This window comes from Solirubrobacter soli DSM 22325 (genome assembly GCF_000423665.1).
GTDB lineage: Bacteria > Actinomycetota > Thermoleophilia > Solirubrobacterales > Solirubrobacteraceae > Solirubrobacter > Solirubrobacter soli.
The window spans coordinates 166,329-223,999 of the sequence record NZ_KE384069.1; the positions used below are offsets into that span (position 1 = coordinate 166,329).

47 protein-coding genes (2 of these 47 cut by a window edge) are annotated in these 57,671 nt (G+C 72.5%); 29 read left to right on the forward strand and 18 right to left on the reverse strand.

What is annotated here, in order from left to right:
- The 3 genes in view from G569_RS52875 to rpmA are tightly spaced (at most 15 nt apart) and all read left to right on the forward strand, a layout consistent with a single transcriptional unit that may run on beyond the window.
- Positions 1-4 carry the final stretch of an Rne/Rng family ribonuclease gene (locus tag G569_RS52875; protein ID WP_245602616.1) on the forward strand. The gene continues 2,408 nt to the left of window position 1, outside the view, so the window shows 4 of its 2,412 coding nt (coding positions 2,409-2,412); the start codon falls outside the window, past its left edge; it ends in the stop codon at positions 2-4.
- Between the two features lie 15 nt (positions 5-19).
- Complete coding sequence (rplU, locus tag G569_RS0130365; protein ID WP_028066202.1) at positions 20-331, forward strand: 50S ribosomal protein L21; 312 nt, start codon at positions 20-22, stop codon at positions 329-331.
- A gap of 11 nt (positions 332-342) precedes the next feature.
- The gene (gene rpmA, locus G569_RS0130370; RefSeq protein ID WP_028066203.1) at positions 343-603 is read left to right on the forward strand and encodes a 50S ribosomal protein L27; all 261 of its coding nucleotides are present in this window, start codon (positions 343-345) and stop codon (positions 601-603) included.
- A gap of 33 nt (positions 604-636) precedes the next feature.
- Here the strand turns inward: rpmA and G569_RS0130375 are convergent, their stop codons facing one another.
- From G569_RS0130375 to G569_RS52885, 5 genes are read right to left on the reverse strand one after another with little or no spacing between them, the layout of a single operon-like run.
- Positions 637-1,995, reverse strand: coding sequence for a GMC family oxidoreductase (locus G569_RS0130375; protein ID WP_028066204.1), 1,359 nt, complete (start codon positions 1,993-1,995; stop codon positions 637-639).
- Complete coding sequence (locus tag G569_RS52880) at positions 1,992-3,455, reverse strand: APC family permease (RefSeq protein WP_037500302.1); 1,464 nt, start codon at positions 3,453-3,455, stop codon at positions 1,992-1,994. The genes G569_RS0130375 and G569_RS52880 overlap by 4 nt, the downstream gene beginning before the upstream one ends.
- Before the next feature lie 2 nt (positions 3,456-3,457).
- A complete protein-coding gene (locus G569_RS0130385; RefSeq protein ID WP_028066205.1) occupies positions 3,458-4,141 on the reverse strand; it encodes a hypothetical protein in 684 nt (227 codons plus the stop codon).
- Positions 4,138-5,064 (reverse strand): 4-hydroxythreonine-4-phosphate dehydrogenase PdxA, encoded by a 927-nt coding sequence (gene pdxA / locus G569_RS0130390; protein ID WP_028066206.1) that lies wholly within the window; start codon positions 5,062-5,064, stop codon positions 4,138-4,140. The genes G569_RS0130385 and pdxA overlap by 4 nt, the downstream gene beginning before the upstream one ends.
- The gene (locus G569_RS52885; RefSeq protein WP_053227195.1) at positions 5,064-6,134 is read right to left on the reverse strand and encodes a four-carbon acid sugar kinase family protein; all 1,071 of its coding nucleotides are present in this window, start codon (positions 6,132-6,134) and stop codon (positions 5,064-5,066) included. The genes pdxA and G569_RS52885 overlap by 1 nt, the downstream gene beginning before the upstream one ends.
- A gap of 105 nt (positions 6,135-6,239) precedes the next feature.
- Between G569_RS52885 and pdxR the strand changes: the two genes are divergently transcribed.
- Complete coding sequence (gene pdxR, locus G569_RS52890; protein WP_053227196.1) at positions 6,240-7,637, forward strand: MocR-like pyridoxine biosynthesis transcription factor PdxR; 1,398 nt, start codon at positions 6,240-6,242, stop codon at positions 7,635-7,637.
- Between the two features lie 368 nt (positions 7,638-8,005).
- On the opposite strand, the gene G569_RS0130405 is transcribed toward pdxR, so the two are convergent.
- From G569_RS0130405 to G569_RS0130420, 4 genes are read right to left on the reverse strand one after another with little or no spacing between them, the layout of a single operon-like run.
- Complete coding sequence (locus tag G569_RS0130405) at positions 8,006-8,761, reverse strand: IclR family transcriptional regulator (protein WP_053227197.1); 756 nt, start codon at positions 8,759-8,761, stop codon at positions 8,006-8,008.
- Positions 8,762-8,788: 27 nt separating this feature from the next.
- Positions 8,789-9,205 (reverse strand): DUF3830 family protein, encoded by a 417-nt coding sequence (locus tag G569_RS0130410; protein ID WP_028066208.1) that lies wholly within the window; start codon positions 9,203-9,205, stop codon positions 8,789-8,791.
- Entirely contained in the window at positions 9,205-10,479 is a 1,275-nt protein-coding gene (allB, locus tag G569_RS0130415) for an allantoinase AllB (RefSeq protein ID WP_028066209.1), read from the reverse strand. The genes G569_RS0130410 and allB overlap by 1 nt, the downstream gene beginning before the upstream one ends.
- Positions 10,467-11,642 (reverse strand): Zn-dependent hydrolase, encoded by a 1,176-nt coding sequence (locus G569_RS0130420; RefSeq protein WP_053227198.1) that lies wholly within the window; start codon positions 11,640-11,642, stop codon positions 10,467-10,469. The genes allB and G569_RS0130420 overlap by 13 nt, the downstream gene beginning before the upstream one ends.
- A 71-nt stretch (positions 11,643-11,713) precedes the next feature.
- On the opposite strand from G569_RS0130420, the gene G569_RS0130425 reads away from it, so the two are divergent.
- A complete protein-coding gene (locus G569_RS0130425; RefSeq protein ID WP_157592428.1) occupies positions 11,714-13,063 on the forward strand; it encodes a hypothetical protein in 1,350 nt (449 codons plus the stop codon).
- Here the strand turns inward: G569_RS0130425 and pyk are convergent.
- Positions 13,060-14,448 carry a pyruvate kinase gene (gene pyk / locus G569_RS0130430; RefSeq protein ID WP_037500305.1) on the reverse strand — a complete coding sequence of 463 codons (1,389 nt, stop codon included), beginning with the start codon at positions 14,446-14,448 and terminating at the stop codon, positions 13,060-13,062. The genes G569_RS0130425 and pyk overlap by 4 nt on opposite strands.
- 84 nt (positions 14,449-14,532) lie before the next feature.
- On the opposite strand from pyk, the gene G569_RS0130435 reads away from it, so the two are divergent.
- Genes G569_RS0130435 through G569_RS65645 form a run of 4 tightly spaced genes read left to right on the forward strand, consistent with a single transcriptional unit; the run spans position 14,533 to position 23,559 of the window.
- Positions 14,533-16,023 carry a PQQ-dependent sugar dehydrogenase gene (locus G569_RS0130435; RefSeq protein ID WP_084285808.1) on the forward strand — a complete coding sequence of 497 codons (1,491 nt, stop codon included), beginning with the start codon at positions 14,533-14,535 and terminating at the stop codon, positions 16,021-16,023.
- Between the two features lie 53 nt (positions 16,024-16,076).
- Positions 16,077-18,683 (forward strand): helix-turn-helix transcriptional regulator, encoded by a 2,607-nt coding sequence (locus G569_RS65640; protein WP_028066214.1) that lies wholly within the window; start codon positions 16,077-16,079, stop codon positions 18,681-18,683.
- Positions 18,684-18,741: 58 nt separating this feature from the next.
- Positions 18,742-20,991 carry a hypothetical protein gene (locus tag G569_RS0130445; protein WP_028066215.1) on the forward strand — a complete coding sequence of 750 codons (2,250 nt, stop codon included), beginning with the start codon at positions 18,742-18,744 and terminating at the stop codon, positions 20,989-20,991.
- Positions 20,992-21,048: 57 nt separating this feature from the next.
- Positions 21,049-23,559 (forward strand): LuxR C-terminal-related transcriptional regulator, encoded by a 2,511-nt coding sequence (locus tag G569_RS65645; protein WP_028066216.1) that lies wholly within the window; start codon positions 21,049-21,051, stop codon positions 23,557-23,559.
- On the opposite strand, the gene G569_RS0130455 is transcribed toward G569_RS65645, so the two are convergent.
- Positions 23,556-24,884 (reverse strand): hypothetical protein, encoded by a 1,329-nt coding sequence (locus G569_RS0130455; protein WP_028066217.1) that lies wholly within the window; start codon positions 24,882-24,884, stop codon positions 23,556-23,558. The two genes, G569_RS65645 and G569_RS0130455, sit on opposite strands and share 4 nt — an antisense overlap.
- Positions 24,885-24,887: 3 nt before the next feature.
- Positions 24,888-25,259 (reverse strand): hypothetical protein, encoded by a 372-nt coding sequence (locus tag G569_RS0130460; RefSeq protein WP_028066218.1) that lies wholly within the window; start codon positions 25,257-25,259, stop codon positions 24,888-24,890.
- A gap of 148 nt (positions 25,260-25,407) precedes the next feature.
- Between G569_RS0130460 and G569_RS59310 the strand changes: the two genes are divergently transcribed.
- From G569_RS59310 to G569_RS0130495, 7 genes are all read left to right on the forward strand, one after another.
- On the forward strand, positions 25,408-27,207 hold the full coding sequence (locus G569_RS59310) for a hypothetical protein (protein WP_028066219.1): 1,800 nt from the start codon (positions 25,408-25,410) through the stop codon (positions 27,205-27,207).
- A gap of 64 nt (positions 27,208-27,271) precedes the next feature.
- On the forward strand, positions 27,272-29,260 hold the full coding sequence (gene ligA, locus G569_RS0130470) for an NAD-dependent DNA ligase LigA (RefSeq protein ID WP_028066220.1): 1,989 nt from the start codon (positions 27,272-27,274) through the stop codon (positions 29,258-29,260).
- Between the two features lie 18 nt (positions 29,261-29,278).
- Positions 29,279-30,910 (forward strand): sensor histidine kinase, encoded by a 1,632-nt coding sequence (locus G569_RS59315; protein WP_053227199.1) that lies wholly within the window; start codon positions 29,279-29,281, stop codon positions 30,908-30,910.
- Complete coding sequence (locus G569_RS0130480) at positions 30,898-31,551, forward strand: response regulator transcription factor (protein ID WP_028066221.1); 654 nt, start codon at positions 30,898-30,900, stop codon at positions 31,549-31,551. Before G569_RS59315 ends, G569_RS0130480 begins: the two co-directional genes overlap by 13 nt.
- A 292-nt stretch (positions 31,552-31,843) precedes the next feature.
- Positions 31,844-34,378, forward strand: a complete 2,535-nt coding sequence (locus tag G569_RS0130485; protein WP_028066222.1) for an ABC transporter permease — start codon at positions 31,844-31,846, stop codon at positions 34,376-34,378.
- Positions 34,379-34,486: 108 nt separating this feature from the next.
- Positions 34,487-36,223, forward strand: a complete 1,737-nt coding sequence (locus G569_RS0130490; RefSeq protein WP_028066223.1) for a hypothetical protein — start codon at positions 34,487-34,489, stop codon at positions 36,221-36,223.
- A 75-nt stretch (positions 36,224-36,298) separates the two neighbouring features.
- Positions 36,299-37,306: an alpha/beta hydrolase family protein gene (locus G569_RS0130495; protein WP_028066224.1), complete on the forward strand. Its 1,008-nt coding sequence runs from the start codon at positions 36,299-36,301 to the stop codon at positions 37,304-37,306.
- Here G569_RS0130495 and pucL read toward each other — a convergent pair.
- A complete protein-coding gene (gene pucL / locus G569_RS0130500; RefSeq protein ID WP_037500311.1) occupies positions 37,291-38,133 on the reverse strand; it encodes a factor-independent urate hydroxylase in 843 nt (280 codons plus the stop codon). The genes G569_RS0130495 and pucL overlap by 16 nt on opposite strands.
- Before the next feature lie 110 nt (positions 38,134-38,243).
- Here pucL and aceE point away from each other — a divergent pair, with 110 nt between their 5' ends.
- The 9 genes from aceE (at position 38,244) to G569_RS0130545 (ending at position 49,999) form a co-directional block, all read left to right on the forward strand.
- The gene (gene aceE, locus G569_RS0130505; RefSeq protein ID WP_028066226.1) at positions 38,244-40,892 is read left to right on the forward strand and encodes a pyruvate dehydrogenase (acetyl-transferring), homodimeric type; all 2,649 of its coding nucleotides are present in this window, start codon (positions 38,244-38,246) and stop codon (positions 40,890-40,892) included.
- 11 nt (positions 40,893-40,903) lie between these two features.
- Positions 40,904-42,211, forward strand: a complete 1,308-nt coding sequence (gene aceF / locus G569_RS0130510; RefSeq protein WP_028066227.1) for a dihydrolipoyllysine-residue acetyltransferase — start codon at positions 40,904-40,906, stop codon at positions 42,209-42,211.
- On the forward strand, positions 42,211-43,905 hold the full coding sequence (gene lpdA / locus G569_RS0130515) for a dihydrolipoyl dehydrogenase (RefSeq protein WP_028066228.1): 1,695 nt from the start codon (positions 42,211-42,213) through the stop codon (positions 43,903-43,905). The genes aceF and lpdA overlap by 1 nt, the downstream gene beginning before the upstream one ends.
- Positions 43,906-43,965: 60 nt before the next feature.
- The gene (locus G569_RS52905; RefSeq protein ID WP_053227200.1) at positions 43,966-45,378 is read left to right on the forward strand and encodes a purine-cytosine permease family protein; all 1,413 of its coding nucleotides are present in this window, start codon (positions 43,966-43,968) and stop codon (positions 45,376-45,378) included.
- Complete coding sequence (locus G569_RS0130525) at positions 45,375-46,397, forward strand: alcohol dehydrogenase catalytic domain-containing protein (protein ID WP_028066229.1); 1,023 nt, start codon at positions 45,375-45,377, stop codon at positions 46,395-46,397. Before G569_RS52905 ends, G569_RS0130525 begins: the two co-directional genes overlap by 4 nt.
- 61 nt (positions 46,398-46,458) lie before the next feature.
- Complete coding sequence (locus G569_RS0130530) at positions 46,459-47,016, forward strand: helix-turn-helix domain-containing protein (RefSeq protein WP_157592429.1); 558 nt, start codon at positions 46,459-46,461, stop codon at positions 47,014-47,016.
- Positions 47,013-47,957: an agmatinase gene (gene speB / locus G569_RS0130535; RefSeq protein WP_028066231.1), complete on the forward strand. Its 945-nt coding sequence runs from the start codon at positions 47,013-47,015 to the stop codon at positions 47,955-47,957. The genes G569_RS0130530 and speB overlap by 4 nt, the downstream gene beginning before the upstream one ends.
- Before the next feature lie 85 nt (positions 47,958-48,042).
- Positions 48,043-49,347, forward strand: coding sequence for an NHL repeat-containing protein (locus G569_RS59320; RefSeq protein WP_084285811.1), 1,305 nt, complete (start codon positions 48,043-48,045; stop codon positions 49,345-49,347).
- Positions 49,337-49,999, forward strand: coding sequence for a hypothetical protein (locus G569_RS0130545; protein ID WP_028066232.1), 663 nt, complete (start codon positions 49,337-49,339; stop codon positions 49,997-49,999). The genes G569_RS59320 and G569_RS0130545 overlap by 11 nt, the downstream gene beginning before the upstream one ends.
- Here the strand turns inward: G569_RS0130545 and G569_RS0130550 are convergent.
- Positions 49,992-50,456, reverse strand: a complete 465-nt coding sequence (locus tag G569_RS0130550; RefSeq protein ID WP_028066233.1) for an MEDS domain-containing protein — start codon at positions 50,454-50,456, stop codon at positions 49,992-49,994. The genes G569_RS0130545 and G569_RS0130550 overlap by 8 nt on opposite strands.
- A 38-nt stretch (positions 50,457-50,494) precedes the next feature.
- On the reverse strand, positions 50,495-51,544 hold the full coding sequence (locus G569_RS59325; RefSeq protein ID WP_053227203.1) for a sensor histidine kinase: 1,050 nt from the start codon (positions 51,542-51,544) through the stop codon (positions 50,495-50,497).
- Positions 51,545-51,562: 18 nt separating this feature from the next.
- Between G569_RS59325 and G569_RS0130565 the strand changes: the two genes are divergently transcribed.
- Positions 51,563-52,141: a response regulator gene (locus G569_RS0130565; protein WP_053227204.1), complete on the forward strand. Its 579-nt coding sequence runs from the start codon at positions 51,563-51,565 to the stop codon at positions 52,139-52,141.
- Here the strand turns inward: G569_RS0130565 and G569_RS61680 are convergent.
- Both G569_RS61680 and G569_RS0130570 read right to left on the reverse strand, forming a co-directional pair.
- The gene (locus tag G569_RS61680; RefSeq protein WP_157592430.1) at positions 52,047-52,385 is read right to left on the reverse strand and encodes a sigma-70 region 4 domain-containing protein; all 339 of its coding nucleotides are present in this window, start codon (positions 52,383-52,385) and stop codon (positions 52,047-52,049) included. The genes G569_RS0130565 and G569_RS61680 overlap by 95 nt on opposite strands.
- Positions 52,386-52,439: 54 nt before the next feature.
- Complete coding sequence (locus tag G569_RS0130570; protein WP_028066236.1) at positions 52,440-53,111, reverse strand: SDR family oxidoreductase; 672 nt, start codon at positions 53,109-53,111, stop codon at positions 52,440-52,442.
- Positions 53,112-53,134: 23 nt separating this feature from the next.
- Between G569_RS0130570 and obgE the strand changes: the two genes are divergently transcribed.
- Both obgE and proB read left to right on the forward strand, forming a co-directional pair.
- Entirely contained in the window at positions 53,135-54,415 is a 1,281-nt protein-coding gene (obgE, locus tag G569_RS0130575) for a GTPase ObgE (protein WP_028066237.1), read from the forward strand.
- Between the two features lie 165 nt (positions 54,416-54,580).
- The gene (gene proB / locus G569_RS0130580; RefSeq protein ID WP_028066238.1) at positions 54,581-55,672 is read left to right on the forward strand and encodes a glutamate 5-kinase; all 1,092 of its coding nucleotides are present in this window, start codon (positions 54,581-54,583) and stop codon (positions 55,670-55,672) included.
- Here the strand turns inward: proB and guaD are convergent.
- On the reverse strand, positions 55,654-56,946 hold the full coding sequence (gene guaD / locus G569_RS0130585; RefSeq protein WP_028066239.1) for a guanine deaminase: 1,293 nt from the start codon (positions 56,944-56,946) through the stop codon (positions 55,654-55,656). The two genes, proB and guaD, sit on opposite strands and share 19 nt — an antisense overlap.
- 27 nt (positions 56,947-56,973) lie before the next feature.
- Here guaD and G569_RS0130590 point away from each other — a divergent pair, with 27 nt between their 5' ends.
- Positions 56,974-57,671 carry the 5' portion of a glutamate-5-semialdehyde dehydrogenase gene (locus G569_RS0130590; RefSeq protein ID WP_028066240.1) on the forward strand. The gene runs 565 nt beyond the window's last position, so only the first 698 of its 1,263 coding nucleotides appear in the window; its start codon is at positions 56,974-56,976; the stop codon falls past the right edge of the window.

Below are 57,671 nucleotides of genomic sequence, written 5' to 3' on the forward strand. Positions count from 1 at the left end.
CTAGGCCTCTCTTTCGAACATGTCCTACGCAGTCATCAAGACCGGCGGAAAGCAGTATTCCGTCACCGAGGGCCAGACCCTCCTCATCGAGCGTCTGCCCGACGACGTCGGCGCGACCGTGGATCTCCAGCCGTTGCTGCTGGCCGGCGACGGCGATGCCGTCTTCGAGGGGGACAAGCTCTCGTCCGCGGCCGTCAAGGCGGAGATCGTCGAGCACGTGCGCGGCCCCAAGCTCCGTGTCTTCAAGTTCAAGCCCAAGCGCGGCTACAAGCGCCGGACGGGTCACCGTCAGGAACTGACGCGGATCAAGATCACTTCCATCAAGGGCTAGGGCGAAGACTCATGGCACATAAGAAGGGCCTCGGCTCCTCCCGCAACGGCCGCGACTCCAACGCCAAGCGCCTCGGCGTGAAGGTCTTCGCCGGGCAGACCGTGACCGGCGGCGAGATCATCGTGCGCCAGCGCGGCACCAAGTTCAAGCCGGGCAACGGCGTCGGCATCGGCAAGGACGACACGATCTACGCGGCGTCCCCGGGCATCGTGGACTTCAAGGAAGGCCGCAAGGGCCGAGTGATCTCGGTTCTACCGGCCGCCGCCGAGTAAACGAGGCAGGGCAGCCCCTCCGCCCCACCCCGATCATCCGACCTCGATGAGCGCCTCCGCGATGCGGAGGCCCACGACCGCGGCGGGCACGTTCGTGTTCGCCCGCGGGATGGTCGGGATGATGCTGCAGTCCGCAACGTAGAGACCTTCGGCGCCGATCACGGCGCCGTTCTCGTTTGTGACGGTCCCGAGCGCGCAGGTGCCGACCGGGTGGTAGTAGTGCACGACCTCGCGCCGGATCGCCCCGCGCAGGTCATCGTGGGCCCCCAACTCGGGACCGAGCCTCGGCATCCGCGCCGCGATCTCGCGCACGATCCGCACGCCGTCGACGAGCACGTCCAGATCGTGGGCCTCTTTGAGGTACGCGTGGTCGATCCGCGGTGTGCCGTCGGCCCTGAGCGTGACCGTCCCGCGTGAGCGCGGGGTCATGCACGCCACCGGCAGCTCCCAGCGCCACGCGGACGGGTCCTTCGGATGCGGCCCGCCGATCGGGTAGAGGTGCAGGTCGAACGCCTCGGTGCAGTGCGAGCTGCGCAGCTTCGCGATCGACTGCTCCTCGGGCGTCCACGCGGTCCGTTCTGCGTGCGCGCGCTCCAGCTCCGGGGTGCCGGCGAAGCCGATGACATACGCGGGGTGGTCGTGCAGGTTCTCGCCGACGGGCAGGTCGAGCACGCGGCCGTGCGGTCCCACGCCGGAGCGCAGCAGGATCGCGGGCGACTCGTATGTGCCGGCCGCGAGCACCACGTGGTCGGCGCGGTACTCGCGGCCGGCGGCCGTGACCCCCACGGCACGGTGGCCGTCGAACAGGACCCGCTCCACCTCCGCGTCGCCGATCACGGTCAGCTTCGAGCGGTCCAGGAACGCGAACGCGGCGTTGTAGCGGACTCCGTCGACGATGTTCACGGGAGAGATCCCGATCGCCTCGTGTTCGTCGAGATCGTTGAGGTCGTCGGTGGAGGCGATCCCTACGGCGTTCGCCGCGGCGATGCACTCGGCCTGGAACGGCGTGATGTCGTCGGGCGTGGTGACGCGGAACGCTCGCATGACGGCTTCGAAGTGGGGGAGGAGGTCGCTCGTCGCCCAACCCGGGATGCCCCAGCCGTCGTAGTCCGTGCGAGCGCCCCAGATCGCCGCGCAGCCGTTGTGCGAGGAGCACCCGCCGAGCACGCGGGCGCGCTCGAACGGCACCCGCCCGTCCTCGCTGACATAGCCCCAGTCGTAGCTGGCGCTCAGCGCCGCCGCGTCGAGCAGGTCGGCGTCCCAGCGACCGGAGTCCCGCGGGCCGAGGTCCGGCCCGGCCTCGAGCAGCGTCACGGCGGCCCCGGAGGCGGCCAGCGAGCCGGCAAGCGCGCAGCCCGCCGGCCCTGACCCGACGACGATGACGTCTGTCATGCGTGGACCGGCTCTGGCGCCTCGACCTCGCCCAGCGCGGACTCCGGCATGTCGTCGAGCGCGTCCGGCGAGAAGATCCGGAAGCCGAGGAACGTCACGCCGCCGATCGCGACCAGCACGATCACGAGCTTCACCGCGTCCCAGAACTGGCTCGGGAACAGCAGCACGGTGAGCTCGAAGATCAGCCACAGCAGCGCCCCGGCCACGACGAACGGCTCCCAGCGCCCGAGCGAGAACGTCGCCGGGATCAGCTTCAGCTTCGGCCGCACCTTGAGGTACATCAGCACCGTCGCGAGGTAGATCAGCGCGGGCAGGATCGAGCCGGCCGTGAAGAGCTTGAACAGCGCGTCGGTGCTGAACACGAGGGTGAAGATGACGCCGCCGACCATGATCAGCGCGACCGCCCAGGCGGGAGTCGACGTGCTGTGGGTCACGCGGCCGAACAGCTGGAAGCCCGGGAAGCGCCTGTCGCGCGACATCGCGAACACCAGCCGCGAGCCGGACATCATGATGATCAGGCCGTTGGCGAAGATCGCGACGTTGACGACGACCAGGAACAGGTCCTTGATCGTCGAGCCGAGCTGGTCCTCCATGATGAAGCTGACCGGCGCGGGTGACCCGGTGGTGGCTTTGACGTCGGTCATCGCGATCGTCAGCGCGATCAGGAACACGAGCCCGACGACGACCGAGACCGTCACGGCGCGCAGCATCGCCATCGGGACGACCTTGGTCGGCTCCTCGGTCTCCTCGGCGAGGTTGGCGGCGGACTCGAAGCCGACGATCGTGTACGCGCCGACCAGCGTGGCGAGGAAGAACGGGCCGTTGTAGGCCCAGTAGCCCGCGCCGCCGTCGATCGTGCCGGTCGAGGTGAGGTTCGAGACACTGCCGTCGCCGGTCACCAGCGCGGCGACCAGCAGGACGACCGTGAGGCCGAGCATGCCGATGATCTCGGCGCCCACGGCGGAGCCGTTGATCAGCGCGGTCGCGCGGGTCGAGACGACGATCAGCAGCGCCTGCGCGGCCAGCGTGCAGACGGTGACCAGCTGCGCGTTGCCGACGCTCGGGGCGATCCCGAACAGCGGCATGAACGCCTGCGTGGCGAAGCCGTAGTCGACGGCCACCACCACGACGGCCAGGAACGCGTAGCTGAGCCACCCGAACCCCCAGCCGACGCGTGGATTGAGCAGCCGCGACGCCCACTGGTAGGAGTAGCCCGCGATCGGGATCCGCGCGGCGAACTGCATGAAGATGAGCGCGACGAGGATCTGGCCGATCCCGGCGAGGATCCAGAGCCAGATGCCGCGCGGGCCGGAGTTGTTCAGCGCGAACCCGTACGACGCGAAGATGCCGGACGTGATCGAGATGAACGAGAACCCGACGGCGAACGAGGTGAAGCTCGACAGGCTGCGGCCCAGCTGCTGCTGGTAGCCGTAGCGCTCGAGGTTGTGGTCGGCGGACACGGTCAAACCTCCTTCGGGGTCGCTGCGGTGGCTTCGATCACTGCGTGCAACTGGTCAAGCAGCGGGGCGCCGGGTACGAACAGGCCGTCGAAGGCGGCGCTGCCGACCGTGAAGCCCCAGGCACCGGCGGCGACGATCTTCGCGATCCGCTCGGTGTCGGCGACGCTGCCGGCGACGATCACCGGCTTGCCCACGGCCGCCACCGTCTCGCGCATCAGCGCGTCGGCGTCGCCCGCGAAGCGGTAGGCGAGCAGGTCCAGGCCCCACACGCGGTCGTTGGCGGCCAGCTCGAGCGCGTGGGCGACGATCTCGTCGTGGGTCCCTTCGAGCACGCTCGGGTGGCCGACGATCGTGCCCGGGAACGGGCAGTAGCGGATCTCGGCGTCGCCGATCACCTCGAGCGCGGCCTGCAACTGCGTGCCGCCGAGGAGCAGGTCGACGCCCAGCTCGACGCCGAGCTCGATCGCTTCAAGCTCGGCGCGCGGGTCGGGGTTGACGACCTCCAGCGCGATCTCGCGGTCCTGCTCGCGCAGGATCGCGACGAGCTCTTTGAGTCGCTGCGGGGGCAGCCCGACGTCCTTGAAGCCGACGACGGGGATGTCCAGCGGCGCGAGCTCGCGGCAGACCTCCGCCGCGCCCGCCACGGTCGCGTCGCCGTGGGTGAGCATGAACACGAAGCGCGTCAAGTGGTCCTCCGTGCGCGCGCCGCGTACGCGCGCGCCAGCTCGTAGGCGGCGCCGAGGCTGGCCGCTGACGCGGTGCCCTTTCCGGCGAGGTCGAACGCCGTGCCGTGATCGACGCTCGTGCGGATGAACGGCAGCCCGAGCGTGACGTTCACGCCCTTCTCGAAGCCGACCATCTTGAGCGGGATCAGGCCCTGGTCGTGGTAGAGCGCGATCACCACGTCGAACTCGCCTTGGTGGGCGCGCCAGAAGATCGTGTCCGGCGGGAACGGGCCGTGGGCGTCGATACCGAGCTCACGTGCGGCGGCGACGGCGGGCGCGACCGTCGTGGTCTCCTCGTCCCCGAACAGCCCGCCCTCGCCCGCGTGCGGGTTCAGGCCGGCGACCGCGATGCGGGGCGCGTCGAGCGCGAACCGCCTCAGCTCGCGGTCGACGGTGACCACCGTGCGCAGGATCCGCTCGGTGGTGATCAGGTCCAGCGCGCTGCGCAGCGAGACGTGCACGGTCACGAGCGCGACCCGGAAGTCACCGTCGGCGAGCATCATCACGGCGTCCGGCGTGCCCGTGAGGTCGGCCAGCGCGGTCGTGTGGTCGAGGTGCGCCGCGCCCGCCAGCGACAGCGACTCCTTGTTGATCGGCGCGGTGACGATCGCGTCGATCTCGCCGGCCTGCGCGAGGCCGATCGCGTGCGTGAGGTAGGCGTACGCGGCCGCTCCCGCGCGGGCGTCGAGGCGCCCGGGCACGATGCCGTCGAGGGGGTCGCCGACCTGAGCCACTCCGACCTCGCGCGCGAGGCCGGCGGCGCGCAGCGTACGCTCGTCGCCGATCACGAACGCGTCGTCGACCCCTCCGGCGAACAGCTTGGCGACGATCTCGGGCCCGACCCCGGCCGGATCGCCCATCGTCACGGCGATCCGGGGGCGCATCACGCGGCCGCTCCGAGAAGAGCGGCCACGCTCGCCGTGAGCGCGTCGTCGGAGCCGAAGCCGCCGGCCTTGGTGACCGCCGGGATCGCGTGGCCGCCGCGCAGCAGGCCGACCGGGATGCCCGGCTCGACCTCGCCGAGGACGGCGAAGCCGGTGGTCTCGAGCGCGTTCAGCGCGGCGGCGGCCGTGTCGCCCCCGGTCAGGACGACGGCGTCGGCGCCGGCGCGGACCGCGGCCAGCACGGCCGTGCCGAGCTCCTCGGCGACCGCGAGCGGGTCCTGGGCGCCGTGCTCGGGCGACGCGACGATCGTCACCCGCGGGTCGCCGTGCTCGCGCAGGCGCGTGAGCTGGTGGCGGGTGCGCGGGTTGAGGCTGCCGACGGCGACGACCACGCGGCGGGCCGACGGGCGTCGCGAGCGGCGTCGCGGCCCGCGCAGCACGCGGCCGAACGCCTGGGTGAGGCCGGTCGAGCCCGCCCACAGGACGTCCTGCGGCGCGGTGCGGACGAGCAGGTCGAGGTCGTCGTCGGTCTCGGCGTCGGCGACCACGAAGCCGCCGCGCTCGAGCAGCCGCGCCGCGTCGCCCAGCGCGTCGCGGGGCAACAGCGTCGCGCCGAGCAGGTCGAGCAGGTCCGAGGTCCGGGCGGGGGAGACCGGGTCGGCACCGGCGAACCCCTCGTGGACCGGGATGCCCTCGAGCCGCTGCACCCCGCCGACGGTGGTGCGGCCGTAGAGCGGGAAGGCGGGCGCGACGAGCGCGGCCCGGCGCCCACTGGCCGCGAGCGCGGCGTGCAGCTCGGCGCGGACGTTCCCGCGCAACGTCGAGTCGAACTTCTTGATCAGAAGCGGCGTGCCGCGCAGGGCGCCGATCCACTCGCCGGTCCGCCGTGCCGCCTCGGCGGCGGGCAGGTGGCGCGTCCGCACGTCGATCGCGAGGACGTCGACCCCGGCGGTGGGCTCGCCGCCCGCCAGCACCACGTCGGCGGTGAAGCCCGCTTGCGTGAAGCCCACGGCGGCGTCGCAGGCGCCGGTCAGATCGTCCGCGACGATCGAGACCCTGAGATCCGGCATGTGCGTAAGTACACTTGCGCGCGCTCCGTGACGCCAGAGCCACTCGCCGGTGAAAATCGCCAGCCACTTTCCGGACTGGACCGCGCGAGCGCGCCGCTGAACGCCTTGCGGGCCGCCGGGGTCGCGCTCGACTTCGCCGGTCCGGCGGACCTCACCGTCCGTCTGCGCGAGGCGATCGTGGACGGGCGCTTGGCCGACGGCGCCAAGTTGCCGTCCGCCCGCGCGCTGGCGGGCGCGCTCGGCCTGTCACGGAACGCGGTCGCGGACTGCTACGCGCAGCTGGCGCGCGAGCACCTGGTGTCGGCCCGCCACGGCTCGGGCACGTTCGTCGCCGCGCCCGCCGAGGCCCGGGCCCGCGGCCGCCCGCGGGTGCGCGAAGACGTCGACTGGCTGCGCGCCCGCCACCCGTCCAACGGACACGAGGCGCACATCGACGGGATCGACCTGCGGCTGCGGGCGGGAACGCTGGCGCCGCTGGCGAGCGACGCGTGGCGGCGCGCCTGGCGCCACGCGACCGCGACGATCGCGCCCACCTACGGCGACCCGCAGGGCCCGCGCCCCGTACGCGAGGCGATCGCGGAGCACGTCCGCGTGACCCGCGGCGTCGCGTGCCTGGCGGGCGACGTCGTCGTCACGAGCGGCGCCAGCGACGCGCTCGCGCTGCTCCTGCGCGCCACGATGTCGCCGGGTGACGGCCTCGCCGCGGAGAACCCCGGCTACCGCGGCGTCACCCGTCTGGCCGCGGTGCACGGCATCCGCTTGCACCCGCTGGCGGTCGACGAGCACGGCGCGGACGTCGCCGCGCTCGCCGAAGCCGACCCGCTGGTCGTCCACGTCACCCCTTCCCACCAGTTCCCGACCGGCGCCGAGCTCTCGCCCGACCGCCGTGCCGCCCTGCTCGCGTGGGCGCAGCGGCGCGGCGCGCTCGTGATCGAGAACGACTACGACGGCGAGTTCCGCTTCGACGGCGCGGTCGCCGCGCCGCTGACCGCGGCCGACACGTCCGGCACCGTCTGCCTCGTCGGCACGTTCTCGCGGCTGATCACGCCGTCGCTGCGGGTCGGCTACATCGTCGCGACGCCCGCGCTGGCCGAGCGCGTCGCCGCGTTGAAGCGCGCGCTGGACGCCCACCCGTCGCTGCCCGCCCAGCACGCGGTGGCGCAGCTGATCCGCTCCGGCGAGCTCGCCCGCCACCTGCGCCGCGTCCGTGCGCTGGCGACCCACAAGCGCGCGCTCCTGCGGGCCGCGCTCGGCGGGCTGGACGGCGTGACCGTTCACGGGATCGACGGCGGCCTGCACGTGCTCGTCCGCGGCGAGCGCCCGGCCGCCGACGTCGCCGCATGTCTGCGCGCCCGCGGCGTCCACGTCGACGTCCTCGCGGAGCACTGCTGGGCCCCTGTCGGCGACGACGGCCTCCTGCTCGACTACGGCCGCGTCACGCCGGCGGCCTTCGAACGCGCGCTCGCGTTGATCGCCGCCGAGCTCAGCCGAGGCCTGAACTGACGCCGCGCGGGGCGCGAGCGCCCCTTCGTCGTGCCGCGGCCGCCCAGGGCGCCGCCCGCGCGATTCGCCCGCCCGCTCGCCGCGGCCGATCGCCGCGCCCGCCCGCACGCTTTGCCGCTCCGCATGTCGCGCCCACCCGCTTCGCCGCGCCGTGCCGGTCGCCGTGCCCGCCCGCGCGACTCGTCCGCCCGCTCGCCGCGGCCGATCGCCGCGCCCGCCCGCACGCTTTGCCGCACCCGCACGTGCCAACCTCGCACGGCCAATTGGCGCGTTGGTGGGGGTGTGATGCTGGTGTTTCGCTATGCGGGAGTAGAGCATCACACCCCTCGTCTGCTCGAGGCGCGCGGTCGTGCCGATCGCCGCCGAGCTCAGCCGAGGCTCGAGCTGACGACCTCGGCGTGCTCTCTCAGCAGCCCGGCGAGGTCGGGGGTCTCGGCGTTGAGGATGCGGGAGATCGGGCCGGAGACGCTGATCGCCGCGATCGCGCGGCCGGCGCGGTCGAGGACCGGGGTCGCGACGCAGGCGACGCCCAGCTCGTGCTCCTCGTTGTCGGTCGAGTAGCCGCGGCGACGGATCTTGGCCAGGTCCTCCTGCAGCGCGTCGAGGGTCGTCAGCGTCCGCGGCGTCGAGGGCGCCAGCGGGGCGCCGTCGAGCAGGGTGACCACGTCGGACGGGTCGCGCCACGCCAACAACGCCTTGCCCGCGCCTGACGTGTGTGCCGGGATCGAGCGGCCGACCTCGGTGTGCAGCCGCACGCTGCGCGTCCCCGACACGGACTCGATGTAGACGACGTCGCGACCCTCGAGCACGACCAGGTTGGTCGTCTCGCCCGTCTCCTCCTGGATCGCCTCCAGGTGCGGCCGCGCCGCGGTGCGCAGGCGCCCGAGCCGATCCTGCACGCCGGACGTCAGCTCGAGCAGCTTGTAGCCGAGCAGGTAGCGCCCGGTGGTCGGGTTCTGCGACGCGTACCCGCGCGCGACGAGCGTCCCGAGCAGCCGGTGCGCCGTGCTCGGCACGAGCCCGGTCCGCGCGGCGATCTCCGACACGCCGAGGTCGTCCGCGCCCGCCAACGCCTCGAGCAGGTCGAGCGCTCGTTCGAGCGACTGGACGCGAGGCTGCGGCATATCCCGCAGATTAGAACAAGTATTCCGCTATGCGGATCGATCGAAGACGATGTCGAGCGCGCCGTTCCACAGGACGTGCTCGCCGAGCGGCCGCAACTGGTCGACGCCTTCGACGATCGTGAGGAAGTGGTTGCCGGCGAGTTGGCCGACGATCGACGCGAACAGGGTCCCGCCGTACGGGAAGAGGATCTCGGTCTCGCTCAGCCCGCCGGGGTACCAGAGCACCTGGCCCGGCGCCGGGTGCGAGGTGGCGTTCTCGGGCTTGCCGTCGAGGCCGATGTCGAGGTCGCCGAGCGGGATCCACGCCGACTCTCCGCTCCAGCGCACGTGGATGATCTTCGAGTGAAACGGCAGCAGTCTCTCGAAGGCGGCGACGGTCTTGGGCGCCTTCTCGGTCTCCAGCTCGCCCTTGAACGAGAAGGGCCCGGCGGTGACGGTCAGCATCACGGCATCGTAGGTCTCAGCAGGCGGCCCGCGCCGGCTGCCGGAATCGCTCCGCGCAGCAGCGTGTGCGTGACGCGCGCCCGGAACGTCCGGCCCACGTAGGGGGAGACCTGGTGGCGGTAACGGAGGTCCTCCGCGCGCAACGTGTGCGGTGCGTGCGGGTCGATCAGCGCGAGGTCGGCGTCGTAGCCGGGCGCGATCCGCCCCTTGCGGGGGATCCCGAACCGCTCGGCCGGCGCGGTCGCCGTCAACACACCCACGAAGTCCGGGTCGAGCTCGCCCAGCAGGAGCAGCTCGCGCGTGCTCTGGCACGACGCGATCCCGCCCCACGCGTCCCCGAACGCGCCCTCCTTCAACGCCGGCTCCGACGGCGAGTGGTCCGAGACCACCATCTCGACCTCGCCCGCGCGCAGCCGCCGCCACAGCTCGATCTGCTCCGTCGCGTCGCGCACCGGCGGCGCGCACTTGGCGACGGCGCCGAGCGCCTCGACGTCCTCCGGCGTGAGGAACAGGTAGTGCGGGCAGGTCTCGCAGGTCACGTCGACCCCCGCCTCCCGCGCCGCGGCGATCAACGCCGCGCCGCGCCCGCTCGACACGTGCACGACGTGCAGCGCGCACCCGGTCTCGGAGGCGAACAGCAGCGCGCGCGAGATCGCCTCCAGCTCGGCGACGACCGGCCGTGAGGCGAACCAATCGCGAGCGCCGGGACCGAACGAACGCGCCGTCAGCGCGTCGTTCTCCGCGTGCACGGCGACGATCAGGCCCAGCCGCGCGGCGATCGCCATCCCCTCGTACAGGGTCACGTCGTCGACGCGCTCGAACTCCTCGATCCCCGAGTTCGACATGAACGCCTTCAAGCCGATCACGCCCCGCGCGGCCAGCTCCTCGAGCCGGTCCAGTCGCCCGGGCACGAGCCCGCCCCAGAGCCCGAAGTCGACGCACGAGGACGCCCGCGCGGCCTCGAGCTTGGCGTCGAACGCCGCGCCGTCGACGACCGGCGGCGACGAGTTCAGCGGCATGTCGAAGAACGCCGTGTACCCACCCGCTGCCAGCGCGGCGCTGCCCGTCGCGAAGCCTTCCCAGTGCGTCCGGCCCGGCTCGTTGAAGTGCACGTGCGGGTCCAGGCCGCCCGGCAGCACCCAGTGCCCGCCGGCGTAGAGCTCGTGTCGCGCGCCCGACAGCTCGGACGCGACCGCCTCGATCATCCCGTCGGTGACGCCGATGTCCACCGCTCGGCCGTCGACGATCCCCTGGCGCACGATCAGGTCGAACACACGAACCTCGTCGCCGCCTCGATCGCGAGCGATACGTCCTCCACGGTCACCGACTCGTCGGGATGGTGGCTGATGCCGCCCGCGCAGCGCACGAACAGCATCGCGGTGTCGGTCACCCGCGCCATCGTGACGGTGTCGTGCCCGGCGCCGCTCGGCAGCCGCCGCACGCGCACGCCGGTCTCGCGCACCGCGCCGGCGACCCCGTCGACCAGGGCCGGCGTGCACGGCGTCGACGGCTCGCTCATGTCGCTCCACGCCATCGAGACGGCGCGCAGCCGGGCGATCTCCTCGCCGGCCGTCCGCAACCGGGCGAGAGCGGCCGCGCGGACAGCGTCGTCCTGGTGGCGCACGTCCAGCGACAGATCCACCTGGCCCGGGATCACGTTGCTCGCGCCCCGCGGCACGTCCAGCTGCCCGACGGTGGCGACCAGGCCGTCCTCGTCGAGCCCGGTCTGCTCGACGGCGAGGACGAACTCCGCGGCCGCGGCGAGCGCGTCGCGGCGCAGGTGCATCGGCGTCGTCCCCGCGTGGCCGGCACGTCCCGTGAACGCGAGCTGGGCGTGGCTCTGACCCGCGATCGCGGTCACGACCCCGAGCGCCAGCCCTTCGGCCTCCAGCACCGGACCCTGCTCGATGTGCACCTCGAAGTAGGCCCGGGTCGCGGGGTCATACAGCGGCACGCCGAGCTCGTCGCCGATCGCCTCGCGCAGCGTCAGGCCCTGCGCGTCGCGGAGCGCGAGATCGGCGTCGGAGAGCTCCCCGATGAAGGCACGGCTGCCCAGGTAGCGCGAGTTGAAGCGCAGCCCGTCCTCGTCGGCGAACGCGACGACGTCGAGCTTGCGCTCTGCCCTTTCTGCGACCTCGATCCCGACGAGGATGCCGAGCATCCCGTCATAGCGGCCCGCGTCGGCCACCGTGTCCAGGTGCGAGCCGAGCGCGAGCAGCCCGCCCGGCCCTTCGCGGCGCCCGGCGAGGTTGCCGACGGCGTCCACGCGGGTCTCCAGCCCTGCCAGCTGCATCCACTCGCGCACCCGCGCCCGCGCGAGCGCCATCGCCCGCGTCGCCACCGGACGCGTGATGCGGCCGGGCTCCTCGGTGTAGGTGGCCAGCTCGTCCGCGCGGGCGAGGACGCGACGCGCGGCTTGCTCGAACGACGACGGCACGGCCGACAGCCTATGCACCCTGTCCCTTTGGGCGGCTCACCGTGGGCCGGACGTGAGATCTAATGCGCTTCATGCGGCTCGCTCTCATCGTGCTCTCCCTCGTGCTCGCGTTGCCCGCGGCCGCGAACGCCTCGTCCGTCGCCTACATCCAGAACGGAGAGGTCTGGCTGTCCTCGCTGGACGGGTCGCAGAAGGTCCGCCTCGCCGCGCCGGTGGTCAACACGAGCGGTGAGACCGAGAACTGGCTCGCGGTCGCCGCCTCCGACGGCGGCCGGATCGTCGCCGCCCGCAACAAGCCGGGGAGGATCGCGAGCTTCTCGTGGTTCAAAGTGTGGGAGGCCGACGGGACCTCGACGGTCGAAGGGCCGCTCAACTACCCCGGCGGCTGGCAGCTGCCGGTCTACCCGCTCGGCTTCGACGTGACCGCCGACGGCAAGCACATGGTCTACGGCTTCTCGAACAGCAGCTGCTGCCCGTACACCTTCGGCCGCGGCACGTACGTCCGCCCGGTCAGCAACAGCTCGCTCGCGCCGATCCCGATCTCGAGCTACGAGGAGCCGACGCTGTTCGGCTCGCAGGTGATCGCCAGGTCCGGGTCCATCATCAATGTCCAGCAGGCGGCCGCCACCACTTACGGGAAGGACTTCGATCCGTGGCTGGACGTCTCCGGCACCGGCCTCGAGCTGCGCCGCACCGACGTCGCCGCGACGGGCAAGCTCGCCGCGTTCGAGGTCGAGCAGTGGAACGGGGGAACCCAGACGATCGGCAAGATCGGGCTGCTGTCGATCGCCGGCGTGGGTGGCGCCCTCGCGGGCGGCGTCGACTGCTACCTGCCGGCGAGCGGCATCGCCAAGGACGTCTCGCTCTCCCAGGACGGCCGCTTCGTCGCGTGGAGCGACGACCAGGGCCTGAAGGTCGCCGGCACGCCGACGACGGGCGACGACCCGTGCGCGCTCAGCTCGCCGGCCGTGGCGATCGCCGCGGGCGCCACCAGCGCGTCGATCAGCGGCGGTGCGATCACGCCGTTCCTGCCGCCCGCGCCGCCCGCGCCCACGCCCACGCCCACGCCCACCCCGACGCCGACCACCACCAACCCGACGACGAACAACGCCCCGTCGACCGCGGGCATCTCGAACCCCGCGACCGAGACGCAGCCCAAGCTGCCGGCCAAGGTCGCCGCCAAGGCGCTGACCACCGGTCTGCAGATCACGGTCGGCGCGCCGGGCAAGGTCACGGTCGTCGCCACCGCGGGCAAGACCCAGGTCGGCACCGGCTCGGCGACCGCGAAGGCCGCCGGCAAGGTGACGGTCAAGCTCAAGCTGACCAAGGCCGGGCGCAAGCTCGCCCGCAAGGGCAAGAAGGTCACGCTCAAGGTCACGCAGGCAGGCCGGACGACGACCCGCACGATCAAGCTGAGCTAGGGGATCTCCCGCACCATCACGAGGTTCGTCGCCCCGGGCGTGCCGGTGCGGCGACCCGACGTGATCACGACCCGCGCGCCCTGCTCGAGGCCGGCGTAGTCGCGGGCGATCTCCAGCGCGCGCTCGATCATCTCGTCGACGGTCTCGGCGGTCGGCATGTCGGTCGGGTAGACGCCCCACTCGAGCGTCAGCTGGTTGGCGACGCCCGGCTGGTGGGCGAGGGCGATGATCGGGCGGCGCTTGCGGTACTTCGCGCACGCCCGGGCGGCACCGCCGGTCGAGGACGGGACGATCAGCGCCGCCGCGTCCAGCTGCTCGGCCAGGTCGACCGCGGCGCGCATGATCGCCTCGCCGACCGTGCGCAGGTCGGTCTTGCGGGCGCGGCCGTGGATCGTGGGCGCCTCCTCCGCGGCCAGTGCGATCTCCGCCATCGCCCGCACCGCCTCGACCGGGTAGGTGCCGACGCTGGTCTCAGCGCTCAGCATCACCGCGCTGGACCCGTCGATCACCGCGTTGGCGACGTCGGTGGCCTCGGCGCGGGTCGGCTCGGACGCCTGGATCATCGACTCGAGCATCTGCGTCGCGGTGATCACGAACTTGCCCGCCTGGGTGGCGCGCCGGATCGTGTCCTTCTGCATCAGCGGCACCCGCGCGACGCCCGCCTCGACGCCGTAGTCGCCGCGCGCGACCATCAGCCCGTCGGTGACCTCGATGATGTCGTCGAGCGCCTCGTACGCCTCGATCTTCTCGATCTTGGCGATCAGCTTGGCCGCGCTGCCCAGCTCGAGCGCGAGGGCGCGGAGCTGCTCGATGTCGCCCGCCGAGCGGACGAAGGAGAGCGCGACGAAGTCGGCGCCCAGCTCGGCGGCGAGGCCGAGGTCGGCGACGTCCTTCTCGGTGATCGCGGGCAGCTCCGGCCGCGCGTAGGTGACATTGATGCCCTTGCGCGGCGCCAGCGGGCCGGGGGAGACGCAGGTGGTGACGACGTTCGGGCCGTCCTCGCGGATCACCGCGAAGCGCGGGACGCCGTCGCCGATCACGATCTCCGAGCGCTCGGTCACCAGCGCCGTGAACTTGTCGAAGTCGACCTGCACGCCCGCCGGGCCGAAGACCACCTCGTCCCCGACCTGCACGATCCGCGGCTCGGTCGCCGCGTTCAGGCGCAGCTTCGGGCCCTGCAGGTCGAACAGCAGGCCGATCGGGCGGCCGGCCGCCGCGGCCGCCGCGCGCACCTCGGCGGCGCGCCGCCGCAGGTCCTCGTGCGAGCCGTGCGAGCAGTTCAGCCGCGCGCAGTCGAGACCGGCGGCCACGAGCCGGTCGAGGACGCCGTCGGCGTCGGTGGCGGGCCCCAGGGTGGCGACGATCTTCGTGCGGCGCTCCAACATGCGCGCCAGTGTTGCATCGAACCAGCGGGCGGGGCCGTGCGTAGGTTGCAGATGGGGGGTCTGTGAACCTATCGGGAGGCTGGAATGAGAGCAGTGGTTGGGGTCGCCGCGGCATTCGCCGGGGCATTGACCATGGGGGGCACCGCGGCGGCGCAGGTGACGCCGACGGTGATCGACCCGAAGCTCGAGGTGCGGGCCGTCACGACGGGGTTGACGCAGCCCGTGCAGATGCAGTTCATCAAGGACCACGAGTTCTGGGTCCTGGAGAAGTCCACGGGGCAGATCAAGCGCGTCCGCAATGGCGGCACGCCTGAGGTGATCCTCGACCTGGCGGTCAACTCGAACTCCGAGCGCGGCCTGCTGGGCATCACGCTCGACCAGGACTTCAAGCGCACCGGGACGCTCTTCCTGTACTGGAGCGAGAGCACCACCGGCGCCGACAGCACCGCGGGCGACACCGTCCCGCTGCTCGGCAACCGCCTCGACCGCTATCACTGGGACGGCGCCACGCTGACGTTCGAGAAGACGATCCACCGCGGCCGCGCGTTCCAGGACGACGCGACCAACCGCAACCCGGCGACGCCGAACACGCCGGTGTTCCGCGGCAACCACAACGGCGGCGTCCTGCGGACCGGCCCGGACGGGAAGATCTACCTGCAGGTCGGCGACACCGGTCGCCGCGGCCAGCTGCAGAACATCTTCGACGGGCCGTTCGGCGAGGGCATCCCGGACGACCAGTTCGGCGGTCCGGACATCACCAACGACCACTTGACGGGCGTGATCCTGCGCCTGAACCCGGACGGCACGACGCCGCGCGACAACCCGTTCTGGAGGGTCGGTGCCGAGCGCGGCGGCCAGGTGGGCGCGAACCTGAAGAAGATCTACGCCTACGGCCTGCGCAACGGCTTCGGCATGGCGTTCGACCCGTTCAGCGGCGACCTCTGGGAGCAGGAGAACGGCGACGACTCGTTCAGCGAGATCAATCGCACCGAGCCGGGCTTCAACTCCGGCTGGACCCAGGTCATGGGCCCGCTCGAGCGCGTCGCGCAGTTCAAGGCGATCGAGACCACCCGCACGCCGGTCCCGCCTGACCCCAACGCCCCCAACGGCTACTTCGGACTCCAGCAGGTCCGCTGGGACCCGAGCCTGATCGCCGACACTCCCTGGGAGGCGTACAACCGCCTCTTCAAGCTCCCCGGCTCCGAGTTCTCGGATCCGGAGCTGGCCTGGAAGTACGAGGTCGCCCCGGGCGGCATCGACTTCCTCTCCACCAAGGAGCTCGGCAAGGAATACAAGGGCGACCTGTTCGTCGGCTCCGCCCGCGGCTCCCTGCGCGGCGGCAACCTCTTCCGCCTGGCGATCGAGAACAACCGCAAGAAGGTCGACGTCTCGGCCGACAAGCGCCTGAAGGACCGCGTCGCCGACAACGTCGGCAAGTACGAGATCACCGAGTCCGAGTCACTGCTCTTCGGCGAGAACTTCGGCGTCACGCCGGACCTCAAGGAGAGCCCGGACGGGACCCTCTACGTCGTGTCCAACACCCAGGGCACCGTGTACGAGATCCGCCGCAAGTAATCGGCGACGCTAAGTAATCCCAATGGTGCGAAGGGGCGTGGGACCATCGGCCTTTGGCCACCCACGCCCCGCGCACCGCACTGGTGGCGCTCGCCGCCGCCCCGCAGTTGCCGGTCCCGCTGACCACGCTGATCGGCCGGGGCCGTGACGCCGCCGACGTCCGCCGCCGGCTTGCCGGCACGCGCCTGCTGACGCTGGTCGGTCCCGGCGGCGTCGGCAAGACGCGGCTGGCGATCGAGGTCGCGGGCGGAGTCGGGGAGGCCGTGTGGTGGCTCGATCTCGTGTCCGTCGGCGGGGCCGTCGAGTCCGCGCTCGTGCGGGCGCTCGGTGTGCGGCCGCTGCCCGGCCTGCGCGAGCTCGATGCCGCCGCCGGCCTGCTGTGGGACAAGCGCGCGCTGCTCGTGCTCGACAACTGCGAGCACGTGGCGGCCGAAGTCGCGCGGATGCTGGAGACGCTGCTGCAGACCTGCCCGCGCCTGCGCGTCCTCGCGACCAGCCGCATCCCGCTGGGCGTCGAAGGCGAGACCCGCTGGGCGGTGCCGCCGCTGTCGCCCGCCGACGCGGAGCGGCTCTTCGCCGACCGCGCGCGGCTCGTCGACCGCACCTGGAGCGGCCCGGCGCGCGAGATCTGCCGCCGGCTCGAGGGCGTGCCGCTCGCGCTCGAGCTGGCCGCCGCCCGGGTGGTGGCGCTCGACGGCGACGCGATCGCCCGCGGCCTGGAGGACGCCGTGCAGCTCCTCACCGCCCGCCACCGCGAGGGCGATCTGCGCCACCGCAGCCTGCGCGCGTCGCTGGACTGGAGCTACGGCCTGCTCGATCCGCCGGCGCAGGTCCTGCTCACGCGGCTGGCGGTGTTCTCCGGCGGTGCGTCGCTCGACCGCGTCCACGAGGTCTGCGGAGGCGACCTCGACGCCGTCGAGACGCTCGCCGAGCACTCGCTGGTCCAGGTCGAGGCGGGCGGGCGCTACCGGCTGCTCGAGGTGGTACGCCAGTACGCGCTCGAGCGCCTCGTCGCCTCCGGTGAGGAGGCGACCGTCCGCGGCCGGCACCGCGACGCGTTCCTCGCGCTGGCCGAACGCCTGCGCGCGGAGACCTTGACGCCGCGACAGCCGGAGGTCTTCGCTGCGCTCGACCCGGAGGCCTCGAACCTGTCGGCCGCGTTCGAGCACGCGCTCGTGACCGAGCCCGAGAAGGCGCTGCGCCTGTGCCTCGCGCTGGACTTCTGGTACCGCGCACGGGCACGCTTCCGCGAGGCCGACGACGCCTACGGGCGCGCGCTCGCCGCGACGGAGCCCGCGCCCGAACCGCACGCGCGCGCCCTGGCGGCCTGGGCGTGGATCGTCGGCAGCGGTGGCGACTTCACCCGCGCGAACGCGCTCGCCATGGACGCGGCGGCGCGGGCGAGGCGCACCGGCGACGGCCGCACGATCGCGAACACGCTCCTGGTGCTCGCGAACCACCGCTTCTTCACGGACCCACTCGGCGCGGTCGATCTGCTGGAGCGCTGCCGCGACTGCGGTGACGAGTACGAGGTCGCCCGGACCGAGGCGCTGCTGCGCGGCGTCGCCTGGTTCCGGCAGGACGCCGGCGCCTGCCGCGAAGACCTTGACGCGCTCGGGGAGCGGCTCGAACGCCTCGGCGACCGCGAGACCCTCGCGTGGTTCTGGTTCGAGCAGGGCGCGGTCGGCTACCCGCTCGGCGAGCACGCCGAATCGGCGGCGCTGCTGCGGCGGGCGATCGCCGCGGCGGCGGACATCGGGGAGCCGACCGCCGATCGCGCCGCCCGCGCCTATCTCGCGCTGCTCGACGTCGCCGCCGGTCGCTCGCGCACCGCGCTGGACCAGCTGCGCGCGATCCACGCGCGCACGCTCCTGCACGGCGGCAGCTTCGCGCTGCCGTGGCTCGAGGTGCTGGTGGCGCTGGCCGAGGCCGCGTCCGGCGACCTCGGCGCCGCGCGGACCCGCCTGCGGACGCTCGTCACGATCGAGGCGTTCGGCGCCGCGCACGCGCTCGCGTGGGCGCGCGCCGAGCTGGCCGAGGTGCTGCGCCTGTCCGGTGAGCGGTGCGAGGAGGAAGCGGCTCGCGCGCTCGCGGCGGCGCGGGCGCTGCGCAATCCGTGGCTGGCGGCGAAGGCCCAGCTGACGCTCGGCCGCGCCACGCGTTCCGAGCAGACCCTGCATGCCGCGCTGGCGGCGATCGACGCCGGCGGCCTGAAGCTCGAGCTCCCCGGCGCGCTCGAGGCACTGGCCGCGATCGCCACCGACGACGTGACGGCGGGGCGTCTGGCCGGCGCAGCCGAACGGGCCCGGAGCGAGCTCGAGGTCGTCGCCTGGCCGGCGCAGCGCGCGGAGCTCGTCACGGGCTCCGACGCCGCGCGGGCCGAGGGCGCGCAGCTCACCGTCGCCGAGGTCGTCGCGTGGGTGCAGCGCGCCCGCGGCGCCCGCAAACGGCCCGGGCACGGCTGGGAGAGCCTGACGCCGACCGAGATCGCGGTCGTCCGCCACGCGGCGGCCGGGCTGACCAACCCGCAGATCGCCGAGCGCCTGTTCATCGCCCGCGCCACGGTGAAGACGCACCTCTCGCACGTCTACGCCAAGGTCGGCGTGCGCAACCGCTCGCAGCTCGCCTCCGAGGCGGCCGGGCGGCTCCCGCCGGGCTGAACGGATATCGGCCAGGTGGCGTATGTAGTCCCCGCCCGGCCGCCGTACGGTCGCGGCGATGGCGGGGATCGCACGGACGCAGCAGGAGTTGGGCGAGCAGGAACCGGTGCTCAGCCCGGTCGTGGCTCCGGTGCCGCACGCGGTCGCGAACGTGATCTCGCTCCAGCGCAGCGCCGGCAACCAGGCGGTCGCGCAGCTGCTGCGCTTCAAAGATGGCGGCGAGCTGCTCGAGCTGACGCTCCGCGGCGCCGCCCTCGACGCGTCCGACGCGGCGCACTACATCCGCGCGGCGAAGGACAACAAGGACGCGCGGAAGAAGGTCGACGACTACCGGAACCAGCTGTACCCGCGGCTGGACGAGGCGCTGGCGCTCGTGGGCGACGCCAAGCCGCCGTTCAAGGGCGCCGACGACCTCTTCATCGCGCTCGCCGATCTCGTGGCCTCGATGCAGGAACGCAAGCTCTCAGGCCACGGGCTGATCGACAAGAAGGCCGACGCGCTCGCCGGCGCGCTCGCCAAACAGGGGTACAAGCGGCCCGCGGCGGTCGCCAAGCCCCAGGCGCCGCAGGACATCGGCAACACCGGTCAGACGCGCGCCGTGACGCTCGGCCTCGCCGCCGCGCGCGACGCGATCGAGAGCGGCCAGCTCAAGCTCGCCGCCGACCGCAAGCGCGGCGTCGAGGTCACGGCGCTGCCGGGCGCCGCGGAGGCCGTCACCCACCTCGGCGCCGCCGACCAGGCCCTCGACGACGCCGCCTCGCTCGGCATGGACGGGCACCGCGACGTGCTGGACGAGTTGCTCCCGCTCGGCAAGCTCGTCAACGGCGTGCTGCGCTCCGACGCCAAGCTCGACGGCGCCAAAGCCCTCTGGGACGCCGTCAACCGGGTCAACAAGAAACTCGGGCTCGACCCGGTGATGCCGTTCGGCACCCCGACGGCGACCAGCCGAGCGCAGGCCGCGGGCGAGCGGCTGGGCGACCTCAACCAGCGCCGCCAGACCGACGGCCGCCCGTGGACGGAGAAGGACAGCAAGGAGCAGATCGCGGCGGAGCACGAGGCGATCGCTGCCGCCAACGAGGTGGCCGCCAAGGGCGCCAACGCCGGCGCCGACCAGGTCACCATCGCCGACGTGATGGCGCGCGTTACCGAGGACATCGGCCGGATCGAGAGCGCCCGCAGCGCCGGTTTCACGGCCGGGGTCGCGCAGCTCGCGACCGGCGCCCTGGACTCGCCGTCGGCCGTGCGGACCTTCTCGCTCGCCCTGGCCGGGAACCTGATCTGGGCGCTCTCGTCGTTCGTCCCGGCGCTCGGCCTGCTCCAGGAGGCGCGCTTCCTGAAGATCGCCCTGACCGTCAAGCAGGAGGCGAACGTCGCGGCGGGCATCGGCGTGTTCGGCGCGATGCTGGCCCAGTTCTCGGGCGGCCTGCCGTCCACCGGGACCGGCGACGTGTCCGGAAGGATCACGGCGATCTCGAGCGCGCTGGACACCGCCAACTCGCAGTTCTGCGACCGCCAGCGTGCAGAGGGCTACATCGCGCTGACGAAGATGGTGGACGCCGAGCCGCCGCGCCCGGGCGAGGATCGCGCGGGCTACGTCGCGGCGCTCGAGAGCACCTTGCGCTACGCGCTGTTCGGCGACGTCTTCAAGCGCGGCCTCAACAGCGGCCCGCGGCCCGAGTACTCGAAGGTCAAGGACGAGGCCAAGCGGCAGCTGCTCGCCGCGGTCGCCGCTCCACTGGCCGGCATCGACGAGAAGGGCAAGCTCGAACAGACCACCTCCTCGCAGGACAGCGATCCGGCCAAGAAGCTGATCGACAACGCGCAGAAGACGGGCGACCTGAAGTTCGACCCCTACGACCTCGTGACGAGCCGGATCCCGGTCGCCGCGGGCGAGATGGGCGGGCAGGTGGCGTTCGACCCCGAGGCGGTGGTCGCGGCGATCGGCCAGGGCAAGCCGATCGAGTTGCCGGTGTCCGGCTGGGATTGGAAGCGCGCGCGGATCTCGCAGCGCGCGGGCGCCACCGGCTCCTTCACCCGCTGGAGCGAGCTCCTGCGCGACGACCGCGTGTGGACTGAGCCGAAGTTCACGCTCGACTTCGCGCTCGACGGGGAGTCGGTGGCGAACATCACGGCGATGACGATCACCCCCGCCGACGTGGTCAAGAAGACCTACAACGGCAAGGAGGTCTTCTCGCTGGAGCGCGTGGCCTTCACGGCCACCGGCGGCGAGCACTTCAGCGGCATGTACCGCGGCTCCAAGCCGCCCACCACCTTCAAGATGGTCTACAGCTTCGCCGAGCGTGAGTGAGCTCCTGATCGAGCAACCTTCCCTGACTCAGATCGTTGTCATGTTGAGGACGTCGAGATGGCCGATCTGCTTCTGGAACGCTCCACCGAGCTTGCCGCGATCGACAAGGCGCTGCGCATGGCGCGCGCCGGCCGGTCGCGCCGGCTGCAGATCACCGGTCCGCCCGGCAGCGGCCGGACGGAGCTGATCGAGCAGGCCTGCGCGCGGGCGCGCGACCACGGCCTTTCCGTGGTCGCGGCTCGGGGGGAGCTGGGGGAGCGCGGCTATCCGTTCGCGCTCGCCCGGCGTCTGTTCGAGCGGCAGTCCGGGCCCGGGGACCGCTACCAGACGCTGCTGGAGCTCAACCGCGAGCTGGCCCGGCGAGCGCCGGTCCTCGTCGGCGTCGACGATCTCGAGGACGGCGACAGCGCCTCGCTCGAGTGGATCGCCTTCGCGGCGCGGCGACTCGAGCATGTCGGCGTCGCCTTCGTGCTCGCGGGGGAGACGGCACTGCTGGAGGACGCCGTGGTCCTCGCGCTGCGGCCGCTCAGCGAGCGGGCGGTCGCCGCGCTGTTGCACGTCGAGCTGGGGAACGCCGTCGACGGCTCGCAGGCACGGGCGTGCCACGTCGCGAGCGGCGGCCGCGCGTTGCTGGTGAGCGAGTTCGCCGCGGCTGCGCGACGGCGGCGCCGGGAGGCGGTCCCGCCCGGCGTCGTGGACTTCGTCGAGCGCCGGCTGGCGCGGCTCCCTCGCAACTCCCGCCTACTCGCCGAAGCGATCGCGCTGCTCGACGGGTCCGCGACGCTGCACGCCGCCGCGACGCTGGCCGGGCTGGCGTCGGATGACGCCGCGGCGGCCGCCGACCGGCTGCGCGGGGCCGGCCTGCTCGCCCGCGGGGACCGGCTCGCGATCGAGCCCCCACTGGTCGCCCGCGCGGTCTACGAGGGTGTCCCGAACGCCCGCCGCGGGCTCTGGCACGCCCGCGCGGCCCGCGCGGCGGCCCGTCCGGCGAGCGCGATCCGGCATCTCCTGCGCAGCGAGCCCGCCGCCGACGCGTGGGTCGTCGAGACGCTCACGGCCGCCGCTCGCCGAGCGCTCGCCCAGGGCGAGCCGCGCGAGGCGGCAGTGCTCCTGCGGCGCGCCGCGCGTGAGGGCGTACCGGACGGCGGCGAGGTCCTGATCTCGCTCGCCGAGGCCGAACGCCGGCTCGCCGACGCGCGTGAGATCGCGCGGCTCGAGGCGGCGCTCGAGTGCGGCGCGCCGCAGACCGCGACGACGAGCGCGCTCGCGCGGGCGCTGGTGACCCACGGGCGCGCCGACGAGGCACTCGAGCTCTGCGACGCCGACCCCACCGAGCTGCACGCGGGTGCGCGGCTGATCCCTGGCGCCGGCCGCGCCGTGGCGGCGCGTCTCACCGAAGGCGCCCCCGCGGCCACGCCGACCGCACGCCCCGCCCGCGCTCTCGTCGCCTGTCGGGCGGCGGAAGCGGCCTGCGGCGCGTCGAGCGCGCGGACCGCCGTCGCGCTCGCCACGCGGGCGCTGGACGGCGACGGGCTCGACCCGGAGTCGCCGGCGTACTTCTCCGCCTGCGCCGCGCTGGCTTGGTCGGATGAGCTCGCGCTGGCCCGCGTGCATCTCGATCGCGCGCGGGCGCACGCGCGCAGGCTCGGGTCGGTGCCCGGGCTGGCGCGGTCCGAGGCCGGGCACGCCATGGTCGCGCTGCGATGCGGCGATCTGGAGGCGAGCGTGGTCCACGCCAGGTCGGCGCTCGGCGCCGGACAGCACACGACGGTCGCGTTCGGAGTCCGCGCGGTGCTGGCGCTCGCGCTGCTCGAGCTCGACCGGCTCGACGAAGCCGAGGGGCTGTGCGACGCCGCGGGCACGCCGGAGCTGCGCTACGCCCGCGGGCGGCTGCGGCTCGCCCGCCATGACGCGCCCGGCGCGCTCGCGGACTTCCTGGCCGTGGGGCAGGCACTCCGGCGCGACGCGATCGACGGCCCGGCGCTGATCCCGTGGCGCTCGGCGGCGGCACTCGCCGAGGCACCGGATGCGGAGTCCCTCGCCGCCGAGGAACAGGCACTCGCCGCGCGCTTCGGCGCGCCGCGCGCGCTCGGTCGCGCGCTGCGCGTGCTCGCGGTGGTCGGCGACGCGCCCGAGCGCATCGGGCGCTGCCGGGCGGCCGTCGCCGTCCTCGCCGCCGGCGAGGCGCGTCTCGAATACGCCCACGCGCTCTGCGACCTCGGCGCGAGCCTGCGCCGCGAACGCGCCCGCCGCGAGGCGCGCGAGCCGCTGCGCGAGGCCCTGGACCTCGCGGTCCGGTGCGGTGCCGCGGCGCTCGCCCGGCGCGCACGCGAGGAGCTGGCGGCGAGCGGCGCCCGCCCGCGCCGGCTCGCCCAGTCCGGCCGCGACGCCCTGACACCGGCCGAGCTGCGCGTCGCCGGGTTGGCCGCCCGGGGTCTCGCCAACCGAGAGATCGCCCGCTCGCTCGTCGTCACCGTCAAGACGGTGGAGACCGAGCTCAGCCACGTCTACGCCAAGCTCGGCATCCGGTCGCGCCGCGACCTCGCGAGCGCACTGCAGGCGGGCTAGAGCTGCGGCCGCCAGGCGGCCCGCTGCACGGGTGACGCCACGTACTCGGGCATCTCGGACCACGCGGCGAGCGCCGGTCGCGGCACGCCGTTGCCGTCGAGCACGCCGCTGTTGAAGCCATCGGCGTAGGTCGTGTACTGCGTCATCAGCCCGACGCCGAGTCCGTCGCCCTTGTCGCGGTGGTGGCGCGATAGCGCCTCGGTCAGGACCACCGCCTGATAGTCGAGCTGCTCGGCGACGGTCAACGGGCGCCCAAGCCCCAACCGGATCCGGCCCGCCGTGGCGTTGAGCTGTGCCGGTCGGCAACCGCCCTCGGTGGCCCACAGCTCAGGTCCGCCGTCCAACTGCCGTCCTGCCCAGCCCCGTTCGACCAGCAGTCGCCGCAGATAGGCGATGTGATGTTGATCGCGCTCGATGTCGGCGTAGTTGTGGAACGACCAGATCCAATGGTCGCCGCCGGTGAACCCGCGCTCGTCGAGCGCGGTCAGCAGCGCCTCGCAGAACGTGTCCGTCGCGGGCGTGTAGGGGGTCCGGTGCGACATCGTCGTGCTCCGCGGGACGTCGAAGATGTCGCTGTCGGACGTCGAAGGGCCCAGGCACAGCGCGCCGCGTTCGTACCGGCGCGCGATCGCGTCCAGCGTGGCCATCATCTCCGCCGTCGCCGCGACCGACGTGACGTGCGTCCCCTCGACGCCCCAGCGGGCGACGAGGTCGGTCGTGTCGACCTGGCTCCGTTGCGGCCACACCTGCAGGTTCGGCTCGTTGGTCACCTCGAACGCCGCCACGCGGCCGTAGCGGTCGGCGTGTCCGACGTAGCGGTCCCACAGCCAGTCCATCCACTTCGCCCATGGGCTGGACGGCCCGTGCCCGGCCGGCGGCAGGCGATACCGGAGGTCCTTGTAGGTCGGCCGCGCGAGCCGTCCCTCGATCCAACCGATGTAGTTGGCCACGCGGGAGACCCGGTCCCAGGGCTGGAGGTCGCTGTCCTGCTGGCCGTTGAACACGATGCCCTGGGTGTCGTTGGCCCACTGCGGATAGCGATAGACGACCAAGATCACCTCGAGGCCGTCGCGCGTCGCCGCCTTCACGTGCGCGTCGAGCGCCGCGAGCGACAGCGCCGAGCGCGGCGTCCCGCCCGGCTCGAAGTCGGGCCCGTCCTGGAACCACGACCAGTCGGCCCAGAATCGGATGTGGCTGGTCGTCGCGCGCAGCGCGGGCCACCAGGGCGTGAGCACGAGCTTGGCGTAGTCGTTCGCCGGGTTGAGGTCGGGGGTGCTGATCGCCGTCGGGGCGATGTCGATGCACTTGCGCAGGTAGGTGCTCATGGCTCAGACCGTGAAGGCGAAGGTGTGCGAGTCGTTGTCCTCGAGGTACGGCAGCCCGGCCAGGTCGAGTGCCGCGGCGCTGAAGCCGTGTGCCTCGAAGTCGTCGAGCGCCGTGTCGGCGTAGGCGCGGAAGTTCGCGTCCGCGTCGGCATAGATCTGGGCGAAGCGCTCGACCCGGAGGGAGCGATCGGCGAGCTCGTAGGCCGGCGTCGCATTGATGGCGTCCAGCAGCGCGGCGTACGCGGCGGCGCGGGCCGGGGTCAGCGCGGCCGGGTCGGCGACGGCGCCGGTGGGGAGCGCGCCGAGGCAGACGAGCGCCACGGACGCGCCGCCGGTGCGGATCAGCAGCTGCCGGCGGGTGAGGGAGCCAGGCATGCAGCGGAGTGTTCACCGCATCGACACGTTCGCGCATCAGGGGTCGCCCCTGATCTTTGTGAGCGGCCCTTGCGGGGCGGCTTGGAGCGGGGTTACCGTGGTCACGCGACGGTCGCCGACCGGCCGTCTCACGAGAAAGGACCGCGTCATGCCAGCGTCACCGGCACTGGTCCCTTGGGGCCGGGTCCGGCGGCTTGCCGCGGGCGTCTGCACGTCCGCGCTGGCCGTCATCACCTTCGCGCCGTCCGCCTTCGGCGCCGACCGCGAGTTGACCGTCGGCGTGGCCGGCGAGGCGAGCTGGCTGGGGCGGACCGCCCTCACGTCGGCGATCTTCGATCCCGCGACGTTGACCCCGTGCGGCAGCTCGGTGGCGGACGTGTGCGACACGACGCTGGTGCATGTCGACGGCGCGGGCACGCTGTCGCTCGAGACAGGGGCGGTCGATGCCGCCACGCCGGACGTCGATCTCTACGTCTACCGCAGCGACGGCTTCGGGCTGGCGGGCCCGCTCGTGGGCGTGTCGGCGGGCGCCGGTCCCGCCGAGAGCGTGCACATCCCGGCCGCGAGCGGCGACTACCTGGCCGCCGCGGTCTCCTTCTCCACCGGCAGCCCGGGCTTCACCGGGCGCGCGACGCTGGCACCGCGGGCCGCCGCGATCCCCGATGTCGACCGGCCGCGCGGTCGTCAGGAGTCGGTCGTCAGCGACGCCGACGGCGGCGCGGCGTCGCAGCCCGCCGTGGATGTGCAGGATCGCGTGGCCGTCGCCGCCTACCGGGTCTTCCCCGACCCGGAGGCGTACGCCAGTGGGATCGCGACGGCCGTGTCGTTCGACCGCGGCGAACGCTGGCTGCGGCTCGGGACGGTCGCTCCGTCCGGGGCGAACCCGTCCGTGGCGTTCTCGGGCGACGACGTGCTGTTGGCCACGAACGAGGCCGGCGCGGTCGTCCTGCGGCGCTGGTCGCGCCCCGGGTTCTTCGACGTCCTGCGCGACCGCACGTGGGAGTCGCCCGTCGCGCTCTCCGCGCCGCCCGCGAACAGCGTCGACGACCGGCCCGTGCTCGCGGCCACCCGGCGGGAGGTCCTCGCGTGCTGGGTGCGGACGACCGACCTCGGGTCGTTCGGCCGCCAGAGCGTGCTGTGCCGGCGCTCGCACGATCGCGGTCGCACGTGGGATGACGCCGCCGCGGTGTCCAACGCGACGACACCGGGCGTCCCGTACGGGCCGTACGTCGGCGGCGTCGCCGTCGCCGGGCGGCACGGCGAGTTCAGCGTCGCGTGGGTGGACACGCTCGCGGGCACGCTGAACGGCTCCGGGCTCGACGAGGCGTGGGTCGCCCGCGGCTCCGCCGCGCCCGTCCGGGTCGCTCGCTTCGCGCCGCTGCCGCAGCACTTCCCCGGCGACGGGTTCCGCAACGTCGGGTTGCTCTCGCTCGCCGCGGGGCGCGACGCGCTCTATCTCGCGTACGCCGCCGAGGTCGAGGGTCAGGCCGACGTGGAGCTCGTGCGCTTCGGCGACGGAAGCTGGCAGGCGCCGGTCGACGTGGGTGCTGATCCCGGCGGCGCCGATCAGTTCCAGCCCAGCGTGGTCGCCGCCGGACGCGACGTCCATGTGTCGTTCCTCGACCGCCGTCTGGACCCGTCCGGCACCTTCGCCGACGAGTGGCTCGCGTCCTCGGACGACGGCGGCGTCACGTGGGACCGGCAACGGCTCTCGCACGACTCCTGGGACCCGGCGATCGGCGCGCCGCACTCGCCCACGGGTGACCTGCTCGGGGACCACCAGGCGCTGGCCGCGGACCGCTGCGGAGCGATCGCGCTCGCCGCGGACACCCATCGCGCCAATGCTCCGTCGCGCGATCGCGACTTCGACCACGGCCGGCGCGTCGTCTCGGCGGTGCCGCAGCTGTTCGCGTGGCGTCAGCCGTCCCGCGTAGCCTGCCGTGGGTGAGCGAGCCCGATAAGCGTCTTCCGCAGGACCAACCGCAGGTTTCGGGCATCCCGGAGGTGGCCCGATGAGTGTCCAGGAACGGATCCAGGACCTCGCCGACCAGATCACGGCGTTGCGCGACTCGTACTACCGCGGGTCACCCTCGGTGGCGGACGCCGAGTACGACGCGATCGAGGACGAGCTGCGCGGGCTGATCGAGTCCAATCCAGACCTCGCGCCGGACCCGAATCCGCTCGAGCAGGTGGGCGCGCCGTCGGTGTTGCACGCGCCGATCCGCCACTCGCGGCCGATGCTCTCGCTGGAGAAGGCGACCAAGCCGGAGCAGGTCGAGGCGTTCTTCGATCGCTTTCCCGGCCAGCCGGTGGTCGTGATGCCCAAGCTCGACGGCCTCTCGCTCGCGCTCGTCTATGAGGACGGCCGCCTCGCGCGGGCGATCACGCGCGGCGACGGGACGACCGGGGACGACGTGACCGTCCTCGTGCGGGCGCTGGCGGACGGGGTGCCGCCGTCGATCGACGCCGGCGGTCGGGTCGAGGTGCGCGGCGAGGCGGTGATGCTGCGCTCGACGTTCGCCGCGTACAACGAGGCGCATCCCGACAAGCCGCTGATCAACCCGCGCAACGCCGCCGCGGGGACGGTGCGGGCGAAGGACCCGGCGGCGGTGGCGGGGCGCAACCTGCAGTTCTTCGCCTTCGACCTCGACGCCTCCGAGGGCGCTCCGACCGATCTCGAGGACGGCCTGAAGACGCTCGGGTTCGCCGCCGCGGACATGCGGCACTGCGACGACGCCGCGGCCGCCATGGAGGTGATCGACAAGATCGAGGCCGAGCGCAACGAGCTCGACTACGACCTCGACGGCGCGGTTCTGCGGCTCGCGAGCCGGGACGCGTTCGCGGCCGCGGGCACCCGCTCGAACTCGCCGCGCGGAGCTCTGGCCTTCAAGTTCGCCGCCGAGGAGAAGACGACCGTGCTCGCCGACGTCCTCTGGGACGTCGGCAAGACGGGCAAGATCGCGCCGGTCGCGCAGCTCGAGCCCGTGTTCGTGGGCGGGACCACCGTCACCCGCGCGACGCTCGCCAACCAGGAGGTGATCCGCGCGCGGGGGATCAAGATCGGCGACACCGTGCTCGTGCGCCGGGCGGGCGACGTGATCCCGTTCGTCGCGGGCGTCCTCGACGAGGCCAAGCGGACGGGCGCCGAGCGCGAGATCGTCCCGCCGTCGGAGTGCCCGTCCTGCGGGCAGCCGCTGACCGAGCAGGGCAACTCGCGCGAGCTCTTCTGCACGAACGTGGCCTGCCCCGCGCAGACGGTGCGGCGGCTGATCCACTGGGCCTCGCGCGCGGCGGCGGACATCGAGGCGGTCGGGCCGGTGTGGATCGAACGCCTCGCCGAGGCGGGCGATCTGGAGCGCCCATCCGACTTCTACGGCCTGACGAAGGAGCGGCTGCTCGAGTTCGAGCGGATCGGCGAGGTCAGCGCGGAGCGGATGGTCGAGTCGATCGACGCGTCGCGCGATGTCGGCCTGCGCCGCGCGCTGATCGGCCTGGCGATCCCGATGGCCTCCGAGGGCACGGCCGCGCGGTTGTGCCGCTCGGGGTTCGGCTCGCTCGAGGAGGTCGCCGACGCGGGCGAGGAGAAGCTCGTCGCGGTCGAGGACATCGGCCCGAAGGTCGCCGCCTCGCTGACCGAGCACCTGACCCGGCTGCGGCCCGAGCTGGAGCGTCTGCGCGAGCGCGGCGTGTCGTTGGACGTGCGCGAGGAGGACCTCCCGCCCGTGGTCGCCTCCGACGCGCCCCTGGCCGGCAAGACCGTCGTCATCACCGGCTCGATCAGCGATCCCCGCTCGGGCGAGAAGGTCCCGCGTCCCGCGTTCCAGCGGCTGTGCGAGCGGGCGGGCGCGACCACCGCGTCCTCGGTCAGCGCCAGCACCGACATGCTGATCACCGGCGCCGACGTGGGCGCGGCCAAGATCACCAAGGCGGAGAAGCTCGAGGTCGAAGTGGTCGACCAGGGCGTGATCTGGGAGCAGCTGATCGCGGCGGGGGTGGCCTGAGCGCAGTAGTGTCGGGCGATGTCGGCCATCGCCGTGGTGCATCGCTTCGCCGCGCCGGCGCGACGCCCGGCGTTCTGGGGAGCGATCTGGGGAGCGGTCGTCGCCGCGGAGCTGATCGCGCTGGCGTCGATCGTGTTCGCCGACGAGCAGGTTCCGGGCTACCGCGCGGTGTTCCGCCTCTCCGGCGGCGTGTTCGCGGCGTGCGGGCTGATCGGCTGGCGGCGACGCCCGGACAGCCACGTCGGTCCGCTGATGGTCGCGACGGGGTTCGGGCTGCTCGTCGAGCCGGTGTTCTCGCAGATCGAGAACCCCACGCTGCGACTGGTCGGCGACCTGCTCGAGGACGCGTGGGCGATCCCGATCATCGCGCTGCTGCTGACGTTCCTGAGTGGCGGGCGGATCGACGGCACGCCGGAGCGCGTCGTGCTCGGCGTGATCGTCCTGCAGACGGTCGCCGAGGTGCTGCGGCACCTGTTCCTCGTGCGCGAGGGCAACGTGCTGCTCGTGCACGCCGACGCGGACCTCGCCCGCGTGTTCGAGGCGCTCTTCTACCTGTGCACGGTGATCGCGGCCCTCGGCACCGCGGTGGTCATCGGCGTGCGCTTCAAACAGGCGTCGCCGCCGAGGCGGCGCGCGATGGCGCCGAGCGTCGCCGGGATCGCGTGCCTGCTGTGCTTCGCCGTCGCCAACTCGGCGGACGCGAAGGCGCTCGCGTGGTTGGCGGTCCTGTCGCTCCTGCTGATCCCCGCCGCGTTCCTCGCCGGCCTCCTGCGCTCGCGCCTGGCGCGCGGCGGCGTCGCCGACCTGTTCGGCGAGATCCGGACGCTGCGCGGCGACGAGCTGCAGGCCCGCCTGGCGCGCGCGGCGGGGGATCCGAGCCTCGTGCTGGTGCACGGCGAACCCCCGGCGGTCGCACCGGGCCGCGCGGTCGCGCCGCTGGAAGGCGGTGCGCTCGTCTATGACAGCGCGCTCGACGAGGACCCGGGGCTCGTCGAGGTCCTGGCGGCCGCCGCGTCGCTGGCGCTCGAACGCGATCACTCGCGCGCGACACAGCAACGGCTCGTGGCCGCGGGCGACGCCGAGCGGCGCCGGCTCGAGCGCGACCTGCACGACGGCGCGCAGCAGCGGCTGGTCGCCGTGGCGATGCAGCTCCGGATGATCCAGGCCGACATCCGCCGCGACCCCGCGGCGGCCGAGGCGCGGGTCGTGTCCGCGAGCGGCGAGCTCGCCAGCTCGCTGGAGGAGCTGCGGGCGCTGGCCCGCGGCATCCACCCCGCGGTGCTCGAGCATGGGCTCGACGCGGCCCTGATGTCGCTGGCCACGCGCTCCGCCGTGCCGACCGCGGTGTCGTGCGACGAGCTCGACCTGCCGCGCGACATCGAGCTCGCCCTGTATTTCGTGGCGTGCGAGGGATTGGCGAACGTGGCCAAGTACGCGCAGGCGCGGACCGCTTCGGTCCACGTGATCCGCATCGACGGCGGCGTCGCGATCGAGGTCGCCGACGACGGCATCGGCGGCGCCGCGCCGTCGCCCGGCTCCGGGCTGCACGGGCTGCGCGACCGCGTCGAGGCCTTCGGCGGCCACCTGCGCGTGACCAGCCCGCCGGGCGCCGGAACGGTCATCGGGGCGGAGCTGCCATGCGGGTCGTGATCGCCGACGACAACCTGCTGATGCGCGAGGGCATCGCCGCCCTCGTGCGTCGCGCCGGGATCGAGGTCGTGGGGGAGGCCGGCGACGCGCAAGCGCTTCTGCAGGTCGTGGACGAGCGGCGGCCGGAAGTCGCGATCGTCGACGTCCGCATGCCGCCGACGCACACCGACGAAGGCCTCCAGGCGGGACACGCGATCCGCGCCGCGCATCCCTCGATCGGCATCGTGATCCTCTCGCAGACCGTCGAAGCGGGCACGGCGCTGCGGCTCCTCGCCGAGCGCCCCGAACGGCTCGGCTACCTGCTCAAGGACCGCGTCACCGACTTCGACGAGTTCGGGCGGACGCTCCGCCACGTCGCGGCCGGTGGCTGCGCGCTCGACCCGCAGGTCGTCGACCAGCTGCTGGCGGCGCCGCTCGACGGCGGGCGGCTGGCGACGCTGTCGGCGCGCGAGCGCGAAGTGCTCGAGCTGGTCGCCGAGGGGCGGTCCAACAAGGGCGCCGGCGAGCGGCTGGGCGTGACCGAGCGCGCCGTCCGCAAGCACGTCACGGCGATCTTCGAGAAGCTCGGGCTCCCCGCCGACGCCGACGACAACCGCCGGATCCTCGCCGTGCTGGCGTTCCTGAGACCGGATGCGCCCTAGGCGCGTGGCGCTTTAGGCACCCCGCGACGCCAGCAGACTCCCTAGCCGGGGCGCTCCGTCCCCATCGGCTTCAGCTTCCAGTTCTTCAACCTGCCCCCGATGCTACGGCGGCCGAGAACGTCGTGCTGTCGCTCAAGCTCGCGGGGGGTCGAGCCGGATCAGGCGTGGCTCGACCAGGTGGTCGAGAGCGTCGGCCTGACCGCGCGCCTCAAGCACCGCCCGGCGACATCGTCCGCGACCTCGGCCCGTCCTCCGCCCACGAGATCCTGGCGACGCTCGAGGAGGTGTCGGGATGATCGCCGTCGCCCTCAAGGGCCTCGCGGGCCGCAAGGTCCGCGCCGTCCTCACAGCGCTGGCCATCGTCATCGGCATCTCGATGGTCAGCGGCACCTACATCCTCACCGACACGATGCAGAAGTCCTTCGACGGACTCTTCACCGCCACCTACGACAAGACCGACGCCGTCATCTCGACCAAGGAGGTCGTCAAGGGCGCGACGTCCGGCACCGCGCCCATCCCGGCCGGCCTGCTGGCCGAGGTCCAGGCGCTGCCCCAGGTCCAAGCGGCCGGGGGCGCCGTCTCGCCCGACGAGGCCAACGCGGCCGACATCCTCGGGAGCGACGGAAAGCCCGTTGCTCGCGAGAGCGTCGGCGGCAGCTACGACGCCACGCACGGCCAGTTCAGCCCGCTCAAGCTCAAGTCCGGCAAGTGGCCCACCGGGTCGGGACAGGTCGCCATCGACGCCGGCACCTTCTCCAAGCAGCACTTCAAGCTCGGCCAGCCGGTCAAGATCTCGACCGCCGGCACCAAGCACGCGTTCACGCTGACCGGGACCGTCTCCTACGGCGACGTCGACTCGCTCGGCTTCGCCAGCATCGCCGCGTGGGACCTCAAGACGGCGCAGACGCTGCTCCACCGCGAAGGCGGCTTCGACCAGATCTCGATCTCGGCCAAGAAGGGCGTGTCGTCCACCGAGCTCGTCCGCGCGGTCCAGCCGCTCGTCACCAGCGGACTGCAGGTCAAGGACAGCGCCAAGCAGGCCGCCGACGACGCCGCCGAGCTCAACAGCTCGATGTCGATCCTGAAGTACTTCCTGCTCGGCTTCGGCGGGATCTCGCTGCTCGTCGGCGCATTCGTGATCTTCAACACGCTCTCGATCACGGTCGCCCAGCGGACGCGGGAGTTCGCCACGCTGCGCACGCTCGGCGGCTCGCGCAAGCAGGTCATGCGCACCGTCGTGCTCGAGGGCGCCGTGATCGGCCTGCTCGCCTCCGTGCTCGGGCTGTTGGCGGGCATCGGCCTCGCCAAGGGCATCGTCGCGCTGTTCAGCGCCATGGGCGTCGACCTGCCCGCCGCGTCCACCGTCATCGCCCCGCGCACGATCATCGTCTCGATCGTCGTCGGCACGCTCGTCACGCTGATCGCCAGCATCCTGCCGGCGCGCCGCGCGACCCGCGTCCCGCCGATCGCCGCGGTCCGCGAAGGGGCGACCCTGCCGCCTTCGCGCTTCGCCGCGCACTCGTTCAAGACCGGCCTCGGCGTCGTCGCCGCCTCGGTGGCCGCGTTGCTGGCCGGCATGTTCGCGGGCGGGCTCAGCACGCCGTTGCTCGTCGCGCTGCTCGTCGGCGGGGTGTTCGGCGCGTTCGCCGGGATGGCGCTGCTCGCTCCGCACTTGGTCGGGCCGCTGGCGCGCTTCGTCGGCCTGCCGGCGCGTGCCGCCGGCGGCGTCGCGGGTGAGCTGGCCGGGGCCAACGCCGTCCGCAACCCCGGGCGCACCGCGTCCACGGCCGCGGCGCTGATGATCGGGCTCACGCTCGTCACGGTCGTCGCGGTGCTCGGCTCCAGCCTCTCGAAGGCGAACACGTCCGCCATCGAGGACGAGGTCCACGCGGCCTACGTCATCGACGGCAAGGACGGCATGCCCTTCCGTGCCGCGGGTGGCGACGACCTCGCCCACGTCGCCGGCGTCAAGCAGGCCTCGCAGGTCCGTTCGGCCACCGTCCTCGTCGACGGCAAGGAGCGCAAGATCACCGGCGTCGACCCGGCCACGATCGCCCACTTCTTCGACTTCCGCTGGGTCAAGGGCTCCGAGGGCTCGCTGGCCGAGCTCGGGACCGACGGCGCGATCGTCACCAGCGAGTACGCCTCCGAGCACCGGCTCGCGATCGGCCGCACGTTCACCATCACGATGCCGTCGGGGACGAAGCGCACGCTCGTCGTCCGCGGCCTGCACAAGCCGAAGACCCAGCTGCTGAGCGACATCAGCATGAGCCGGAAGGGCTTCGACGCCGTGTCCGGCGACGCGCCGAAGAACGCGCTCACGTTCATCGACGCCGACCGCGGGGCCGGCAAGGCGATCGAGGCGAAGGCCGCCGGCTTCGGCGACGCCACGTTCCACGCGGGTGGCGCCTACGCCAAGGACTCGGGCAAGGGAATGGCGCAGATGCTGGCCATGCTCTACGTGCTGCTCGGCTTCTCGGTGATCGTCAGCCTGTTCGGGATGGTCAACACCCTCGTGCTCTCGGTCTTCGAGCGCACCCGGGAGATCGGCATGCTGCGCACGATCGGCATGACCCGCCGCCAGACGCGGCGCATGATCCAGCACGAGAGCATCATCACCGCGCTGATCGGCGCCGCGCTGGGCCTCGGGCTCGGCACCGCGCTCGCCTCGCTGGTGATGGCGAAGTGGCACATGCCGATCGCGGTCCCGGTCACCACGCTGTTCGGCTTCACGACGATCGCCGTCATCGCGGGCATCGGCGCCGCCGTCGTCCCGGCTCGCCGGGCCGCGAAGCTCGATGTGTTGAAGGCGCTGCAGTACGAGTAACCGGCTCGTGAAAAGTGCCCGCTCGGCCGTTACACGCACGGCTGAGCGGGCACTCAATGGTGTGAGGCGCCGCGTGCAGGGGTGCAGCGGCCCGAGACGGGAGGTTGTATGAAGTCCATTCAGCGCGGCCCGACGCGCGACGAGCTCGACGCTCGTGTGCGCGATCTGCGGCTGCAGGCCTGGCGACGCCGCTCGGTGGCGGCGATCGTCAGCGCGGCACTCGCCGCATCCACGGCGACCCCGGCGGTGAGCCTCGCCGAGCCGGGCGGCTGGGACGGCGGCGCGCCGTCCGCGAGCTCGTCGGACACGGGCGGCGGCGGCATCGGGAGTGACGCCGGCGCCACCGGCGACGGCGGCTACTCGGGCGAGACCTCGGGCTACGGCAGCTCGACGAGCAGCTCGATCGGCTCGTCCGACGGCGGCATCTCGTCGCCCAGCGACGCCGCGGACGCGGCGGGCCCGAGCACGTCCTCGTCGGATGGCGGCGGCATCGGCAGCGACCACGCCGCGTCGGCGACCTCAGGCGAGACATCCGGGTACGGCAGCTCGACGGACAGCTCGATCGGCTCGTCCGACTCCTCGGGCGGCGGCATCTCGTCGCCGAGCGACGCGGCGGACGCGGCGCCCGCCGCGAGCGAGACCCAGACCGGCGGGCTCGACCCGGACTCGCGCGACTCGGTGCCCGACGTGGCACCCCCGGCGGACGCGGACACGTCGATGCCCGCGACGACCGCGATGGGCGACGCGACCGGCTTCACGCAGGACGAGACCGCGCCGGCCGAGCCGCAGACGGGCGGGCTCGACCCCGATTCGCGGGACTCGGTGCCCGACGTCGCGCCCGCGCCGGCCGCGGACACGTCGATGCCCGCGACGACCGCGATGGGCGACGCGACGGGCTTCACGCAGGACGAGACCACGCCGGCCGAGCCGGCCGAGCCGCAGACGGGCGGGCTCGACCCGGACTCGCGGGACTCGGTGCCCGACGTCGCGCCCGCACCGGACGCGGACACGTCGATGCCCGCGACGACCGCGCTGGGCGACTCGACCGGCTTCACGCAGGACGAGACCACGCCGGCCGAGCCGCAGACGGGCGGGCTCGACCCCGATTCGGGCGACTCGGTGCCCGACGTCGCGCCCGCGCCGGCCGCCGACACGTCGATGCCCGCGACGACCGCGATGGGCGACGCGACCGGTTTCACGCAGGACGACGTCGCGCAGGCGCCCACGACGACGGACACGACGCCGGCCGATCCCGGCTCGCTGCCCGCGACGACGCCGATGGGCGACGCCACCGGCTTCACGCAGGACGACGTCGCGCAGCCCGAGCCGGTGGCGCAGCAGCCGGCGCCCACCGCGCCGGACGCCACGCCCAGCGGGTGGCAGGCGAGCGTCACGGCCACGTGGGGGCTCGGGGGCACGGTCGCTGTCGCCCACGACGACGAGTACACGTCGATCACGGTCGGTCCGGCCGAGGGGACCGGATTCTTCGGCTCCGTCGGCCAGGCCAACGCGGCGCACCAGACGACTCCTGGCATGAGCGTGAAGGGCGGGCTCGGGTTCGTCAGCGGCGAGCTCAGCGTCGACCAGACCGCCATCACCGGCAAGGCCAACCTGAACATGCCGGTCAACCCCGGCATCAACCAGACGGTGGCGTCGTACACGGGGAAGATCAATCAGGACCTCTCCGTCACGGGCTACAAGACCGAGGGCATGAGCTACGGGATGCAGGTCGGCCTGGCGACGACGCAGACGGTCACGATCGCGATCCCGAACTCGGCGTTCGAGACCGTGGCGAACTGGCTCGGCATCGGCCGACCGGCCCCGAACACCAGCGGCGGCTGGTAGTTCCGTTTCCGGAACCACGCCCGGCGGGGTGTCTCCCTCGCCGGGCGCGGCGCCGACCACGACGCTGCGAGGACCATGAAATCGCTCCTCCTCGCCGCCGCGCTCGCCGCCCCGGTACTCCTCGCCTCCGCCGCCGAGGCGTCCGTCACGCCACCGGTCCCGACCGGCTCTGCCCCCGTCGGCTTCACTCACACGACGCTCACCGACCACTTCCGCGTCGAGCCGCTCGCGGGCGACACCGGCTCGCGCCGCGTCCCGCTGCGCATCTGGTATCCGGCCGCCGCCCCGGCCGCGCAACCCGCGAGAACGCTGACCGCGGTCGAGCAGGCGGCGTGGGAGGACGAGGCCCAGGCCCCGCACGGCACGCTCGACGGGCTCGGCGCCGCCGCCACCGAGGGCGCCCCGCCCGCCGCCGGCGCCCACGCGGTGCTGCTGCTGTCGCCGGGCAAGGGCGAGACCACGGCACTGCAGAGCGCCCACGCCGCCGACCTCGCGAGCCACGGCTACGTCGTCGTCGGGATGGACCACCCGGGCGACACGACCCACCTCGACACCGGCGACGGCGTCCTCGTTCCCGCGGTGATCGACCAGGCCTCGGCCGAGACGATCGCGATCCGCTCGCGTGACATGCGCTTCGTGCTCTCGCGGCTCGGCTCGCTGCGCGGGATCGGCCGCCTCGCCCTGGACCGGATCGGCGCGTTCGGCCACTCCAACGGCGGCGCGACCGCCGCCGACGCGATGCTCGCCGACCGCCGCATCCGCGCCGGCGTCGACATGGACGGCGCCCTCTACGGCCCCGCGGTCCAGCGCGGGCTGGACCGGCCGTTCGGCTTCATGCAGGGCAACCTGCCGGTCGAGTTCTACGGGACGATCGACGAGTTCCGCCACCGCACGCGCGGCCCGTCGCCGATCGCGTACTTCCCCGAGGGCGCGCACCACAGCTTCGCCGACAACGTCTGGCTCGTCCCGCAGCTCGGTCTCGATCCGGTCGAGAGCGACGTCGGAACCGGCGACCCGGTGGCCGCCGTCCGGCGCCAGAACGCCCTGCTGAACCGGTTCTTCGACCGCTACATCAAGGGGTAGGGGTCCCAGCAGGGCCCCGGATCGGGGGCGTCGTCGCGCAGCACGGCGCCCTCGATCAGCCCGTACGGGCGGTCGTCGGCGTGGAAGACCTCGTTGTCGTTCGTCAGCCCGAACGGCGAGAGATCGACCACGAAGTGGTGCTTGTTGGGCATCGACAACCGCACCTCCGACACGGCGTCGCACGCCGCCAGCACCGCCGACCCCATCGCGTAGAGCGTCTGCTGCAACGAGAGCGAGTGGTGTGCGGCGAACGTGTCGACCAACGCGTGCCGCGCGTCGTCGAACGACGCCGACCCGTCATGGCGCCAGCGCGCCGACACGGCCGTGGCGAGCACGCGATCGGAGGTCTCGACCAGGGTCGTGTAGCGATCGCGCGGGAACCCGTGGAACTCCGAGTCGGTCGTCTTCAAGACCACGAGATCCGACAACCCGGACACGAACCACTCGGCGCCGGGCGTGCAGATCGCCACCGCGATCCGCTGCTCGCGCGCGGACTGCACGAACGCGTGGTCCCCGAGCCGCGCCCACCCGACCTCGACCACCTGCACCCGCGCCCGGTTGATCGCACCGCCCAGGAAGTGCCGTCCAAGCAGCAGCGCGAACTCCTCCGGCGTCCCCACGCCGTGTTCCTTCGCGAACGCGTACACCGTGTTCTTCTGCGTGTCCGTCGCCAGCACCGCGCTGTTGTCGCCGGCCAGGTGGACCGCGTCCAGATCGCCGGAAAGCGCGACCGAGACGAGCAGATCGCGCAGCTCGTGCACGTCGCCGTCGCGCACCACGCGGACAAGATGGGTCTCAGCCTTGCCGTACTGATTGACGCCGAGCATGCCGGGATGATGCCGTACGATTCCATTTCGTATCATGGAACGGGTTTTCCAGAACGCCCGGTAGGGTTGATGAGCCACAATGGCCGCACCGAGGAGATCAGGAGCTGGACATGGCATCGCAGGTCGAGGTAGATCCCCAGGAGACACGCGAATGGCTGGAAGCGCTCGACGCCGTCGTCGCGAGTGACGGCCCGCAGCGGGCGCAGTTCCTCCTGGAGCGCGTCGTCGGGCATGCGCAGCTGACCGGGGCGGCTCCGGCGCCCGCGGGCACGACGCCGTACCTGAACACGATCCCGCCCCAGGACGAGCCCGCTCATCCCGTGGACGAGGCGCTCGAGCGGCGAGTACGCAGCATCGTGCGCTGGAACGCGATCGCGACGATCCTCAACGCCAACAAGACCTCGTCCGAGCTCGGCGGCCACATCGCCTCCTACCAGTCGGCGGCCGTCCTCTACGAGACGGGCTTCAACCACTTCTGGCACGCGCCGAGCGACAAGCACGGCGGCGACCTCGTCTTCATGCAGGGCCATTCAAGCCCCGGCGTGTACGCGCGGGCATTCCTCGAGGGGCGCATCCCCGAGGAGCAGATGCGCAACTTCCGCACCGAGGCGTTCAAGACCGGCCTGAGCTCGTACCCGCACCCGTGGCTGATGCCGGACTTCTGGCAGTTCCCCACGGTCTCCATGGGCCTCGGCCCGCTGATGGCGATCTACCAGGCCCGCTTCATGAAGTACCTGCAGGGCCGCAGCCTCGCCGAGACCGCGGGCCGCAAGGTCTGGGCCTTCATGGGCGACGGCGAGATGGACGAGCCCGAGTCGCTGGGCGCGATCTCCATGGCCGGCCGCGAGCACCTCGACAACCTGATCTTCGTCATCAACTGCAACCTGCAGCGCCTCGACGGCCCGGTCCGCGGCAACGGCAAGATCATCCAGGAGCTCGAGACGAACTTCCGCGGCAACGGGTGGAACGTCATCAAGGTGATCTGGGGCACCCGCTGGGATCCACTGCTCGCGGCCGATCACGAGGGTCACCTGCTCGCGCGCATGAACGAGGCGCTCGACGGCGACTACCAGACCTACAAGTCCCGCAACGGCGCCTACGTGCGCGAGCACTTCTTCGGGACCAAGCCGGAGCTGCGGGCGATGGTCGCCGACATGACCGACGACCAGATCTGGGCGCTCAACCGCGGCGGTCTGGACCAGCGCAAGGTCTACACGGCCTACAAGGCGGCCTCCGAGCACCACGGCCAGCCGACGGTGATCCTCGCCAAGACGATCAAGGGCTACGGCATGGGTGAGGCCGGCGAGGGCCAGAACATCACCCACCAGCAGAAGAAGATGAACGAGCAGGCGCTGCTCGCGTTCCGCGACCGCTTCGAGCTCGAGCTGACCGACGACCAGGTCAAGAACCTCTCCTTCTACAAGCCGCCGGAGCACTCGCCGGAGGCGGAGTTCATCCGCGAGCGCCGCGCCGCGCTGGGCGGCTCGCTCCCCGCCCGCCGCCGCAAGGCCCAAAGCCTGCCCACCCCGGAGCTCGACGCCTTCAAGAGCCAGCTCGAGGGCACGGGCGACCGTGAGATCTCGACCACGATGAGCTTCGTGCGGATCCTCTCCACGATCCTGCGCGACAAGCAGCTCGGCAAGCACGTCGTCCCGATCGTGCCCGACGAGTCGCGCACCTTCGGCATGGAGGGCATGTTCCGCCAGCTCGGCATCTTCAGCCAGCTCGGCCAGCTGTACACGCCTGAGGACCGCGACCAGCTGATGTTCTACCGCGAGGACAAGCACGGCCAGGTGCTCCAGGAGGGCATCAACGAGGCCGGCGCCATGTCCTCGTGGATCGCCGCGGGCACGAGCTACTCCAACCACGGCGTGGCGACGATCCCGTTCTACATCTACTACTCGATGTTCGGCTTCCAGCGGGTCGGCGACCTCGCGTGGGCCGCCGGCGACAGCCGCACGCGCGGGTTCATGCTCGGCGGCACCGCCGGCCGGACGACGCTCAACGGCGAGGGCCTGCAGCACGAGGACGGTCATTCGCACCTGATGAGCGCGACGATCCCCAACTGCGTCAGCTACGACCCGACGTACAACTTCGAGCTCGCGGTGATCATCCACGAGGGCCTGCGCCGGATGATCACCGAGCAGGAGGACGTCTTCTACTACCTCACGCTGATGAACGAGAACTATCAGCACCCGGTGATGCCGGAGGGGGTCGAGGAAGGGATCCTGCGCGGCCTGTACCTGTTGCGCGGCGCCGAGAACGCCAAGGTGCAGCTGCTCGGCTCGGGCACGATCCTGCGCGAGGTGATCGCCGGGGCGGACCTGCTGCGCGAGGACTTCGGCATCGAGTCCGACGTCTGGAGCGTCCCGAGCTTCACCGAGCTGCGCCGTGAGGGCATGGAAGTCGACCGCTGGAACACGTTCCACCCGGGCGAGGAGGCCAAGACGACCTGGATCGAGCAGCAGCTCGGCGGCCGTCCCGGGCCGGTGATCGCCTCGACCGACTACATGCGCTCCTACGCGGACCAGATCCGCCCCTGGATCGACGCTCCGTACCGCGTGCTGGGCACGGACGGCTTCGGCCGCTCCGACTACCGCAAGACGCTGCGCTCGTTCTTCGAGGTGGATCGCCACCACGTGGTGCTGGCGGCGTTGACGGAGCTGGCGAAGACCGGTGAGGTCGCCGCCGACGCTCCGAAGAAGGCGATCGAGTCCTACGGCATCGACCCCGAGCGGCCCGCGCCGTGGCGGGTGTGAGGGAGGCGACGGTGGCTGGCACCGAACAGGTCCTGGTCCCGGACATCGGGGACTTCGACGACGTACCCGTGATCGAGGTGCTCGTCTCCGTGGGGGACGAAGTGGCCGCGGAGGACCCGCTGGTCGTCCTCGAGTCCGACAAGGCGACGATGGAGGTCCCTTCGCCCAGCGCGGGCAAGGTCGCCTCGATCGAGGTCTCCGTCGGCGACAAGGTCAAAGAGGGCACGCCGATCGTGCAGCTCGAGGTCAGCGGCGGCAACGGCGCGGTGACCGCGCCTGAAGGCGTCGTCGGCGAGGATCAGGCTGCCGCGGCGACCAAGGACGTCGAGGCCGCCGTCGAGGCGGAGGCCGAGGCCGCGCCCGAGCCTGAGCCGCCCGCCCACACGCCCGCGTCACCGCAGGCCGGCACCGGCAAGGAGCCCGCCTACGCCTCGCCCGGCGTGCGCCGCCTGGCGCGCGAGCTCGGCGTCGACCTGAGCACCGTCCGCGGAACCGGCCGCAAGGGCCGGATCACCAAGGAGGACGTGCAGAAGCCGCAGCCGCGCGAACAAGCGCCCGCGGCCGCGCCGTCCGGCGCGACGGAGGTCGCCGGCCTCAACCTCGCCCCGTGGCCGAAGCTCAACTTCGAGCGCTACGGCGAGGTCGAGCGCCAGCCGCTCACCCGCATCCAGAAGATCAGCGGCCCGAACCTCGCCCGCAACTGGGTGATGATCCCGCACGTCACCCACAACGACGAGGCGGACATCACCGAGCTGGAGGCGTTCCGCAAGCGCACGAACGCGGAGCAGTCCGAGGCCAAGGTGACGATGGTCGCGCTGCTGGCCAAGGCGGTCGTGGCCAGCCTGAAGGCGTTCCCGACGGTCAACAGCTCGCTCGACGGCGACGACCTCGTCCTCAAGCGCTACTACAACATCGGCTTCGCGGCCGACACGCCCAACGGCCTCGTCGTCCCCGTGATCAAGGACGCGGACAAGAAGGGCATCATCGAGATCGCGCAGGACCTGACGACGCTCTCCAAGAAGGCGCGCGAGGGCAAGCTGGGCCCGGCCGAGATGGCGGGCGCCACGTTCACGATCTCGTCGCTCGGCGGGATCGGCGGCACGAGCTTCACGCCGATCGTCAACGCCCCCGAGGTCGCGATCCTCGGCGTCACGCGCAGCGCGATGAAGCCCGTCTGGAACGGCAGCGAGTTCGTGCCGCGCCTGATGGTCCCGCTCTCGCTCTCCTACGACCACCGCGTGATCGACGGCGCGCTCGCCGCCCGCTTCGTCGCGCACCTGGTGAACCAGCTGTCCGATCTGCGAAGGGTGCTGCTCTGATGGAGGTCAAGGTCCCGGACATCGGGGATTTCGACGCCGTACCCGTCATCGAGGTCCTCGTGGCCGTCGGCGACGAGGTCGCGGTCGAGGATCCCCTGGTCGTGCTCGAGTCCGACAAGGCGACGATGGAGGTCCCGTCGCCCGAGGCCGGCAAGGTCACCGACATCACCGTCGCGGTCGGCGACAAGGTCGCCGAGGGCTCGGTCCTGCTCACGCTCGAGACGACCGGGTCCGAGAACGGCGCCAAGCCGGCCGAGCCGGCGGCTCCCGCCGAGCCCGCGCAGCCCACGCCGGACGCGGACGTCACCGTCCAGGTCGCCGTCCTCGGCGGCGGTCCCGGCGGTTATACGGCGGCGTTCCGCGCCGCCGACCTCGGCCTGAGCGTCGCCCTGGTCGACCGCGGCGAGCAGCTCGGCGGGGTCTGCCTGAACGTCGGCTGCATCCCGTCCAAGGCGCTGCTGCACGTCGCCAAGGTCATGACCGAGGCGGCGGAGCTGGGCGAGGCGGGCATCACCTTCGAGGCGCCGAAGATCGACGTCGACAAGGTCCGCGAGTTCAAGAACGGCGTCGTCGGCCGCCTGACCGGCGGCCTCGAGAACCTCGCCAAGCAGCGCAAGGTCCAGGTCGTGCGCGGCACGGGCGAGTTCACGGGCCCGAACACGATCCAGGTCGGCGACACGGTCGTCGCCTTCGAGCACTGCATCATCGCCGCCGGCTCCGAGGCCGCGACGCTTCCGTTCCTCCCCGAGGACGACCGGATCATCGACTCCACGGGCGCGCTCGAGGTCGACGGCATCCCGGAGCGGCTGCTGGTGATCGGCGGCGGCATCATCGGCCTCGAGATGGCGACGGTCTACGACGCGCTGGGTTCCAACGTCACCGTCGTCGAGCTGCTCGACCAGCTGATCCCGGGCGCCGACAAGGACCTCATCCGCGTCCTCGAGAAGCGGGTCAAGGGCCGCTACTCCGCGATCCACCTCAAGACCGGCGTCGAGTCCGTCGAGGCGCACGAGTCGAGCCTGACGGTCAAGTTCGGCGACCACACCGAGGAGTTCGACCGGATTCTCGTCGCCGTCGGCCGCAAGCCGAACGGCAAGGTCATCGGCGCCGAGAAGGCGGGCGTGAACGTCACCGACCGCGGCTTCATCGAGTCCGACCTGCAGATGCGGACCAACGTGCCGCACATCTACTCGATCGGCGACGTCCGCGGCGAGCCGATGCTCGCCCACAAGGCGACCCACGAGGGCTCGCTCGCGGCCGAGGTGATCTCGGGCGAGAACGTCTCCTGGGACGTGCGCTCGATCCCGAGCGTCGCCTACACCGACCCCGAGGTCGCGTGGACCGGCGTCACCGAGACCCAGGCCAAGGCCGAAGAGATCCCGTACGAGATCGCGGCGTTCCCGTGGGCGGCGTCCGGCCGCGCGCTCAGCATGGGCCGCAGCGACGGCCTGACGAAGCTGATCGTCGAGCCCGAGACGCATCGGATCCTCGGCGCGGGCATCGTCGGCGTCAACGCGGGCGAGCTGCTGGCCGAGGCCGTCCTGGCGATCGAGGCCGGGCTGGACGCGGAGGACGTCGCGCTGACGATCCACCCGCACCCGACGCTGAGCGAGACCATCGGCTTCTCCGCCGAGGCCGCCGAGGGCACGATCACGGACATCATGCCCAAGCGCAAAAAGTCACGAGCTGGTTGACGTAGAGGAAACGATCGTGTACTCCTATGCACCGTACACGGTGCATAGGAGAGATCACGCATGGCCATTGAGGCTCGATCGATCGACTGGGTCCCTGAGACCGAACGGCACGGACGTATCTGGCACCAAGCTCCGCTCTGGTTCCTCGGCAACTTCCAGTACTTCTCGATCCCGATCGGCTTCATCGGGCCGGCGCTCGGGCTGTCGCTGGAGTGGTCGATCCTCGCCGGCGTCCTCGGCATCCTGACCGGGACGGTCTTCATGGCCTTCCACGCGGCGCAGGGCCCGACGCTCGGGCTGCCGCAGATGATCCAGTCGCGGGCGCAGTTCGGCTATCGCGGCGTGATCGTCCCGCTGTTCGCGACCGCGTTCACGTACCTGGCGTTCAACGTCGCCGACCAGGTGTTGCTGGGCGAGGGCCTCAACGGCGCCTTCGGCTGGGACGCGAACCTCGTCGCGATCGTCTGCACCGTCGGCGCCGCGCTGCTGGCGATCTACGGCCACGACTGGGTGCACAAGATCTTCCGGATCCTGCTCTACATCTCGTTCCCGCTGATGACCCTCGTGACGCTGGGGATCATCTTCGGCAAGGGCGGTGGCGGGAAGCCCGACGAGGGCGGGTTCGTGTTCGCCGCGTTCATGGCCCAGTTCTCCGCGGCCGCGGCCTACAACATCACGTACGCGCCTTATGTGAGCGACTACTCGCGCTACCTCCCGAAGGACACGCCGAACCGCTCGATCATCGCGTCCGTGTTCTTCGGGGCGAGCGGGTCCGCGATCTGGCTGATCGCCCTCGGCGCCTGGCTCGCCGTGTCCCTGGGCGCGAGCGACGGTCTCGTCGGCCTGATGACCGCCGGCAACAACGTGATCGACGGCCTCGGCGACCTCGCCGCGTTCTTCAGCGCCGCCGCGCTGGCGGCGACGATGGGCATGAACGCCTACGGCGGCGCGCTGACGGTGCTGACCGCGGTCGACTCCGTCCACACGATCAACCCGACCCGCCGCCTGCGCGTGATCACGATCATCGGCCTCGCGATCGTCTGGTTCGTGATCGCGAAGTCGATCAGCGCGAGCGCCGTCTCGACCGTCTTCACCTCGCTGACGCTGATGCTCTACCTGCTCGTGCCGTGGACGGCGACGAACCTCGTCGACTTCTTCTTCGTGCGCCGCGGCCACTACGCGATCGCCGACCTGTTCAAGGTCGACGGGATCTACGGCGCGTGGGGGCGGCGCGGCCTGATCGCCTATGGCGTCGGCTTCCTGATCGAGATCCCGTTCATGGTGCTCCCCGACCTCGGCGGCTGGTCCTACACCGGCTTCATGGCCAAGGCGCTCAACGACGTCGACATCGCCTGGATCGTCGGCCTGATCGTCTCCGGCGGCGTCTACTGGGCGCTCACGCGCTCGCTGGACGTCGAGAGCGAGAGGCGCGCGGAGGCGATCTCCGAGCGCGAGCTGGTCGCGGTGTCGTGAGGGCGCAGGTTCTTCAAGGGCTCGGCGCTCTCGCGGGTGCCGAGCTGGAGCTCCCGGAGCCGGTCGGCGACCAGGTCCGGGTGCGGCTGACCGCGAGCGGCGTCTGCCACTCCGACCTGCACGCGTTCAACGGCGACTGGACGGTCCCGTTCCCGCTCGTGCTCGGGCATGAGGGCGCGGGCGTGGTCGAGGCCACCGGCCCGCAGGTGCGCGACGTCGCCGTCGGCGACCACGTGGTCCTGTCGTGGTTCGCGCCCTGCCGCCGCTGCCGGGCGTGCGCGGCGGGACGCGCCTGGCTGTGCACCGGGACGCGGGCGCTCGAGCATCCGAGCGCTGTCGCGGGCGTCCACGCCTACCTGGGCCTCGGCACGTTCGCCGAGGCGACGGTCGTGCCGGAGTCGGCGGTGGTGGCGATCGACCCGCGCGTCCCGCCGGAGGTCGCGGCGCTGATCGGCTGCAGCGTCGCCACGGGCGTCGGCGCGGTGCTCAACACGGCGCGGGTCGAGGCGGGGGAGACGGCGGTCGTCGTGGGCTGCGGCGGGGTCGGCCAGGCGATCGTGCTCGGGCTCGCGTTGGCGGGCGCGCGCGAGATCGTCGCGGTCGACCTGAGCCCGGAGCGGCGCGAGCAGGCGCTGGCGCTCGGCGCGACCGCGGCCGTCGATCGCGGCGCGGGCGAGTTCGACCACGCGTTCGAGGCGATCGGCCGCGCGGAGACGCTCGAAGCCCTCCCCGGCCTGCTGGCGCGGGGCGGCCAGGGCGTGATCGTCGGCATGCCGGCCGAAGGCGTGCGGATCGCGATCGACCCGTTCGACCTCGCCGACCAGGGCAAGCGGCTCATCGGCTGCAACTACGGTTCCTGCGTGCCCGCCGTCGACTTCCCGCGCCTCGCCGACCTCTTCCTCGCCGGCCGCCTCCCGCTCGACAAGCTCGTCGGGCGCCGGCGTCCGCTCGACGAGGCGGTCCCGGCGCTGGACGACCTGCGCGACGCCGTCGGCCTGCGGACGGTCCTATGCGCATGAGCCCGATGGCAGGCCACCGCGGGACCAAGCGCGGGTTTCGGGCATCCCGAGGGTGGCGCCGGTGCGCATAGGCGCTCGTCTCCGTCATGCGAGAGAGGCCGGACGGCTCTCGCTCGGGGACGTCGAAGCCCGGACGGGGCTCTCCAAGGGCTTCCTGTCCAAGGTCGAGCGCGACGCATCGTCGCCCTCGGTCGCCAACCTCGTCGCGATCTGCGACGCCATCGGGCTGCCGATGGCCGACCTGTTCGCGGTCCCGCGCACGACGCTGATCCGCCTCTCGGACCGCCCGTCGATGGACCTGCCCAAGGCCGCGGCGGTGCGCGACACGCTGATCACCCCCGAGACCGAGCGCCATGTCACCGTGCTCGAGACCGTCATCGCCAACGGCGGCGGCTCCGGCGGCGAGGCGCTGTACGCGATGCCCTCGGAGTGCGAGGTCTGCTTCGTGCTCGAGGGCGAGATCGAGGTCGTCGTGGAGGACGAGACGTTCGCGCTCGGTCCCGGCGACGCCCTGACGTTCGGCGCCGCCGTGCCGCACACCTGGCGCACGGCGGGCGCCGCGCGGATCCTCTGGATCCTCGCGCCCGGCCTTCCCGACCCCCGAAACGAGGTCAATTGAGACTCTCACCCCCCGACGCGGGCGTCGCTCCGCGCTACACGGGCATCCGCACCTTCGCGCGGGCGCCGCACGTCACCTCCGCCGAGGACGCGGACGTCGCCGTCATCGGCGTCCCGTTCGACACCGCGACGTCGATGCGCCCCGGCGCGCGCTTCGGGCCGGCCGGCATCCGCGACGCCTCGCTGCTGTTGCGCCCGTACAACCCCGCGCTGGACGTCAACGTCTTCGAGGCGGTCTCGATCGCCGACCTCGGCGACCTCGAGACCACGCCGGGCAACGCGGAGCGCACGACGGCGCAGATCGCCGCCCAGCTCGAGCCCGTCATCCGCGCCGGCGCCGTCCCGCTCACGCTCGGCGGCGACCACTCGATCGTGCTCGGCGAGCTGCGTGCCCAGGCCGCGGTCCACGGCCCCGTCGGCGTCGTCCTGCTCGACGCCCACGCCGACACGTGGGAGCAGTACTACGGCGAGCGCTACTTCCACGGCACGCCGTTCAAGCGGGCGCTGGAGGAGGGCCTGATCGACCCGCACCGCTCGCTGCTGGCGGGGATGCGCGGCTCCCTCTACGCGGCGTCGGACCTCGACGAGCCGCGCGAGTGGGGCTTTCAGATCGTGCCCTGCGACGAGCTGCGCACCTGGTCGCCCGCCGAGTACTCGGCGCGGGTCCGCGAGCGGATCGGCGACGGGCCGGCGTTCCTCTCGTTCGACATCGACAGCATCGACCCCGCGTTCGCGCCGGCGACCGGCACGCCCGAGGTCTGCGGCCTGCTCCCGCACGAGGCGATCGCGTTCATCCGCGCGCTGCGCGGCGTCGAGTTCGGCGGGTTCGACCTCGTGGAGGTCGCGCCGGCCTACGACACCAACGCTCAGACGACGGCGCTGCTGGCGGCCAACATCGCGTACGAGTTCATCAGCCTGGTTGCGGTCCGCGCGCTGACATAACGGCTTTCTCGTAGATCGGTCCGGACGGCCGAGCGCCGCCCGTGGCATTGACGCAGGTCAGCACTCGGAGAACGCTCCGGGTGTCGTGCGCGTACTGCTTGTCGCCTTGGTGACCGCGGGCCTGGTCTGGCCGGCGGCCGCCGCGGGTTCGGGCGTGCCGGGCGACGGCGGGCCGGCGACCCAGGCCCCGCTCTCGGCCCCCAGCGACGTGGCGTGGCTCGCCGGCGGCGCGTTCCTGGTCGCGGACGCCGGGCAAGGCCGCGTGCGGTTGGTCGACGCGGCCGGGGTGATCACGAGCGTGGCGGGCGGCGGGACGGCCACCGCGGGATCGGCGCTCGACATCGCGCTCGTGCGGCCGACCGGGCTCGCGGTCGACCCGCTGGGCGGGTACCTGATCGCCGACGCGGGCGCCGACCGCGTCTGGCGCGTCGACGCCGCGGGCGCAGCGCGGGTCATCGCCGGCACGGGGGAGCGCGGGTTCAGCGGCGACGGCGGGCCGGCAACGGCCGCGCTGCTCGCCAAGCCCAGCGGTGTCGCGGTCCTCGCGGACGGCTCCGTGGTGATCGCCGACCAGGGCAACAACCGCGTGCGCCGCGTCGCCGCCGACGGGACGATCGCGACGGTCGCCGGGGGCGGGTTGGAGGACAGCGCGCGGCTCAGCCAGCCGACCGCGGTCGCCGCGCTGCCGGCCGGCGGGTTCCTCGTGGCCGACACGGGCAACCACCGCGTCGCCCGGGTCGCCTTCGGCACGCTGACCACCGTCGCGGGGACCGGCGTCGGAGGCGTCGCCGGCGACCCGGGTCCCGCGGTCAGGCGGCCGCTGGGCACGCCGGTCGACGTCGCGGTCACGCCCGGCGGCGGGTTCGTGGTCGCGGACGTGGACAGCCAGCAGGTCCTCCGCGTCGACGCTTCCGGGAACGTGACGACGGTGCTCGACGGCACGGCGGCCGCCGGCGTCGCGGTCAGCGCCGACGACGTCCTGCTCGTCGCCGACGTGTCCGGGGTGGTCCTCGCACGCCCCGCGGGCGGGATCAGCCGGGTCGTGGCCGGCGTGCAGTTGCCGCTGACCGGCCCGGGGACCGCGAAGACGGCGCCGAACGTAAAGGCGGCCGGCTACCGCGTCTATCTGAGCGCGATCAAGCCCACCCGCTCGGGCTGCACGCTGCTCCTGGCGTACGTCGCCTCCGACGACGGCGACGGGACGCTGACGATCGGGCGCACGCCCTACAAGGCTCGGATCTACGCTCCGAGGAACCAGTTCCGTGTGGGCGTCGTCAGGTTCAAGCCGGCGCGCTACGCCGTTCGGCTGACGGTCAAGCGGCTCGGCGACGGGCGCACCGCGACGACCACGGGCACGCTGGTCGTGCGCAAGGGCCGCTGTGGAGGGTGACGAACGCCGCGGCGTGCGCTTCACGAAGCTCGGCTTCGCGGCGATCGTCGCCGTCGTCGCGCTCGCGGGCAATGCCTTCCAGCTCCTCTACAGCGTCGATCCGACCCGCAAGCCGGACCCGAACGAGCGCCTGCGCGCGGCGATCCAGCCGCTGTCCGCCGAGCCGCAGGTCTCGCTCGGAACCTATCTCGCGCGGACGACCGCGCCTCCCGAGATCGAGCGCACGATCGACGGGCTGATCCTGGCCAAGTACAAGACCCACGAGGAGTTCCTGTGCGCGAAGGAGCGCAAGCTCGCGGTGCGCGGATACATGGTCTACGCCGATATCACCGTCGAGGGCCTCAAGCACCGCGCGGTCGACCTCTACACGACGCTGTACTCCAACGCGACGCACCGCCGGATGGCCGCGTATGAAGGCGAGGCGCCGCTGCCGCCGCTGAAGCTCACCTCGCCGACGGACTCCTTCGTCCAGGCCGCGTTCCTCGAGGTCCCGGAGCGGCCGCGCGCGAACTACTACGCGCGCTTCGAGCTGCGGACGCACGAGGACGGCGACAAGCTCGGCACGCTGCTGGCGATGGCCGACAGCAAGCCGTTCCCGGGCTTCGAGGGCAACTACGCCCGCGGGTACCCGCACTGCCCGCGCGTCATGTGAGCACGGTGTCGTGCGTGAGCGCGATCTGGGCCATCCGGTGGTCGCGCTCGAGGTCGCCGACGATGTAGAGGCAGAGCGACACGCACGGGCGGTCGTGGAAGTGGTCGTCCCACGCGCGGTCGTACTCGACGGAGCGGTCGATGATCGCCGCGTCCGGGCCGATCGGGAAGCGTGCCCACCACGCGGCGTCGAACCCGCGGGCCAGCGCGGCCTCCAGCTCCGGCTCCCACGCGTGCACGTAGTCCTCGACCGTGATCGAGAGGTCGATCTCCCGGAAGACCATCCGCCCCTCGGCCTCGAGCGCGGCGACGTCCAGCCCGGCCTCGGTCAGGCTCGCGCGGTCGGCGCCGGACCGGCCTTCGAGCGACCGATGGAACAGCCAACCGTTGCGCTTGGCGCCGAGCGCGTAGAAGGACGCCAGGGTCGGCGCCACTTCCTCGGCGGTCGACAGCAGCATCGCGACGTGCGGGCATGTGCCGCCCGGAAAAGCGCTTTCTAGAGCGGAATCCATAGGGTGACGAGGGTTCCCTTACCTGGTGTCGAGGTGATCGTGCATTCGCCGCCGTGGCCGCGTGCGCGCTCGCGCATCACGGTCAGGCCGAGGTGGCCGTCCTCGACCCCTGGGGCGGCGTCGGGATCGAACCCGTCGCCGTTGTCGGCGACGGTCAGCTCGAGGCGCTCGTCGTCGGCGGCGTAGGTGATCTCCACGGCGCTCGCGCGCGCGTGCGCGTCCGTGTTGGCGACGGCCTCGGAGACGACGCGGGCCGCGAGCGTGACCGCCTCGGGTCCCGCTTCGCCGCGTCCGCTCACCCGGACGGCGCACTGCGAACGGCGCGCCGCCTTGTCGATCGCCTCGCGCAGGTCGGCGGGCGCGTCGTCGGAGAGCTCCTGCAGGCGGGCGCGGACGAGCCGGTGGGCGGCGTCGACGGCCTCGGTCAGGCGGGCGCGGTCCGGCTCGGGCAGCGCCAACTCGCGCCGCGCGCACGCGAGGTATTGGGCGAGCCCGTCGTGGACCTCGGCGGCGAGCTGGCGGCGCTCGCGCTCCATCGCGGCGTGCAGCAGCTCCCGCCGCAACTGGGCGGTCGTGATCCCCGCGGAGAGCTGCATCCCGAGCAGGGTCAGCACGGTCCCGCTCAGCGGGTCGATCCGGATCGGCTCGGTGGCGGACGCGATGACGACGCCCACCATCTCCCGTTCGCCGGTGACGAGCGGCAGGATCACCCAGTTGGTGGCGGGCGGCGCGAACGGGTTCTCGACGAGCCAGGAGGCGGCCTCGCGCAGGACGATCGGCGCGCCGCCGGCGACCGCGAGCCGCCACGCCTCCTCGTCGAAGGAGAGCTCCTGGGCACACGTGCCGGTGTAGCGGCGCAGGACGGGGTGGCCGTCGGCGTCGGGGAGGTAGAGCGCGGCATCGTGCAGGTGCAGCGCCTCGCACATCTCCTCCAGCGCGGCGGCCGCGAGGACGGGCAGCTCGTCGGTTCCCACCAGTGCGCGCGAGACGCGGGAGACCGCGGCCAGGCCATTGAGGACCTCCGGAGCGATCACGGCGCGATACTACGCCCAGTGAAGGTGATCATCGCCGACGACCACCGGTTGATGCGCGAGGGCACCGCGGCGCTGCTGGCCGCCGATCCGCGGATCGACGTGGTCGGCCTTGCCTCGGGCGGTCGCGAGGCGGTCGAGCTGGCCGCGCGGCTGAAGCCCGACGTCGCGCTGCTGGACGTGGGGATGCCGGACATCGGCGGGGTGGAGGCGTGCGCGGCGATCCGCGCGCAGGTCCCGTCGGTGCGCGTGCTCATGCTCACCGTCTCAGAGGACGCGTTGGACGTCCGGGCGGCGCTGCGCGTGGGGGCGTCGGGGTATCTGCTCAAGGACATCCCGCCGGGGGAGCTGGTGGCTGCGGTGCTGGGCGCCGACCGGGTGATGGCCTCGGCCGAGGCGCCGGTCGACGAGCTCTCGGTGCGCGAGCGCGAGGTGCTCGAGCTGATCGGGCGCGGGCTCCGCAACCGTGAGATCGCCGAGCGGTTGGTCGTGAGCGAGGCGACGGTCAAGACCCACGTGCGTCATGTGCTGGAGAAGCTGCGCCTACGCAATCGCGCGGAGGCAGCAGCGTTCGCAGCCCGCGGCCGATCCGCGCCCTGACGTCCGCCGGCGTCGTGTCGAGCACGCTCGCGATCTCGTCGGTCTTGTAGCCGAGCGCGCGCGCCAGCACGACCGCGTCGCGGTCGTCGGGCGCCATCCCGGCGTACTGCGCCACACGTGTCGCGGCCAGCCGCGCCCCGAGCACCGCGTCGCCGCCCGCGACGAGCACGCGGCGCGTCACCTCGGCCGCTGTCTCCTCGTCGCCACAGACGGTCCACGCCGCCGCGAACACCTCATTGAGCACGAAGCGGACGCTATGCGGCTAGCGGGGGCGTGCCATCGCCCAAAGGGATGATGTTTACGAGTCCTGCGCGGTCGGCCGGACGAGGATCTCGTTGACGTCCATATGCGGTGGCTGAGTGACCGCGAACAGGACGGCGCGGGCGATGTCCTCGGCCTTCAGCGTGTCCTCGATCGAGTGGCTGAACCCGGGGGTCTCGACCATCCCGGGGGAGATCAGCGTCGTTCGCACGCCGGTGCCGTTGAAGTCCAGGCGGGCGGCCTCGGCCATCCCGTTGACGGCGAACTTGGTGGCGCTGTAGAGGCTGCCCTGGAGCGCTCGCCGGCCGGCGACGCTGCCGGTGATGACGAGATGTCCCTTCGTGGCGCGCAGCGCGGCCGCGGTGGCACGGATCGTCGCGTAGATCCCGAAGACGTTGATCAGCACCATCTGCTTGGCGGCCTCGACGTCACCGGACTCGAACCCGCGCGGGTGGCCGACGCCGGCGTTGGCCAGCACGACGTCGATCCGGCCGAACTCGGTGCGCGCGCGCTCGACCATCGCCTCCACCTGGGCGTAGTCGGTCACGTCACACGGGACGGCGATCCCGCCGAGCTCGGCGGCGAGTTCTTGCAGCTTGTCGGCCGAGCGAGCGCCGAGAACGAGCTTGTAGCCGGCCTCGGCCGCCTGCCGGGCGGTGGCGGCGCCGATCCCCGATGAGGCGCCGGCGATCAGGAACACACGATCCATGCTCCTATCGTTACGGATCGACGATGCTGGCGGATCGAGCGCGCATAGAAGTCCAGGCCGGACGCGGCGGCGACGGCTCGATGTCGTTCCGGCGCGAGTCCCGCGTGCCCAAGGGCGGGCCCGACGGCGGCGACGGCGGCCGCGGCGGGGATGTCACGTTGCGCTGCGACGACTCGCTGCGCGACCTGCAGTCCTTCCGCCGCCGCGGCCAGTTCAAGGCGGGGCGCGGCGGGCACGGCATGGGCAAGCTGATGTCGGGCGCCGACGGCGACCGGCTCGTGATCGCGGTCCCCCCGGGGACGACGGTCGAGCGCTGGGACGGCCGCACGTACGACCTGGTGCGTCCCGGCCAGGAGGTCACGATCGCCGCGGGCGGGCCCGGCGGGCGCGGGAACAAGACGTTCGCCACCGCGACGCGGCAGGCGCCGCGGCTGGCCGAGCGTGGGCTGCCCGGCGAGGAGGGTCCCGTCGAGCTGCATCTGAAGCTGCTGGCCGACGTGGGGCTCGTGGGGTTGCCGAACGCGGGGAAGTCCTCGCTGTTGTCGGTGATGACGCGGGCGCAGCCGAAGATCGCCTCGTACCCGTTCACGACGCTGACCCCGGTGCTGGGGACGATCGACGCCGACGACCGCCAGCTGGTGCTGGCCGACATCCCGGGGCTGATCGAGGGCGCGTCCGACGGCGCGGGGCTCGGCCACGACTTCCTTGCCCACGTCGAGCGGACGCGGCTGCTCGTGCACGTCTTGGATCTGGCGCCGCTGGACGGCTCGGACCCGGAGCACAACTTCGAGGTGATCGAGCGCGAGCTGGCCGAGCACGACCCGCGGCTTGCCGGATTGCCGCGGCTGCTGGCCTTGAGCAAGGCCGATCTCGTGACGCCGGAGGTGGCTGCGGTCGCCGCTGCCGAGTGGCGCGGGCGCGTCGCGTTCCCGGTGATCGTCACCTCCAGCGCGACCCGTTTGGGCTTGGACGAGCTGCGGGGCGAGCTGCTGCAGCGGGTGCCCGTGGCCGGGCCGGAGCCCGAGGGCTCGGGCGAGGACGAGGTCGCCGAGTTCGCGGTCTTCCGCCCGGCGAAGTCGCAGGCGTTCGACATCACCCGCGGGCCGGACGGCACGTGGATCGTCTACGGCGACTCGGTCGAGCGGCTGATCGCGCGCTGGGACCTCGACAACGAGGAGGCGCAGGCGCTCGTCGAGTCGCGGCTGCGGCGGATGGGCGTGATCGGCGCCCTCGAGCGGGCAGGGTTCGAGGCGGGCGACGACGTCGAGATCGGCGGCATCGTCTTCGAGCTGGACCCGTACTAGTGGTCGCGACCGTGAATACGGTCGATCGCCGGCCAGATCACCGGTCGTCTCTGCCGGGTCCTGGTGGGCGCTTGCATACTGGTGGTACGTGGGCGCCCGCCGGGGCCCGGCAGAGGCGAGCGGGGCCCGCCGGAATCGAGCGTATTCCCGGGAGCGGCCACTAAGTTGCCCGTCGCCGTCGTAAAGCTCGGATCGTCGATCGTCGCCGAGGACTCCGGCGCGCTGCGGCTGTCGGTGGTCGCGCGGATCTGCGAGGAGGTCGCGGCGCTGCACGCTTCCGGGGTTGACGTGGTCGTCGTCACGTCGGGGGCGATCGCGCGCGGCATCCACATGCTGGGGTTGGCGGGCCGTCCGCGGGTGGTCGAGGAACTGCAGGCGGCGTCCGCGGTGGGCCAGGGGCGGCTCTATCGCACCTACGACGAGTACCTGCGGGAGCGCGGCATCCAGTCCGCGCAGGTGCTGCTGACGTTCTTCGACATGAGCGCGCGGACGCACTATCTGAACGCGCGCCGGACGCTGCGCAAGCTGGTCGAGTGGCGGATCGTGCCGGTCATCAACGAGAACGACACGACCACCACCGACGAGATCTCCTTCGGCGACAACGACTTCCTGGCGGCCCAGGTCGCGGTGCTGGTGGATGCCTCGCTGCTCTTGTTGTTGACCTCGACGCCGGGGCTGCTGACGGCGGATCCCCGGGTGGATCCATCGGCTCGCCTGGTGTCGGTGATCTCGGATCCCTCTGAACTCGAGGCGCTCTCGATCGGGAGCGCCACCTCGCCGTTGGGCTCGGGCGGGATGCGCTCGAAGGTCGCCGCGGCGGAGATGGCGACCGCGGCGGGGATTCCCACGGTGATCGGGTCGGGGTTCGAGCCGGGGCTGTTGGGGCGCGCGTGGGCGGGCGAGCCGGTGGGGACGCGGTTCGCGCCGCACCCGGTGCGCCAGCCGTCCTTCAAGCTCTGGCTGCGCTACGCGAAGCCGTCGCAGGGCGTCGTGGCGATCGACGCGGGCGCGGCGCGGGCGCTGCGCGACGGCGGGACGTCGCTGCTGCCGGTCGGGATCGTGGGCGTCGAGGGCGCGTTCGAGGCGGGCGACGCGGTCGACGTGTGCGTCGACGGCGAGGCCGTCGGCAAGGGGATCTCCAACTACTCCGCGGGCGAGTTGCGGCGGGTGATGGGGCTCAAGACGGGGGAGCTGCGCTCTGTGCTGCCTCGAGCGGTGGACGAGGCCGTCCACCGGGACTACTTCGTCCTGGTGTAGACCGCCTCGCCGGCCACTCTCGTCTCGAGCACACATTCCTCGCGCGCCAGCGTGAACAGCGCGCCGAGCGTCGCGGTCCAGTCGGGGGCGGCTTCCAGCACGGCCTCCAGCGTGGAGTCCTCCGGGGCTTTGAGCAGCGTCGTGTCCAGTTGCTTTCCCGGCGTGAAGTCGCCGGTCGTGTCGCCGAGGTTCAGTGCCTCAGCTCCTGCCTTCGTGGCGAGATAGAGGAGGTGCTCCGGGCCGAGCATGTGACCTTGGTCGCGGACCATCTGGACGTGGTAGGCGACCAGGCCCTCCTTGAGCATGCTCAGGCCGGTGCCGGCACCGACGTCGGTCCCCATCCCGAAGCGCACGCCGGCCGCGACGTGCCGGGCCATCGGGAAGATGCCGGAGGCGAGGAAGGCGTTGGACGACGGGCAGTGGGCGATCGCGGTGTTCGTGCCCGCCAGTCGCCTGAGCTCGCTGTCCGAGACGTGCACATTGTGGGCGAGGACCGAGTGGTCGGTGAGCAGGCCCGCTCGCTCGTACGTGGCCAGATAGTCGCGGGCCTGCGGGAACAGGCGGCGGACGAAGTCGATCTCGCCGAGCGACTCGTTGACGTGGCTCGTGAAGAGGACGCCGTCGCCGAGCAGCTCGTGGCAGGCGTCGAGCATGGCATCGGTGCAGGAGACGCTGAACCGGGGCGTTACGGCGTAGCGGAGGCGGCCGCGGTTGTGCCAGCGGTCCATCAGCGTCCGGCTGTTGGCGTACGCCGTCTCGGCGTCGACCTCGAGGTCGGGGCGCAGGTTGCGGTCCGAGACCACGAGACCGGAGGCGATCCGCAGCCCGCGCCGGTCCGCCGCCTCGAACAGCGCGTTCTGCGCCTCCGGGAAGTGCGAGCCGAATACGAGCGCCGAGGTCGTGCCGTTGGCCGCGAGCAGCCGCACGAACCGCGCGGCGGCGGTCTGCGCGTAGCTCGCGTCCGCCATCCGCGCCTCCTCGGGGAGGGTCCGCTGGTCGAGCCAGTCGAGCAGCTGGAGGCCCATCGCGCCGATCACGGGGATCTGCGGGAAGTGGACGTGGGTGTCGACGAAGCCGGGGAGCGCGATGCAGCCGCTGCGGTCCTCGACGCGGGCGTCGGGGTTTCGCGCTTTGACGTGCTGGAAGTCGCCGACGTCCGTGATCGTCCCGTTCTCGTACGCGATCGCGCCGTCGTCGAACGCCTCGAGGGCGTCGGTGGTCTTGAACGGATCGCGCGGCGTGTGGGCGATGCGGGCACGGAGGATCGTCGTCATGCTCGGTGGGCAGCCTAGACTTCCCGCATGGCCGCCACCGTCGCTTCCACGCCCTCGGTCACCGATCTCGCGCTCGCCGCGAAGGCCGCCGCGCGGCGGCTGGCGGCGGTCGACCCGGCGACCAAGGACGCGGCGCTGCTCGCGATCGCGGACGCGCTGGAGGCGCGGCTGCCGGAGATCCTGGCGGCGAACGCCCTGGATCTTTCGGCGGGTCGTCAATCGGGCCTGTCGTCCGCGCTGATGGACCGCCTGACGCTGGATGAGGCGAGGGTTCGCGGGATCGCCGACGGCACGCGCGCGATCGCGGCGCTGCCCGACCCGGTGGGTGAGGTCGTGTCCGGCGGGCGCCTGGCCAACGGGCTCGACTTCCGCAAGGTTCGAGTCCCGCTCGGCGTGATCGCCGTGGTCTACGAGGCGCGGCCGAACGTGACGATCGACGCCGCCGCGCTGTGCCTGAAGTCGGGCAACGCGGTGCTCCTGCGCGGCTCTTCCTCGGCGGTGCATTCGAACGAGGTGCTGGCGCGGATCGCGGGCGAGGCGGCCTCGGCGGCCGGTCTGCCCGAGGGCGCGCTGACGCTCGTCGGCGGCGGGCGCGAAGCGCTCACCGAGCTCGCGCAGCTCGAAGGCGTCGTCGACTTGATCATCCCGCGCGGGGGAGAGGGGCTGAAGAAGGCGATCAGCGCCGTCGCCCGTGTCCCCGTGATCTACGCGGCGGCGGGCAACTG

Excerpts from the sequence above, each read along its gene's own strand:
- G569_RS0130480 (WP_028066221.1), top strand. The coding sequence starts at position 30,898 with ATGCGGGTCGTGATCGCCGACGACAACCTGCTGATGCGCGAGGGCATC.
- obgE (WP_028066237.1), top strand. The coding sequence starts at position 53,135 with ATGCTGGCGGATCGAGCGCGCATAGAAGTCCAGGCCGGACGCGGCGGC.
- G569_RS52905 (WP_053227200.1), top strand. The coding sequence starts at position 43,966 with ATGGCCATTGAGGCTCGATCGATCGACTGGGTCCCTGAGACCGAACGG.
- G569_RS0130435 (WP_084285808.1), top strand. The coding sequence starts at position 14,533 with ATGAGAGCAGTGGTTGGGGTCGCCGCGGCATTCGCCGGGGCATTGACC.
- aceE (WP_028066226.1), top strand. The coding sequence starts at position 38,244 with ATGGCATCGCAGGTCGAGGTAGATCCCCAGGAGACACGCGAATGGCTG.
- G569_RS59315 (WP_053227199.1), top strand. The coding sequence starts at position 29,279 with ATGTCGGCCATCGCCGTGGTGCATCGCTTCGCCGCGCCGGCGCGACGC.
- rpmA (WP_028066203.1), top strand. The coding sequence starts at position 343 with ATGGCACATAAGAAGGGCCTCGGCTCCTCCCGCAACGGCCGCGACTCC.
- G569_RS0130455 (WP_028066217.1), bottom strand. The coding sequence starts at position 24,884 with ATGAGCACCTACCTGCGCAAGTGCATCGACATCGCCCCGACGGCGATC.
- lpdA (WP_028066228.1), top strand. The coding sequence starts at position 42,211 with ATGGAGGTCAAGGTCCCGGACATCGGGGATTTCGACGCCGTACCCGTC.
- G569_RS0130485 (WP_028066222.1), top strand. The coding sequence starts at position 31,844 with ATGATCGCCGTCGCCCTCAAGGGCCTCGCGGGCCGCAAGGTCCGCGCC.
- rplU (WP_028066202.1), top strand. The coding sequence starts at position 20 with ATGTCCTACGCAGTCATCAAGACCGGCGGAAAGCAGTATTCCGTCACC.
- G569_RS0130570 (WP_028066236.1), bottom strand. The coding sequence starts at position 53,111 with ATGGATCGTGTGTTCCTGATCGCCGGCGCCTCATCGGGGATCGGCGCC.
- G569_RS0130460 (WP_028066218.1), bottom strand. The coding sequence starts at position 25,259 with ATGCCTGGCTCCCTCACCCGCCGGCAGCTGCTGATCCGCACCGGCGGC.
- pucL (WP_037500311.1), bottom strand. The coding sequence starts at position 38,133 with ATGCTCGGCGTCAATCAGTACGGCAAGGCTGAGACCCATCTTGTCCGC.
- G569_RS0130375 (WP_028066204.1), bottom strand. The coding sequence starts at position 1,995 with ATGACAGACGTCATCGTCGTCGGGTCAGGGCCGGCGGGCTGCGCGCTT.
- G569_RS52885 (WP_053227195.1), bottom strand. The coding sequence starts at position 6,134 with ATGCCGGATCTCAGGGTCTCGATCGTCGCGGACGATCTGACCGGCGCC.
- G569_RS0130405 (WP_053227197.1), bottom strand. The coding sequence starts at position 8,761 with ATGCCGCAGCCTCGCGTCCAGTCGCTCGAACGAGCGCTCGACCTGCTC.
- ligA (WP_028066220.1), top strand. The coding sequence starts at position 27,272 with ATGAGTGTCCAGGAACGGATCCAGGACCTCGCCGACCAGATCACGGCG.
- G569_RS0130410 (WP_028066208.1), bottom strand. The coding sequence starts at position 9,205 with ATGCTGACCGTCACCGCCGGGCCCTTCTCGTTCAAGGGCGAGCTGGAG.
- guaD (WP_028066239.1), bottom strand. The coding sequence starts at position 56,946 with ATGACGACGATCCTCCGTGCCCGCATCGCCCACACGCCGCGCGATCCG.
- G569_RS0130425 (WP_157592428.1), top strand. The coding sequence starts at position 11,714 with ATGCGGCTCGCTCTCATCGTGCTCTCCCTCGTGCTCGCGTTGCCCGCG.
- G569_RS59310 (WP_028066219.1), top strand. The coding sequence starts at position 25,408 with ATGCCAGCGTCACCGGCACTGGTCCCTTGGGGCCGGGTCCGGCGGCTT.
- pyk (WP_037500305.1), bottom strand. The coding sequence starts at position 14,448 with ATGTTGGAGCGCCGCACGAAGATCGTCGCCACCCTGGGGCCCGCCACC.
- G569_RS0130495 (WP_028066224.1), top strand. The coding sequence starts at position 36,299 with ATGAAATCGCTCCTCCTCGCCGCCGCGCTCGCCGCCCCGGTACTCCTC.
- G569_RS0130445 (WP_028066215.1), top strand. The coding sequence starts at position 18,742 with ATGGCGGGGATCGCACGGACGCAGCAGGAGTTGGGCGAGCAGGAACCG.
- G569_RS0130550 (WP_028066233.1), bottom strand. The coding sequence starts at position 50,456 with ATGCTGCTGTCGACCGCCGAGGAAGTGGCGCCGACCCTGGCGTCCTTC.
- pdxA (WP_028066206.1), bottom strand. The coding sequence starts at position 5,064 with ATGCGCCCCCGGATCGCCGTGACGATGGGCGATCCGGCCGGGGTCGGG.
- G569_RS65645 (WP_028066216.1), top strand. The coding sequence starts at position 21,049 with ATGGCCGATCTGCTTCTGGAACGCTCCACCGAGCTTGCCGCGATCGAC.
- G569_RS0130490 (WP_028066223.1), top strand. The coding sequence starts at position 34,487 with ATGAAGTCCATTCAGCGCGGCCCGACGCGCGACGAGCTCGACGCTCGT.